The following is a 57,671-nucleotide window of genomic DNA, read 5'->3' as shown; positions in this document are numbered from 1 at the left end:
CCTGGACGCGGACGACGAGGCCGTCGAGGTCGGCGAACGTGCCGATCGGCATTCCGGCGAGGTCGTGTCCGCCGCCGAAGCGGTGGAAGGGGCTGTCGAGGTAGGTGCCGGTGTTGGACACCATCGCGATACGGCCGATCGCGAACTCGGTGCCGGGCGCGTACACCGCGCGGGACGCCTCCCGGGTCAGGTGCTCGCCGATCTCCGGGCCGGGCAGGCCGGGGTAGGTGGTCATGCCGTGCCGGATGGTGTGGCTGAGGTCGACGATCCGGCGGCCGCCCGCCTCCCGCGCGGACGTCCCGGGCGCGCCGGCGGTGCCCGGCACGCCCCGCGAGCCCTTGTGCGGCTCCCGGACCGCTTCCCGGGCGGTGACCCGCACCTCGTCGACCACGAGCAGCCCGAGATGCCGGACGAACAGCTCGGCCAGTTCGCCGTCGCCGATCTCCGGGTCCGGGACGTCCAGCAGGAAGCCCCGGGTCCGCAGCCCGCCGCCGTTGCCGAAGGTCACCTCGGCGTCGAACCGGATCCGCCACTGCTCGCCGCCCGCGCTCCGGCCGTCGTCCCCGTGCCGTGCGCCGCCGTTCCCGCCCCGGTCCTCGCTGTGCTCGTTCATGCCCCCATCTTCTCTGCAGTGTCACTACACCACAAGCAAGAATTACTGAAGCAGAGCTACAGTACGGCTTATGGAACTGGACCCTCGCCGGCTGCGCGTCCTGCGTGCGGTGGCGTTGCGCGGTGGTGTGGTGGACGCGGCGAAGGTGCTGCATCTGACGCCCTCGGCCGTGTCGCAGCATCTGGCGCAGCTGGAGCGGGAGGTGGGCCAGCCGCTGGTGGACCGTTCGCGGCGCCGGGCGGGGCTGACCCCGGCGGGGCGGCTGCTGGCGGCGCGGGCCGAACGCATCGAGCACGAACTGGCCGAGGCCCGCCGGGAACTCGCCGAGCTGACGGGCCGTTCGACGGGGCCGGTGACGGTCGCCGCCTTCTCCTCGGCGGTGTGCCATCTGCTGGTCCCCGCCCTCGGCACCCTCGCCCGCACCCATCCGGGTCTGGAACCGCGGGTGGTGGAGTCGGAGGGGCCCGGGGCGCTGCGCGACCTGCGCACCGGCGGCGTGGACCTGCTGGTCGTCGAGTACGACGGCGACGATCCCGGCCCGGACGCACAGGGGCGCGACCTGGCGTCCGCGGCGGTCGCCGACGACGCGTACCGGGTGATCACCCCCGGCGACTGGTCGCCGTCGCCCCGCTCGGTCCGGGAGCTGGCCGACCGTCCCTGGGTCGCCGCCCCGGCCGGGACGGCCTGCTCCCGCGCCCTGGACCGTATCTGCGCCCAGTACGCCTTCGCCCCGCGCCGGGCGCACACGGCCCTGGAGTTCCCGACCACGCTCGCGCTGGTCCGGGCGGGCCTCGGCGCGGCCGTCGTCCCCACGCTCGCCCTCGCCGACGCCCCGCCGGAGACCGTGGCCCTGCCGACGGTCCAGGTCGCGGGCCACCGCCGCATCGCCGCGGTCTGGCCGGCCTCGCCGTCCGGCCCGCAGCCCCGGACGGCGGCCGTGGTGGAGGCCCTGCAACTCGCCGCCGTGGGGCTGGGGTTGCCGCCCGCGTCCTGACCGGGCGGCGACGCCGGATCCGCCGCGACGGGCGTCCGAGCCGCCCGGCGAGGGCGTCAGGGCGTCTTGATGAGGGTGTGGATCGCCCGGACGTACGCGTCGGGGTTCGTCTCGTCGCCCATGGCCAGGCGCAGGGTGTAGCCGGTGAGCAGGGCGAGGAGCACGTTCGCCGCGCCGGTGGCGTGCGGGTCGCCGGACAGGCCGTGCCCGGTGCGTTCGTCGCGGATGAGGCCGGCGGCCTTCTCGTGGGCGGTGGCCAGATGGCGGCGGACCTGTTCCGCCAGGCTCGGGGAGACGGCCGCCTCGCCCCAGATCTGTGCCATCAGCCGCGCGTGCTCCCGCCCGTCGCCGCTGCCGTGGACGCGTTCCGGCGACGCGGACAGGTTCGGCGAGGTGACGTGGTCCAGGGCCCGGTCGATGGTGTCCTCGCACACGGCCCGCACGAGATGGTCCTTGCTCGGGAAGTAGCTGTAGATCGCGCCGCTGGACAGCCGCGACCGCGCGACGATGTCACCGGTGGAGGCCCGCACGAACCCCTTCTCGGCGAACACGGCACGGGCGGCGTCCAGGATCTGCCGGCGCCGGGCGTCCCGGTGGGCCTCACTGACCTTCGGCATGGCGGGCGGCCTTTCGTCGTCGTGGACGCGTCGTACGTGGGTGATCACGAGGAAGCCGGGCCCGGGGCCTCGCGGGGCGCCCGGGCCCGGGTCGTACCGCCCGGCCGTCGTCAGCCGACGGGTGCGGACGTCCTGTCGGGAGCCGGCGCGGGGGCGGGCTCGGGGGCCTCGGCGTGTTCCATGCGGTCCAGGCGCAGGGCGCGGTGCAGGGCGCGCAGGGGGGCCGGGGCCCACCAGTTGGCCGCGCCGAGCAGGGCCATCAGGGAGGGGACGAGGAAGGCCCGGACCACGGTCGCGTCGATGAGGACGGCGAACGCCGCGCCGAGGCCCAGTTCCTGGATGAACACCAGCCGGGACATCGCGAGCGCGCCCACCGGGATGCAGAACAGGACCGCGGCCGAGGTGACGATCCCGCCGGTGCGGGACAGACCCTGGGCGACCGCCTCGCGGTTGTCCAGGCCCTGGGCCCTGGCCTCCTTGATCCGGCTCAGCAGGAAGACGTTGTAGTCCGTGGACAGGCCGAACGCGAGCGCGAAGACCAGGACGGGCGTGGTGGCTTCGAGCCCGGTCTGCGGGGCGAAGCCGAGGTTGCCGTCCTGGAACACCCACACCAGGAAGCCGAAGGCGGCGCCGGTGGACAGCAGGTTCATCAGCAGGGCCTTCAGCGGCAGCACCACCGAGCCGGAGAAGGCGAAGAGGAGCAGCAGGGTGACGACGACGAGGATGCCGCCGGCCAGGGGCAGGGCGTCGGCGATGCTCTGACGCTGCGCCAGGAAGTCGGCGGTCCGGCCGGTGTACCGGGCGGTGTACGGGGCGGCCAGGTCCTGCACGGCCTCGACGGCGTCCATGGACGAGTCGGTCAGCGGGTCCTCGGCCAGGACGGCGTCGATCTCCCAGTACCGGTCGTCGAGTTCGACGGGGGTGCCCACCGACTTGACTCCGGGGACGGCGCCGATCCGCTCGGTGTAGTCGGCGAGCCGCGCCGTGTCGGGGGCGCCGTCGGTCTCCAGCACGATCTGCAGCGGCGAGGTGGCCCTCGCGTCGTAGTCCTCGTCGAGCACGGCGGCCACCTTGCCCGCGCTGGTCTCCTCGGGCAGGAGGGTGGGGTCCACCCCGGTGAAGCGCACACCCAGCAGCGGCGAGGCGATCAGCAGCAGTACGGCCGTGGCGGCGAGCGCGAACACGGCGGGGCGGCGCATCACGGCCTGCGCGACGCGGTACCAGCGTCCCTCGGTGGCGCGGGCGGCACCGGCGGTGCGCTGCCAGCGGCGCGGGGCGAGGGAGTTGATCCGCTTGCCCAGCAGGGCGAGCAGCGGGGGCAGTCCGAGGAGGGCGAACAGGGCCGCGGACACCACGGTGATGACGCCGGCCAGTCCCATGGACCGCAGATACGGCTGCGGGAACGCGATCAGCGCGGCGAGGGCCGCGGCCACGGTGAGGGCGCTGAACAGCACGGTGCGGCCGGCGGTGGCGATGGTCCGCCGGACGGCCTCGGCGCCCGGTCCGTGCTCGGCGAGTTCCTCGCGGTAGCGGGAGACGAGCAGCAGGCCGAAGTCGATGGACAGACCGAGGCCGAGGGCGAAGGCGAGGCTCGTCGCGCCGGTGGAGACGTTCATGAACTCGGTGGCGACGCGCAGGCCCGCCATGGTGAGCAGCAGGGAGACGATGCCGCCCAGCAGGGGAACCAGCGCGGCGACCAGTCCGCGGAAGACCAGGAAGAGCACCACGAGGATCACCGGGGTGGCGAGGAGTTCGGCCTGCCCCAGGTCGGTGCCCGACACGTCGGCCACCTGGACGTGACCGGGTGTGGCGCCGCCCAGCCAGGTGCTGCCGCGCAGGGTGGGATCGTCGTCGATGGCCTTCTGGAGGCCCTCCACGGCCCGGGCGCTCTCCTGGTCCGTCATGGAGCCGGTGGCGCCGACGACCACGGTGCTGCGTCCGTCCCGGGAGATGAGCGCGGCGCCGTCCGGGGAGGTGTAGTCGAGCACCTGCTCGACCTCGGGGCGGGACCGCAGGAGCTCCGCGGCGGCCGTGACGGCCTTCGGCGGGGCGGTGTCCTCGGCGAGCCGCTCGTCGGTGCGGACCAGCAGCAGGTGGCCCTGCTGGGGGTCGATGCCGGTGGCCCGTTCGATGATCTCGCGGGCCGCGACGTTGCCGCCGCCCGGATCGTCGTAGTCGGACAGGCCGTTGGAGAGTTTCTCCTCCACGGTGCCGCCGTACACGGTGGCCAGGGCGGTGACCAGGAGGGTCAGCAGGAGCATGACGATCCGCCGGCGGTGCAGGGCCGAGCCCAGAGCCGAGAACATGGGTTTTCCTTCCTTCGCGCCCGTGGGGGGCGGGACGCGTACGCCAAGCGTCGGGCAGGGCGCTGGATTCTCACTGAAGCGTCCGGAGGGGACCCTGCCGACCGGCGCTAAGGTCGTGCTAGAGCCGGAGGCCCGCGGACCGCGCCGGTCCGGGTTCGGCCGGTAGCGTCGGCCGCACGAGGCCCTTCACGGCGCGCCCTGCGCCGCCGCCGGGACACCTGCCGCCCCCGTCCCGTCCCGCCCCCGTCCCGTCCCGCCGCCTCCCGCCCCTGTCTCCTTCTTCGTCCGCACGACCGTCACGGGGCCGCTTCGTCGCGCCCGTGTTCACCGCAGTCCGTCCCGGAAGGAACGTCATGCGCCGTATCTCGTCCGCCGTGCACATCCACGGCACCGTCGACCAGGTGTGGTCGGTGCTCACCGACTTCGAACGGTTCCACGAGTGGAACCCCTTCCTCGTGGAGGCTTCCGGCCGGGCCGAGCCGGGCGCCCGGCTCACCCTGCGGTTCCGGCTGCCCGACGGCGGACGGGAGATGGTGTTCACGCCGACCGTGCTGGAGAGCGAGCCGGGGCGACTGCTGCGCTGGCGTGGCCGGTTCGGTGTGCCCGGCGTCTTCGACGGGGTGCACAGCTTCGAGCTGACCGCGCGCGACGGCGGCACCGACGTGGTGCAGACCGAACGCTTCAGCGGCCTGCTGGTGCCGTTCGCCGGTTCCGTCATCACCCCGTCCGAACAGGGCTTCCGGCACCTCACCGACGCGCTGAAGGTCCGGGTCGAGTCCTCGCACGTGCCCACGCGTGACCTGGACCGACGGCAACGGCTGCAAGGGGAGCTTTAGCCCGCGGTCCCACCATCGGGCGACCATGACTCCGCTGGAGAGGCAGCAAAAACGATGACAGCAGAGCTGACCGCACAGGTGTGCGTGGTCGGAGGAGGTCCCGCCGGGCTCACACTGGCCGTGGAGCTCGCCAAACGTTCCGTGTCGGTGGTGGTCCTGGAGCAGAGCGGACACTTCAACCGCTCCTTCCGCGGCGAGTCGGTGTCCCCGGACTCGGTCTGGCTGCTCGACCGGCTCGGTCTGCTCGACCGGCTCGACGGAACGTACGCCCAGATGCACCACATGGAGATCATCGACTCCGGCAGCACCGTGCTGAGCGTCGACTTCTCCGATTTCCGCTACCCCCACCCCTACCCCGTGGAGCTTCCGCAGCCCGCTCTGCTGTCCGCCCTGGCCGACGCCGGGCGGGAGCACCCGGGTTTCACACTGCGTCAGTCCGCCACCGCCGTCGCCCTGCTCCGGGAGCAGGGCGACGACGGACCGGTGACGGGTGTGCGCGCCCGCACCCCCGACGGCGACCTCGTCGTACGGGCGGCGCTGACGGTCGCGGCCGACGGACGGTTCAGCAAGGTCCGGGAGATGTCCGGGCTGCCGTACGAGAAGCAGCCGCTGGACCGGGACGTCGTCTGGCTGCGACTGCCCTTCCCCGAGGAGTGGGACAGCCACACGTACCGCATCCGTATCCGGGGCGGTGAGCACGGGCTGTTCATCCCCACCCATCCGGACAGTGTGCGGGTGGGACTCAACATCCCCAAGGGCGGCCTGAAGGACCTGCGGGCCCAAGGGCTGGGCGCGCTGCACGAGCGGCTGGACCGGCTCGCTCCCGAACTGTCGACCACCGTGCGCAAGGAGGTGAAGGCCTGGTCGGACACCTCGATGCTGGACATCTTCACCACGGTGGTGCCCCGCTGGTCGATGCCCGGTCTGGTCCTCATGGGAGACGCCGCGCACACCCTGACCCCGATCCTCGGGCAGGGCGTCAACCACGCGATCATCGACGCGGTGACCCTGGCACCCCTGGTCGGGGAGGCCCTCGCCGACGACAGCGCGGCCGCGCTGGTCCGGGCGGGCGAGGAGTTCCAGCGCACGCGGGAGGAGGCCGTACGCCGTTCCCGCGCGCTCCAGCTGCGCCAGGAGCGTCTCTTCGCCCTCGACGGACGGCTGGGCGGCCTGGCCCGCCGGTCCCTGTACCGGGTGGTGGACCGCAACCAGGCGCTCCAGCAGAAGGTGCTGGCCAGGGCGTACTTCCAGGTGCAGGAGCCGGGGCCGGTCGTGGCCCCCCGCGTGGTGCGGCAGCCGGCCGGCCGCCCCTGAGCGCGGAGCGCCCACCACAGACCGCTGCCCGGGTCCCTCGGAAGGGACCCGGGCAGCGGTCTGTCCGCCGGCGACACCGGCGGAGGTCACCAGGTGACGGGCATCCGGCTCAGGGCGTGCACCATCATGCCGCTGGTGAGGCTGAGGTTGTCGACCTCGTCGGCCAGGGCCAGCCGGGGGAAGCGGCGGATCAGCGAGGAGACGGCGATCTGCAGCTCCGCGCGGGCGAGGGCCGCGCCCAGGCAGAAGTGTGCGCCGTGGCCGAGCGCCAGGTGGGCACCGGCCGAGGACCGCGCGGGGTCGAAGACGCCGGAGTCCGCCCCGAAGCGCTCCGGGTCCTGGTTGGCGGAGGCGACCGCCGCGATGACACCGCTGCCCTTGGGGATGGTGGTGCCGGCGATCTCGACGTCCTCCAGGGTGACGCGGAACGGGCCGCCGTCACCGATGGGGTTGATGCGCAGCAGCTCCTCGACGACCTGGTCGATCGTCTCGGGGCGCTCGCGCAGGGCGGCCAGGTGCTCGGGGTGGCGCAGCAGGGTCAGGACGCATTTGCCGATCATGCTGACCGTGGTCTCGTGCCCGGCGACCAGCAGGGTGATGCCCATGGTGATCAGCTCGTGCTCGCTCAGCCGGTCGCCGTCCTCGTCGTGCACGGCGACCAGGGCGCTCATGAGGTCGTCGGCGGGCTCCTCGCGCTTGCGCTGGACCAGCTGGGCGAGGTACTGGACCATCGACATGCGCTGCTCCATCACCTCCTCGGCGGTGTGCGCGGTGAGCGAGACGAACGCGTCGGACCAGCCGCGGAAGCGGTCCCGGTCCTCGAAGGGCACGCCGAGGAGTTCGCAGATGACCATCACCGGCAGCGGGAACGCGAAGGCCGGGTTGAGGTCGACCGGCGGGGACAGCTTCTCCATCTCGTCCAGCAGTTCGTCGGTCATCTGCTGGATGCGCGGGCGGAGGTTCTGCACACGTCGGGCGGTGAACTCGCGGGAGACGAGCCTGCGCACCCGGGTGTGCTCGGGCGCGTCCATGGTGAACAGGCTGCCCGGCATGGGCGGGGCCGCGGTGAGGCGGGGGGCGCCCTCGTCGAGCATCGCCGCCCGGCTGAACCGGGGGTCGGCCAGCACGACGCGGGCGTCGTCGTACCGGCTGACGACGTAGCCCGCGTCGCCGCTGGGCAGCCTCACCCTGGCCACCGGGCACTTGGCGCGCAGCTCCTCGTAGACGGGGGGCACCTCCACCGCCGAGGGGCGGTGGAAGGGGTACTCGTACTCGGTCTCGCTATCGGTCCCGGTCCCGGCGGGGGGCACTGAGGCGGTGTCCATCGTGTGGCCTCCAGGGCTACTTCGGTTCACAGACATGTCGGGCTGTCAGCCGACAGTCGCAGGGGCGCCTTGTGCAGCGATAAAGGCTCCCTGTACCGGACCGGGCGCGGGCCCCGGGCACGGAACAGGCCCGCCGCCCCGGGGGAAGGGCTGCGGGCCTGGGACCTGGCGCCGGTTCAGCGCTGCCAGCCCTCCGGTGTCCGCAGGCCGAAGCCGACGGCACGGGCGAACGCGATGGAGGTGAGCCAGCTCATGCCGAAGGTGAAGGGGGCCGCGATGTCCTCCGGCCCGTCCCCGAGGAACGAGAAGACGACCATGATCGCGAACGGGATCAGGGCCCGGTTGAGGATGTTGTGGAGGGGAACGGCCCGGGGAGCCAGCTGACCCGGCTCGTGGGCCCGGCCCAGCCCGGCGAGCCGGGGGAGGAAGGGCAGGGCGGCGCCGAGGAAGGCCCCCGGGATCACCCAGCCCATGTGCTTGAGCACCTCGAAGACGTCCCAGAGCAGCAGGAAGGCCGCCAGCGCGCCCCAGGCGACGCGCAGCGGAAGGGGGGTGGAACTCCTCGTGGCGTTGGTGGACTCGGTCATCACCATGTATTTCTCCTCGGTGTCGAGGCGTACGGCCGGATCGGCCGTGCCGGCCGTGGGGACCGGCCCGGCCGTACGTCACGAGCGATCGAACAACGCAGTATGCGGCGGGCCACTGGAGCGGCGCTGAAGCCGCAGGTGGCGGGCGGATCCTGCCCGCCCGCGCACCCGGTCACGCGTGGCACGGCCCGTCACCGTTCGTCGCTGCGGAAGGGCTCCCAGTCCGGTACGTCGAGGATCTCCAGGACGGCACAGGTACAGCTGAACCCGGAACCGCCGCCGACGAGCAGGACCCGGTCGCCCCGGCTCAACTCCCTTCGTTCCAGCAGGTCGTTGAGCCCGGCGATCTGGTCACCGGCGCCGAGGTGGCCCACTCGGCGGGCGAACTCCCAGGTGGAGCGCTCGACGGGGATGCCGAGCAGCTGAGGCAGCTGCCACTCCAGGCGGCTGCGCCCGCTGGCGAGCGCCACCACCCGGTCGACGTCCGTCCTCGCCATGCCGGCATCGGCCAGCACGGTGTCCACCACGTCGTTCACCACCGCCGCGACCCGCTCGGTGGCCTCCCGGACCCCGCCGTGGGCGCGCATGTAGTGCCCCACCCTGCCCAGCAGGTCCAGCGGTTCGCCCGAGGGCAGGGGGCGCAGCCCGGGGCCCCGCACCACGGCCTCCAGGGAGTTGTCGGCGCCGGTGGCCGTGGACACCAGCCGGGCGAAGCCGCCCCGCGCGGACAGCAGCAGCGCGGTGGCGCCGTCGCCGTACACGAAGCCGGGCTCGCTGCTCCACCGGCGCACCAGGGGCGCGCCGAACCGGTCCGCGGTGGTGACCATCGCGGCTCCGGTCGCCGGGCCGGCGGCGACCTGACGGGCCGCGATCTCCAGTGCGCCGAGACCGCCGTTGCACTCCTGTTCCAGACCGAGGGCGGGCACGCCCCGGCCGAGGGCGTGCCCGGCCACGTAGGAGGCCGCGGGCCACATCTCCACGCCCTGGAACCAGATGCCGCTGTGGATCAGCAGATCCACGTCGGCCGCGTCCGCCCCGGACCGCTTGAGCGCGGTCGTCGCGGCGTGGACGGCCATGACCGGAGGGGCCATGGACTCGTCGGCGACGGAGACGGACAGGATCTCGTCCGCCGCGCACTGTTCCGCGTCGTACGCGCCCGACTCCAGGGCGGACCGGGCGAGTTCGGGCTCGCCCAGCCACACCCCCGTCCCCGCCACGTACACACCTTCCCACTTCATGGGGGTCTCCTTCTCTGGTCGCTCGGGGTCAGGCCGAGCCGACGGACTGTTCCCGCAGGGCGGACACCACGCGCCACAGCGAGGCGGGGGTGGCGAAGGTGTCGGCCATCAGCTCGGAGTCCGGGACGGCGATGCCGTACGTCTCCTCCACCCGGACCAGGACCTCGACCATGGCGAGGGAGTCCAGGCCCGCCGCCTTGAGGCTGGTGTCGGGCTTCAGCTCGCCCTGGGCGGCGAGCCGGGGCAGGGCCTCCAGGAGCAGGGCCGCGTACGTCGGGTCCCAGGGCGCGGCCGGTTCGTCGGCCGTGCCGGCGGGCGCCGTTCCCGTGGTCGTCTGTGTCATGGCGGTGGTGTCCTCCGTACGGGATGCGGTGAGGGGGGAGACGGGGTGGCGCCGCAGGGTCAGGCGGCCGGCGGAGACGGTCTCGCCGCCGTCCACGACGAGTTCGGCGGGCGCCGGGTGGCCGAGGAAGCCGAGCAGGCTCGCGGACAGCCCGTAGGCGCCCACGTTGGGGAAGGCCAGCAGGTCGCCCGGGCGCAGCCCCGGCAGGTCGGCCGCGCGGGCCAGGATGTCCGCGGGCGTGCACAGCGGACCGGCGAGGGTGACGAAGGCGGGTTCCCGGTCGCCGGCCGCGTCCGTCGCCGGGCCGTGGCCCGACAGCGGCTGGGCGGACAGGGGCAGCAGCCGGCCCAGGCCCGACAGGCCGCCCAGGTGGTTGATGCCGGCGTCGAGGACCGCGTAGGTGTTGCCGCGGCTGTTCTTCACGTCGGTGACGGTGCTCACCAGCCGCCCGCTGTCGCCCACCAGATAGCGGCCGGACTCGAAGGCGACCACCGGTTCGCCGTCGCGCCAGCCCGGCAGGCTCTCGTCGAGCACGGCGGACAGTGCCGAGCGCAGCCCGGGGTAGGCGGGCCGTTCGCCGGGGGTGGCGTACGGGGCGGCGAAGCCTCCGCCGAGGTCCAGCAGGTGCAGCGGGATGCCGAGTTCGTCCCGGAGGCGGGCGGCGGTGCGCACGCTCTGGGCGAGTTCGGCGAGGAGGCCGTCCTCGTCCCTGGCGTTGGTGAGCGGGAAGAAGTGCATCCCGATGATCCGGACGCCCTTCACCAGGAGCCGGGCGCCGTGCTCGGTCAGATCGTCGAGGTCGAACCCGAACTGGGACGGGCCCCCGGTCATCCGCAGGCCGCCCTGGCCCGGGGCGCCGGCCGCGTTGATCCGCAGCACACAGTCCGCGGTGACGCCGTGGGCGTCGGCGGCGGCGCCGATCCGGTCCAGGTCGCCGAAGGACTCGGCGGAGAAGGTGCGCATCCCCGCCGCGATCGCCTCGTCCAGCTCGGCCGGGACCTTGCCGGGGCCGGAGTACATCAGTTCCGCCGCCGGATGGCCCGCTTCGAGGGCCGCGGCCAGTTCGCCGCGCGAGGTCACCTCGGCGCGGGCGCCGCCCCGGCGCAGTTCGGCGACGAGGTCGGGGTGCGAGTTGGCCTTCAGGGAGTAGTAGACGCGGGACGGCTGCGGCAGGGCCGCCCGCAGGTCCTCCAGGGCGGTGCGCACCCGGGCCAGGTCGTAGACGTACAGGGGGCTGCCGTACTGCTCGACGAGCCGGCGGACCGTCATGTCGTCGCCGGGGGGCCCGGTGCGGTCGCGGTCAGTGGACATAGGTGCCCTCCATGAGCTGCCGGCGCAGCTCCTTGCGGTCGGTCTTGCCGTTGGGGGTGAGGGGAAGGGCGGCCAGCACATGGCAGACGTCCGGCACCTTGGCGGCTTCGAGGCGGTCCCCGAGCCGGGCCAGCACCTGTTCCCCGTCGATGTCGGGGCTCTCGCCGACGACGAAGAGGACCATGTCGCGGTCGTCCTCCGGCACGAGCAGCGCCGCTTCCCGCACGCCGTCGATGTCGAGCACGGCGGCCTCGATCTCGACGGAACTCATGCGCGAGCCGCGCCGCTTGAACAGGTCGTCCCGGCGGCCCTGGAAGTAGACGTGCCCGTCCGCGTCGAGCCGGCCGTAGTCGCCGGTGTGCAGGGTGACCGGGCCGCCGTCCGCGCCCGGCCGGAACCGCAGGGCGGTCTGCTCGGGGGAACGCCAGTAGCCGGCCATCAGGTGCGGGCCGCGCACCACGATCTCGCCGGTCTCCCCCGTCGGGACGGGCCGTCCGTCGTCGTCGACGACGAGCACCTCGGTGCCGGGCAGCGCGGGCCCCACCGAGCCGGGGCGGGCCAGGTCGCCGTCGGGTTCGAGGATGGTGATCCGCTTGCACTCGGTGGTGCCGTACATGGGCGCCACCGACGCGCCGGGGAACGTCTCCCGGAGCGTGGCGATGAGCGGGGCGTTGAGGGCGGCGCCGGTGTTGGTGAACAGGCGGATCCGGGTGGGCCGCTGGTCGCGGGAGGCGAGTTTGACGAGCAGTTCGCCGAGCGACGGCACGAGGGGGACGACGGTCGCCCCGTGGTCCCGGGCGAAACCGAGCAGCCGGGCGTGGTCGGCGGGACCCGACAGCAGCAGTTCGGCACCGGCGAGCGCGCTGAGGAAGACCTGGTAGAGGCCGTAGTCGAAGGAGAGCGGGACGGCGGTGAGCACGATGTCGTCGGGGCGGTACTCCAGCCGTGCCGCGATGGCGCGGGCGGCGAACGCCACGGGTCCGTGCGGGCAGGCCACCCCCTTGGGCGCCGCGGTGCTGCCCGAGGTGTAGATGAGCAGGGCGAGCCGGTCGGCGGGCACCTCGGTCTGGGTACGGGCGGCCGGGTCGGCCGGACCGGACAGGTCCAGCTCGGAGACGACGGCGACCGGCACCCCGGCCGGCCAGACCAGGCCGTCGGCGCCGTCGCGCTCGGCGTCCTCGACGACGATCAGCGAGGGTTCGGAGTCGGCGAGCACCGACTGCAGGTGGAAGGCCCTCATGCCCGGGTTGATGGGCACCAGGACCGCGCCCTGCCGCCAGGTCCCGTACAGCAGGGCGGTGAACTCGCGGCTGCTGCCGACGCGGGCCAGCACCCGGTCGCCGGGCTTGACGCCCCGGCCGTCCAGGATCCGGGCGAAGGAGTCGGCGGCGGCGTCGAGTTCGGCGTAGGTCCACACGCCGTAGCGGTCCCGCACGGCGGGGGCGTCGGGGTAACGGGCGGCGGCGGCCGTCAGGAACACCTCGGCGGCGTTGTCGACCCGGGGGGCGGTCTCGGTGCCGACGGCGTCGTCGATCAGTGCCGTGCCGGGGAAGGATCCGATCACGGTCGCGGTCATCGCTGCTCCTCGGGGGTCTGAGGTTCGGCGGCCGGAGTCGTCCAGCCGGGGGTGCGGAGGATCTCCAGGACGGCGCAGCTGGCGGTTCCCGGACCCGCGGAGAGCATCAGCACCCGCTCGCCCGGACGCAGCGCCCCGGTCTCGGCGAGGTCGTTCAGCGCGGCGAACTGGTCACCGGCGCCGAGGTGCCCGGCGCGGCGGCCGAACTCCCAGGTGGTGCGCTCCTCCGGCACCCCCAGCAACTGCTCGGCCTGCCACTGCATCTTGCTGCGGCCGCCGGTCGGGATGACGGCGTGCGCCAGCTCCTCCCGCTTCGTCCCGGACTCCGTCAGGGCGTCGTCGACGGCGCCCTTGACCATGGCGACCAGCCGCTCGGTGGCCTCCCGGATGGTGCCGCCACGCGAGCGCAGATAGTGGGCGAAGCGGTCGGCGTGCTCGTACGGCTCCTGGGTGGGCAGCGGGGTGAGACCCGCGCCCCTGGCCAGCGCCTCCATCCGGTTGTCGGCGCGGGTCACGGTGGACAGCACCCGGGCGAAGCCGTCGCGGTTGGAGAGCACCAGGGCGGTGCCGCCGTCGGCGTAGACGAGGCCCTCCTCCGCGCTCCAGCGGTTGATCAGCGGCTCGGCGAAGCGGTCGGCGGTGGTGAGGACGGCCGCGGCCTCGTCCGGCTCGGTGGTCAGCTGCCGGGCGGCCAGCTCCAGCGAGCCGATGGCCGCGTTGCACTCCTGCTTCACCTCGAACGCCGGCACGTTCCAGTGGACGGCGTGGTCGGCGACGTACGACGCCACGGGCCACATGGTCTGGCCCTGGAACCAGACGTAGTTGTGCAGCAGCAGACGTACGGCCTCGGGGGCGAGACCGGACCGCTTGAGCGCGGTGGTGGCGGCCTGCACCGCCATGTCGGGTGGCGCGATGTCCTCACCGGCCACCCGGACGGACAGCAGACCGTCCGCCTCGAACTGCTCGGGGTCGTACTCACCCGCCTCCACGGCGGCGCGGGCGGAGAGCGGTTCGGGGAGCCAGGCCCCCGTCCCCGCCACGTAGACGCTTTCCCAGCGCATGGTTCTCCCATCGGTCGGTTGGCTCACCCGGGGGCGGCCGGGCGGCCGGGCCGCGCGGCCGGGGTCCCGGGATCCGCCCTGCGGGGATCGTCGGCCCTGACGCTTTGGCCCTGCTAAAGACGGGCGCGCGCGGGGAGGCACGTGCGGGGAGGCGCGTGCGGGCCCGGCGGGGACCGCGGCCGGGGGCCTCGCCCGTCGGGCGCCGGGCCGGCCCGTCTCGCCGGGTGGCGGACACGGGCATGCCCCGGCTGCCGTCCGGGCAGTCGGGGCACGGCCGCGCCGGGCGGCACGCCGGGGGAAGCGTGGCGCCGTCAGCCGACGGTGGTCGTCGTCGCCTCCGGACGCGGGACGCGCGCGGAGGAGTCGGCCGTGGGGTTCGGGGTGGCCAGGGAACGGGCGATCAGGAGGACGCCGAGGACGAGGAGGAGCGGCACGCACATCGCCGCGCGGTAGGAGACGGCCGCGCCGACGGCTCCGACCAGGGGCGGGCCGATCAGGAAGCCCACGTAGTTGAAGAGGTTGACGCGTGCCACGGCGGTGTCCTGCGCGCCCGGCAGCCGCTGCGCGCCGATCACGATGACCTGCGGGATGATCACGGACAGCCCCGCGCCGAGTACGGCGAAGCCGAGCGCGCCGGTCACGGGTTCGGGCGCGGCGGCGACCACGGCGAACCCCACGGCGGCGAGCAGGGCGCCCGCGCGCACCACGGCGACCGTCCCCCACCGCTGCACCCAGCCGTCGCCGAGGGCACGGCCCAGCAGGGTGGCCGCCATGTAGAGGCCGTACGGGACGGTCGCCATCGCCTCCGAACTGTGCAGGGTGTCCTCCAGGAACTTGGCGCTCCAGTTGGTCGCGGTGGAGTCGGCGACGACGGACACGGCCATGATCACGCAGAGGGGCAGCAACGGTTTCCAGGGGACGCCTCGCCGTCCGCCCGGCCCCGGGGAGGCCGCGCGGGCAGGGGTCGCGGCGCCGGTCGCCGCGTCCTGGCCGTCCGGCCGCGCGGTGAGGCGGGGGCCGGCCGCCATCGCCCACGGCAGCAGCAGGGCGACGGTTCCGGCGAAGAGGGTGAGCAGGGAGAAGTCCCAGTAGGCCCCGGCCCAGGCGAACAGGGCGCCGAGGATGCCGCCGAGGCTCGCGGCGCCGTGGAAACCGAGCATGATGCTGCGCCCGTGGCCGCGCTGGATCGCCACGCCCGTCATGTTCAAGCCCGCCTCCATGGCGCCCACCAGCAGTCCGAAGACCGCCAGACAGGCCGCCAGCTGCCAGACCTGGTCGCCCGCCCCCACGCCGGTCAGCGCCAGGCAGATGACCGGCTGGACGATCCGGACCACGACGGGCGCGGGAACCCGGCGCACCACGCGCGAGACGGTGACGCTGCCGACGCCGGCGAGGATCGGTACGGCGGCGAGGAACAGCGGGAGTTCGGCGTCGCTGAGGTCGTACCGGTCCTGGATCGCCGGGATGCGGGTGACCAGCAGGGCGAAGACCACACCGTGCACGAGAAAGATCAGCAGTAGTGCGGAGCGGGCCCGCCGCAGCCGTACCGGGATCTCCATGGCACCTCCTTCGGTGATCGCCGCCGCTCACCCGAGGACGGCACCGGCCGGACCGTAGGGAGCGGCGCTGAAGCGCCGCTAGAGCGGAGGGCGGGACGGGTGTGCGGCGGGCGCCGGTCGTGGCGGTGGGCCGTGGCGACGGGTCGCGGTGGTACGGCCGTCAGGGTGCGGCCGCGCCGCAAGTGGCCCTTCAGCGGGTCCGGCGAGGGTGACGGCGACCCCTGTGCCCACGCCCGACGGAGGACCGACCCATGACCGGCACCGAGCCCGGCCCCGAGACCGCGGATCCCCGCCGCTGGTGGATCCTCGGTGTGCTCTCCCTCGCCCTGTTCGCGATCGTGCTCAACAACGGCCTGCTCAACGTGGCCATCCCGCAGATGATGCGGAGCCTGGACGCCGACACCGGCCAGATCCAGTTCATCGTCGACGGCTACGCCCTCGCCCTCGCCGGAGCGCTGCTGACCGCCGGAACGCTCTCCGACCGGTACGGCCACAAGCGCGCGACCCTGTTCGGGACCGTCGTCTTCGGCGTCGGTTCGGTGGTCGGGATGACGGCGGCGGGGACCGGCCAGCTGATCGGGGCGCGGGTGCTGATGGGACTGGGTGCGGCGTGCATCATGCCCGGCACGCTGGCCGTCCTGGTCCATGTCTTCCCGCCGGCCGAGCGGGCCCGCGCGATCGGGATCTGGAGCGGCTGCTCCGCGCTCGGGGTCGCGGCCGGCCCGGTGGTCGGCGGCGCCCTGGTCAGCCACTTCTGGTGGGGGTCGATCTTCCTGGTGAACCTGCTGCCGGTGGCCGTGGTGGTGGTCGCCGGAGCGCTGCTGCTGCCGGAGTCCGCCGATCCCTCGCCCCGCCGCCCCGACCCGCTCGGCGCGCTGCTCGGCACGGGCGTCATGGTGGGGCTGGTCTTCGGGACGATCCAGGCGTCGAAGCACGGCTGGTCCTCCGCGGGGCCGGTCACCGGCTTCACGGTGGCCGCCGTCGCGGGTGTCTGCTTCGTGCTGTGGGAGCGTCGGCACCCGTTCCCCATGGTGGACTTCGCCCTGCTGCGCCGGGCACCGTTCATCGGGGCGAGCGTGAGCATCCTGCTGCTGATGTTCGGGCTGGCGGGCACGCTCTTCGTCCTCACCCAGAGGCTGCAGTTCGCCCTCGGCTACGGGGCCCTGCAGGCCGGTCTCGCGGTGATGCCCGTGGCGTTCGCCGTCCTGCTCGGCACGGTGGTGTGCCCCGCGGTGGTCCGCCGGGTCGGGCCCGGCGGGAGCGTGGCCGTGGGCCTGGCGGTCGGGGCGGCGGGGGTGCTGGTCCTCGGCCGGGTCGGCGAGGGCTATCCCCCGGTGCTGGCCGGGCTGGTCCTGGCGGGGATCGGCTTCGGCCTCGCCATGGGGCCCACCACGGACGTGGTCATGTCGCTGGTGCCGCCGGAGCGGTCGGGGGCGACCGGTTCGCTGGACATGACGATGCAGGAGTTCGGCAACGCGCTGGGCGTCGCCGTCGTCGGCAGCGTGCTGGCCCACAGTTATACGAGCGAGATGACCCGGTCCGGTCAGCCGGAGGCGACCAGGCGGACGCTGGAGAGCGCCCTGAGCCTCGCCGACCGCACCGGCGGCGACGCCGGCCACGCCCTCGCCACGACCGCGCGGACGGCCTTCGACCACGCCGCGGGGGTCGGACTGACCGTGGCGGCGGCGGTCGTGGCGGGCGGCGCGGTGGTGGCGGCCCTGCTGATGCCCGGCCGCACGGGGGCGCGCGGCGCGTCCGTCCCGGCGGGCGCGCACTCCGGGAGCACCGAGGTCTCGGCCGCCCCCGCACCGGAGGTTCCGGCCGCGCAGGCGCCCGCCCGCTGAACGGCCCCGGCGGCGGGCGGCCTCGACGGCGGGGCAGCGGGCAGCGGGGGAAACCGGAGAGCCGAGGAACCCGCTCACGGACCGCGCGAGCCGGGCCCCGCGCTTTCAGGAGGCAGGGTCGGCCACCGTCCGGTCCGGTTCGCACCGGGCGCCGGGTCCACGGCAGGACGTCCTGGATCCGGCGGGCCGGCCGCAGGAGGGCGGGGTGGCCCTCACTCGGCCGCCACGGGAGAGGTACGCGCACCGCGTCCCTCGGCACCGGCACCGGCACCGGCACCGGCACGAACCGACGCAGCAGGTCGGAGACCGGTCAGGGACCGCGGCGGGCCCGGCTCGACACCGGCGGTGCCGCAGCACTGCGGCGTCCACGAGACGGCGGCCGCGTGACGGGGACGCGGGACATGGACGCGTCCGGGAGCGCCGACCGAGGTGCCGCGTCCGGCGCGCCACCGGCGAGGACGCTGTTCACGGGAGCCGCAGGACGCTGATGCCGACGACCTCCTGGACCTGCGCGGCCCGCCGCGTCCGGCCGGCCGGCCACCGGAGGAGGAGGCGCGCCGGGACGAGCACCGGAGACGGACCGGTCGGGGGCCGACGGGAGCGTCGCGGCACGCCCGGGAGAGCGCGGGCCGCAGCCTCACGCCCCGGGCACGCCGTTGCGCCGACACGACGCTCGTGTCGGCGCAACTGCCGTCTCCCGGCGGGTCACCGGACCCGGTCCGAGCGCGCTGCGGCGGCCGGAGCCCGCGTCCCGGAAGCGGGTGGTCAGTCGGTCGAGGCTCCCACCAGGTCCATGCCGAGCAGGTCGGCGAAGAGGACGCGCGCCGGGACGAGCACCGGAGACGGACCGGTCGGGGGCCGACGGGAGCGTCGCGGCACGCCCGGGAGAGCGCGGGCCGCAGCCTCACGCCCCGGGCACGCCGTTGCGCCGACACGACGCTCGTGTCGGCGCAACTGCCGTCTCCCGGCGGGTCACCGGACCCGGTCCGAGCGCGCTGCGGCGGCCGGAGCCCGCGTCCCGGAAGCGGGTGGTCAGTCGGTCGAGGCTCCCACCAGGTCCATGCCGAGCAGGTCGGCGAAGTCGGTGTAGCGGCTCAGCGCCTCGGAGAGCCGGTCGAGGAAGGCGCTCTCCTGCTCCCTGATGTAGAAGTGGCCGCCCGGCACCACGACGGTCTCGCTGTCCTCGGTGGAGTACAGCGACCACTCCCGCACCTCGGGGACCGTCACCAGACGGTCTTCGGCCCCGGCGAAGGTGTGCAGGGGAACCGGCAGCGGGGTGCGGTCCACGCTCCCGGCGCCCTCGCAGAGCATCAGATCGCCCCGGACGACCGGCAGCAGCGCCGCCAGCCACTCGGGCCGGTCCAGCAGCACCCGGGGCAGACCTCCCAGCGCGGCCAGCCCGCGCATGAGTTCCGCGTCGTCCGCCACATAGCCGTGGGTGAGGGGCGGGGCCGGCAGGTGGGGGGCGCGGTGGGCTCCGAGGAGGAGAGCGAGGGGGAGCCGTTCGCCGCGGGCGCGCCGGTGCTGGGCCAGGGCGAAGGCGATGAGCGCGCCCATGCTGTGCCCGAACAGCACGTGCGGGTGGTCGAGTTCCTCGCCCAGCTCCCGGTCCAGGTCCGCCACGAGCGCGGGGAGATCGGTGAAGCGGGGCTCCGTCATCCGGCCCTCACGGCCCGGCAGCTGCACCGGCAGTACCTCGATGCCGGTCCCCAGCCAGCGCTGCCACCCGGCGTAGGCGGAGGCGCCTCCACCCGCGTAGGGGAAACAGAACATGCGCAGGCGACCGTCGTGGCGTGGACCACCGCGTCTCAGATATCGCGTCATCGTGACCGGAACTCCTCTCGTTGCGCGGTGGCCACCAGGTGGCCAGTACCCGCCGTGCCCCCAGCGTCGGGAGCGGCGCTTAAGGGCCGCCAAACGCCCCGGGCGAAGAGAGGAACGTCCCTGGTCGGTGCCGGGGAGGCCGGGATCAGACCGAGGCGGGCGTGAGCGGCACGGCCCGCGGTCCGGCGCCGCCGGGCACGGCCGGATCCGGTGACTCCAGGGCGGGGTCGGCCCGCAGGATCGCCTGGTGCAGCCGCTGCAGCCGGGTCGACGGCTCCAGCGCGAGCTCCCGGATCAGACACTGGCGCAGCCGCTGGTAGATGCCGAGGGCGTGGGAGGGCCGGCCCGAGCGGTACAGCGCGAGCATCAGCTGCGCGTGCACGGTCTCGTGCAGCGGGTGCTGCGCGGCCAGCGCCGTCAGCTCACCGAGCAGCGCGGCGTGCCGGCCGAGCCGCATGTCGGCCTCGATCCTGGCGTCCAGGGCGCCCAGTCTGGTCTCCTCCAGCCGTACGGTCTCGACCTCCAGCGCCCGGCCGATCTGCACGTCGGCCAGGGCGGGCCCGCGCCACAGCGCCAGTGCCTGGTGCAGCAGCGCGGACGCCTCCCGGGCGGCGCCCTCGCGCAGCGCCGTCTGCCCGGCCACGGACAGCCGCTGGAACTGCGTGGCGTCGTCGGGCCCGGCCACGTCCAGCGCGTAGCCGCCGTAGCGCGTGCACAGGATGTCCTTCGGCCCGCGTACCGCGGACGGGCCCAGCACCGTGCCCAGCCTGCGGCGCAGTTGCCGTATATAGGTCTGGAGGGTGGCGGGCGCGGTGCGCGGCGGGGCGTCCCCCCACAGTTCGTCGAGCAGCGTGGACACGGTCACGACCTGGCCGGCGTGCAGGGCCAGCAGGGCGAGCACCTGGCGGGGCTTGGCCGCGCTGGGCACTACGGACGTGTGATCGAGCTGGGCGACGAGCGGCCCCAGGACCCGGATCTCCATGTGTGGACTCCCTCCAGCCAAACCGCTCGGCTTGCGTTTCGGAGCTCTCCACAGTGGCACGGAGCCGCGCGCGGCCCCAGTGATCGCTTCATCGCCCGCGCGTGAATTACCGAGGAGGCGACCCATGACGAATTCACACCTGAGGCATGAACGGAACACTGTCGGTGACGACCCCGGTCCCCGAAGAATCCTGTCGTGCCGGTCCGACCACGGCGATGTCCGATCCATCACACACAGGTTCTACGGAGGGCAACGTGCACGAAGGCGTTATTTCCACTCTCGACGGTGCGTGCGGCACGGACGTGGCCGTGGGCCTCGACCCGACCCCCGGCCAGGAACTGCGGTTCATGGAGCTGGTCGCACAGGCGTGGCTGGAGCCGGAGCTTTCGCGCCGCTACCAGGTGGACGCCCGTTCGGTGCTCGACGAGTTCGGCGTCACGCTGGCCCAGGGCCAGCAGCCGCCGTCGCTGCCGGAGAACCCGGTGGGCGAGCTGACCATCGAGGAGCTGTCACGGCCGGGGACCGCCCACGCGTTCCTCTGCTTCTGCCTCTCGCCCGCCCCGGAGCACCGGTACACGGACGCGCCGGACGGCAACCGGGCGGTCGCGCGGTGACCGCCGTCTTCGGCGAGCGTCCCGCGCGGGTACCGAGAGCGCACGACCGCCGGCTCGTGGGGTTCCGCAGCCATCTCAGGGCGGAGGTCGTCGCCGACGACGCGGCCTACCTCCTGTCCGACCGGGGGGTGACCGCTCTGCAGGGCGATCACATCGAGGCCCTGGTGCCGCTGCTGGACGGCACCCGGGACCTGCCGTCCGTGCTGCGGGACGCGGCCCCCGCGATCCCGCCCGAGCGGGTGGGGCGGCTGATCGGGAGGCTCGCCCAGGCCGGCCTCGTGGGGTACGCGACACCGGCCCCGGCCGGCGGCGGCTGCGACGACCCGACGAGGCCCGCCCGCGCGTACTGGGAGCTGGCCGGGCTGGACGGCACGGCGGCGCTGCGGCAGGTGGCCGCCGCACCGCTGGAGATCCTGACGGTGGGCGGCGCGAGCGCCGAGGGAGTGGCCGAGGCGTGCCGGGCCGCGGGACTGGCGGTGTCCACGGACGGCTTCCACCGCGGACACGCCCACGGGGCGCACCGCGCGCCCGGGGAGGACGCGACCGGGCTGTCCCTGGTCGTCTGCGACGACTACCTCGATCCCGAGCTGCGGGAGATCGACGCGCTGCACCGGATCACGGGACGGCCCTGGCTGCTGGCCCGGCCCGGCGCCTCGACGGCGTGGGTCGGGCCGGTGTTCCAGCCGGGTGCCGGGCCCTGCTGGTCGTGCCTGGCGCACCGGCTGCGCGGCCACCGGCTGTGCGAGGCCCCGGTGCGCCGGGCGCTCGGCCTGACCGGGCCGGTCCCGCGGCCCGCCGCCCAGGTGCCGCCGACGGCCGCCGCGGCGGCGCAGCTCACCGCGCTGGAGACGGCGAAGTGGCTGGCCGGCTACCGCTATCCGGGCCAGTCGGCGGTCCTGACGCTGGACACCCTCACCCTGACGACCCGTCATCACGAGCTGCGGCGCCGCCCGCAGTGCCCGGACTGCGGCGACCCCGGCCTCGTCGCGCGGCAGGTCCTGCAGCCGGTGACGATCGCCTCCCGGCCGAAGGCGCCGCACGCCTCGGGGGGACACCGGGCGTGCTCCCCCGAAGAGGTCCGTGACCGGTACCGGCATCTGGTCAGCCCGGTGACCGGGGTGATCGAGGAGATCCGCCGGGACCCCCGGGCGCCGGCCGGTACGCACTGCTACCTGGCGGGCCGCAACGCCGCGCTGGGCGGCTCCGACCTGGCACGGCTGCGGGCCGGTCTGCGGCAGCTCAGCGGCGGCAAGGGTGCCACGGCGCTGGACGCCGAGGTGAGCGCGATGTGCGAGGCGCTGGAGCGGTACAGCGGCACCCTCCAGGGGGACGAGCCGCGGACCAGGGACAGCCTGCGTGGTCTGGGGGACGCGGCCGTCTCCCCGGACGCCTGCCAGCTGTTCGCCCCCCGGCAGTTCCGCGACCGGGAGCGGTGGAACGCCCTGCACGGCGCGTTCCAGTACGTCCCCGAACCCTTCGACGACCGGGCGCCGGTCGACTGGACGCCGGTGTGGTCGCTCACCGAGCGACGGCAGCGGCTGCTGCCGACCGGCATGCTGTACTTCCCGGGTTCGCTCGACGGGTCGCCCCCGCCGGTGGCCGGCCGGCGCTCGCTGCGCGCCGACTCCAACGGCAACGCCGCCGGCAGCAGCCCGGAGGACGCGATCCTGCACGGTTTCCTGGAACTCGTCGAGCGGGACGCCGTGGCCCTGTGGTGGTACAACCGCACCCGTCAGCCCGGCGTACGGCTGGACGGCGCGGGCGGTTTCGGCGACGGCTGGACCGAGGAACTGCTCGACGCCTACCGGCACCTGAACCGTGAGGTGTGGGTGCTGGACCTGACCGCCGACCTCGGCGTCCCGGTGTTCGCGGCCCTCTCGCGGCGCACCGACAAACCGGCCGAGGACATCATGTTCGGGTTCGGCGCGCACTTCGATCCGGCCGTCGCGCTGCGCCGGGCCCTGACGGAGATGAGCCAGCTGCTGCCCGCGGTGACCGGCGCCCGGCCCGACGGCACGGGGTACGGCACCACCGACCCCGGACCGCTCGGCTGGTGGTGGGGGGCGACCGTCGCCACCCAGCCCCATCTGCTGCCCGATCCCTCGCAACCGGCGCGCGGACCGGCCGACTTCGGCTTCCGCAGCCGTCCGGACCTGCGGGACGACGTCGAGGCGGTCGTGGAGCTGCTGCGCGGGCACGGCATGGATCTGCTGGTGCTCGACCAGACCAGGCCCGACATCGGGATTCCGGTCATGAAGGTCGTCGTGCCGGGCCTGCGCCACTTCTGGGCCCGGTTCGCGCCGGGCCGGCTGTTCGACGTACCGGTACGGCTGGGCCGGCTGGCCGCGCCCACCCCGTACGAGGACCTCAATCCCGTCCCGTTGTTCGTCTGATCGTCTGATCGTTCGTTTGGAACGGCGCCCCACCGCCGTTCCCGTCCTCCAGGAGCCCTCGATGCCCGCCGAAAGGCCGTTCAGCACAGCCGCGACGACGCGGAGCGACCGTCGCTGTGTCGACCTGTGGTCGCTCCGCGAGGACGTCCTGGTGGACGCGGGCGATCCGGCCGGTCCCGTGGTGCTGTCCGGGCGCTGGGGGGAAACCCGGCTGCACCGGGCGGGCCCGCTGGTCCGCGAGGCCCTGCGGCGGATGAGTCTCGGACCGATCTCACTGGCCAACGTGGTCGCCGAGCTGACGGCCGAAAGCTCCGTGCGCCCCTCCTCCCCCGGGGGGCGCACGGCCACCGCCGCGGACGAGCAGGCCGAGATACTGATGCTGCTGCACCGGCTGCGGCACCTGGTGGTGCGTTCGCTGACGCTGGAGGACGCCGAACAGCCGCTGCTGTCGGTGGTCCCGATCGTGCAGTCGGCGCGCTACCGCCCGGGCACCTTCGACCGGAGCCGTGCGGTGCGCCTGTCCCGTTTCGCGTTCCTGCGCAGCGAGGGCGAGGGCTTCGTCCTGGAGAGCCCCGTGTCGCTGTACCGGGTCGTGGTGCACGGTCCGGAGGCGGCCTGGGTGATCGGCATGCTCGGTCGCGCGCACACCCTCGACGAGATCGTGGCGGCCGTCCCCCTCACCACTCCGGTCGTCGCGGAGATCGTCGCCCATCTGCTGGGGACCGGCATGGTCCTGGCCGCGGAACCCGGATCCGCCGAACCCGGATCCGCCGAACTCGAATCCGACGAACCCCGGCCCGCCGAAAGGGAGTCCGCCGTCCGGGCCCTGCCGTCCCGGACGGGCGCGGACGACGGCGGCCGCGGCGCCGACTCGGTTCCGGTGTTCGCGGAGGACACGGACCCGGCCCTGCTGTCCTGGGGCGCGGTCGACCTGCTGTTCCACAGCCGCTCCACCCTCGGCAGGCACGACGCGGACTTCGGTGCCACCTACCCGCTCGCCGGGCGCCTGCCCCCCGCCCCGGCCGTCAAGCCGCTCCCCGACGGCCCGCGCCTGCTCCTCCCCCGGCCCTCCCTGAGCGAGGTGACGGCCGCGGACGCGCCGCTCACCACCGTGGTGGAGGAGCGCCGCAGCATCCGGTCGTACGGCTCGGAGCCGCTCACCGCCGCCGTCCTGGGCGAGTTCCTGTACCGGGCGCTGCGGGTGCGCGGGCTGCCCGAGCGGCACGGCGAGGGGCGGCACGAGGAGGAGTACAGCGACCGCCCGTACCCCAGCGGCGGCCGCGCCTACGAGCTCGAGTTCTACCTCACCGTCCGGGACTGCGCCGGGATCCCCCCGGGCACCCACTACTACGCGCCGCTGGAGCACTGCCTGGTGCGCGTCGGCGACGAGGGCCCGGACGCGGCGACGGCGGAACTGCTCGCGGAGGCGCAGATCTCCGCCGGGCTGGACACACCGCCCGCCGTGGTCATCACCATCACCTCACGCATCCACCGGCTGTCGTGGAAGTACAGCGGCCTCCCCTACTCGCTGACGCTGAAGCACGTCGGCGCGGTGATCCAGAACCTGTATCTGATCGGGACCGCGATGGGCCTGGCCTCCTGCGCCCTCGGCAGCGGCGACATCGAGCTGGCCGCCCGCACCACGGGCACCGACTGGCTGACCGAGCCGAGCGTCGGCGGCTTCGCCCTCGGCGTCGCCCCGGAGGCCGTCACCAACCATCCTTGTAAAGCGCACAGTTGATCCATGAGTCCTACATTTATTACTTAAAGTTCAAAGAACCCGCATAGACTGATCGCTCCTTGATCCCGTTCAGTGTGAGGGGTTTTCATGGAGGCAGCCGCGCCGGACGCGGAGACAGACGCCGGCATTTCCTTAGAGGACACCGCCGACGGCGGTGTAGGCGGCAACCCCCCTCTCTCGGCGGCGGTGCGGTTCCTGGGGCTGAGCGCCCCGCCGCCCCGGCTCGCCCGGAGTGTCGTACTGATCGTCGAGTGCGGGTTCGTCCTGACCGGCTTTCTGAACATCGCGGACGCGGGACCGGGGCCGCTCACCCTGGTGTTCTCGGCCCTGGGCTTCAGCCTGGTCTTCCTGCTCCAACTGGTGCACACCGCACAGCGGTTCCGGCGCTTCAGGGCCCGCTGGTATCGGTGGACGCTCACGGCACAGGCCCTGATGACCTATCTGCCGCTCGCCGTCCTGGGGTTCGGCTGGGGCGGCATGGCGGGCTTCCTGGGCGCCTCGCTGCTGCTCGTGCTCCGGCCGTCGGTGGCCTGGCCGCTCTTCGGGCTGGTCGCCGTGGCGGCCGCCGCGACGGGGCCGCTGCTGGGGATGAACCTCGTCGGCTCGGTGTACATCACCGTCTCCACCGTGCTGACCGGACTGATCGTGTACGGCCTCAACCGGCTCGCCCAGCTGGTGGTCGAGGTGCACGCGGCCCAGACCGAACTCGCCCGGCTGGCCGTCACCCAGGAGCGGCTCCGTTTCGCGCGGGACCTGCACGACCTGCTCGGCTTCAGCCTGTCCGCCGTGACCCTCAAGAGCGAACTGGCCTGCCGTCTGGTGCCCGCGGCCCCCGACCGGGCCCTGGAGGAGCTCAGGAGCATCCTGGAGATCTCCCGGCAGGCCCTCTCCGACGTCCGCACGGTCGCCCGCGGCTACCGGGACATGTCTCTGACCAGCGAGGCGGTGTCGGCACAGGCGGTCCTGGCGGCCGCGGGCATCCAGGCGGAGGTGCGGTGCCGCGCGGACCTCCCCGAGGGGGAGGTGAGCACCATCATGGCCACCGTGCTCCGGGAGGCCATCACCAACCTGCTGCGCCACAGCAAGGCGGAGCACTGCCGGATCGACTGCCGCAGGACGTCGGGCGAGCTGGTGCTCACCATCGCCAACGACGGGGTGCAGAAGACCGCGACGGGCTTCCGGGACCCCTCGTCGGGGGCGGACGGCAGCGGCCTCGGCAACCTGCAGTTCCGGCTGGCGTCGATCGGCGGCCGGCTGACGTCCGGGCTGGACGAGGAGGGGTGGTTCGTCCTGCGGGCCACCGCCCCGCTGAACCGGCCCGCCCGTAGAACCGGTTGAGCGGGAACGGTTCTGCGGGCGGCGGGACGGGCGAGGGCCGGACGAGTGGTCGGACCACTCGCCCGGCCCTCGTCGTCTCACAGCCAGCCGCTCTCCCTGGCCACCCGGATCGCGTCGACGCGGTTGCGCGCGTTGAGCTTGGTGACCACGGTCGTCAGGTAGTTGCGCACGGTCCCCACCGAGAGGAACAGCCGGCTCGCGATGTCCGCCGCCTCCGCCCCGTCGGCGGCCATCCGCAGCACCTCGGTCTCACGGGGCGTCAGCGGGTTCTCCCCGTTGTCGAAGGCCGCGAGGGCCAGTTGGGGGTCGATCACCCGCTTCCCCGCCGCGACGTCCCGCACCGCGCCGGCCAGCCGGTCCGGGGGAGCGTCCTTGAGGAGGAAACCGCCCACCTGGGCCGCGAGCGCCTTGCGGAGGGTGCCCGGGCGGCCGAGGCTGGTCAGGATCAACGTACGGCACGAGGGGAGCTGTTGGGCCAGCTGGGCCGCCGCGCTCAGTCCGTCGAGACCCGGCAGGTCGACGTCGATGACGGCGACATCGGGCACACACTCCAGGGCCGTGGGGAGGATGCGGTCCCCCCGCTCGACCTCGGCCACCACCGTCAGGTCATCCTCCAGGGTCAGCAGGGCGACCAACGCCCCCCGGACCATGTGCATGTCCTCGGCGAGCAGGATCCGGATCACTGTGCTCCCCCCGTCGGGCCGCGACGATCAGGACGGCCCGTTCGACGAGGACACTACTTGACAGAGAGTGGGCGTAAAAGATCAGAGAGCGATTCCCTTTAAAGTTCACTTAATTTTGCGCGTATTGCGCGACTTCGAGCCGCATGGCGGTGGTGACCGTGTCGTCCTGTACGGCCTCCACCGCGACCGGGACCGTGAAGGTGCCCAGGGCCTCGTCCGACCGGAAACCGCCGACCGTCGCCCGCAGGCTGGTGATCCGGTCCAGCTCCGCGTAGTCGGTGAAATCGGTCTCGATGGAGGCGAGCGACAGGGTGCACGGGTCCAGGCCGTGCAGCCGCGCCACCGAGGCCACCGCCAACTGCCGCGCCGCCTCCATCTGCAGATGGCCGGGCACATGGTCCAGCGGGTGGTCGAAGACGTGCGGATGGCTGGTGTCCACCACCAACTGGCAGGAAAAACGGCCCGGTTGGCCGTCCGTCACGGGTTCGGTGACGAACACGTTCCGGGCGTCGCGCCGCCCCACGGAGCACGGTTCGGCCGCCGTGAAGCGCGGGAGCAGGAAACCGGGGTGGTCCGGCAGCTGCCGCCGGCTCCGCATGGCCTGGTACGCGGTCTTGGACAGGATCAGCAGCCCGCCCTCCCCGCGCATCGCGGGCCGCCCGTCGACGGCGACGTCCCCGGTGAAGCTGAACCCCTGGATCCGGCCCGCCCTGTTGCGCCGGGTCGACACGCTCACGTCGACCCGCAGATCGGCGGGCCGCCGGCCGATGCGCAGCGGCTCGAACGCGGTGACGCGCAGCCGGAGGTCCCGGAAGATGAACGCCGCGCCCAGGTCCACCCCCATGTGGCGGTGGGCGACCAGGACCCCGGCCTGCCGCACCACTTCCACCAGCAGGGTGAAGTCGTACGCCGGGGAGTGCTCCCCGATCAGATGGCCGCGCGGCAGCTGGGCGGCGACGGCGTACGTGTCCTCACCGGTCTGCGCCGAGTCGGTGACGAAGACCTCGGCTATCGAGGCCCGGTGGACCAGGGTGCGGGGAACGGTCGCGTCGTAGCTCAGTTCCGCCTCGGGCGCCGGTGGGCTCACCGGGGCCGTCTCGGGCGCGAGGGCGGACGTGGAGATGCTCATGGTCGGTCCTTCCAGCAAGGTCTCGGTGTCGCGATGGGTTGGCCCGGCCCGGTCAGGGCAGTTCGGCGGGGACCGGCGCCGTGAGGGCCGGACGGGACGGCAGCCGGGCGATCAGCCCGTCGAGGCCGGCCGGCCCGGAACAGGCCGCGACGACACCGTCCGGCCGTACGTACGCCACCCAGCGGGTGTCGGACCCGCCGAGCGTGCGGTCCTGCTCCCGGGCGACGGCGAACCCCGCGCCGCCCTCGGGGACCGGCCCGTCGGCGGTGTCCCGGGGCTGGATCCACAGCACGTGGACCATGTCGCCCGCGCCTTGGGCCCGTACCGCCCGCGCGGCCCGCGCGGCCGACTCGCCCGCGTCCCCCGCCCCGTAGACCAGGAGCGTGTGCCTCCCGGCCGCCGGGCGGGCGTGCGGCGTCACCGCCGCCGGACCGTGCACCGGGGTCAGCGCCACGTCGGGGACACGCCGTCCGGGCCGCAGCGCCCGCGGCACGCCCGCGGCACCGCCGGACGCGGTCACCGCCGGGCTCCCGGAGTGGTCCAGGTCGAGCTGGGCGAGCAGGGGGATCGCCTTGCGCTCCAGCAGGCCGGTGGCGGACAGCACCCGCATCACCGTGTCCCGCAGCAGCCGGGCCGCCGGACTGCGCAGCAGCCACATCCGGGTCTGCTTCTCCCCGTTGGCGACCGCCCGCACCGAAGCGGGGCGGCGCTCGGCCTCGTAGCTGTCGAGCAGGGCCGGATCGGCGCCGCGCACCACGCTCGCCAGTTTCCAGCCCACGTCGTAGCCGTCCTGGACACCGGTGTTGAGGCCCTGGCCGCCGGCGGTGGTGTGGGCGTGCACCGCGTCGCCCGCCAGCAGCACCGGGCCCTCGCGGAACCTCGGAGCGACCCTGGCGTGCACCCGGAAGCGGCTGGTCCACCAGGTGCCGTGCAGACGCAGTCCGCCCGGCCCCCGCTCGTCGAGGAGCCGCTGCAGCTGCTCCTCGGTGGGCGGTTCGGTCCGCTCGTCCGGCTCCGTGTCGAAGAAGACCCGGTGGCCCTCGGGCTGGGGGACGATCACCAGCACCCCGTCGGGCGTGATGTGGTGCTGGACCTCGGCCTCGGCGGACGCGCCCTCCAGCCGGCCGTCCCCGATCAGGAACGTACGGTCGAAGGTGTGCCCCTCGAAGGGGATGCCGACGCTGTCGCGCACCAGGCTGCGGGCGCCGTCGGCGGCGACGAGCCAGGGCACCGTCACCGGCTCCTCGCCCCCGGCCGCGCTCAGCGTGACCGTCACCGACTCCCCGGCGCCACCCCGGTTCACGGTCACCTCCGTGACCTCGGTCTCCCACTCGACCGTGCCGCCCAGCTCCGTCAGCCGCTCCAGCAGCGCCCGTTCGGTGACCGGCTGCGGCACACAGAGGGGACCGGGGAACGCGGTGCCCGTCAGCCGGCCGAACCGGGCGCCGGCGATGCGCCGGCCGTTCGACCAGTACGACGCCCCGGCCAGCGGCAGGGCGGTCCCCGTGAGCTTCTCGGCGACCCCCAGACGCTCCAGGCATTCGAGCGCGCCGCTCCACAGCACCAGGCCCTTGGGGGCGATGCCGGGACCGGGACGGCGGTCGACGACCCGGCAGGGCACCCCGAGGTCCCACAGCGCGCAGGCGGCGCTGAGTCCGGTGGGGCCGGCGCCGACGACCAGCACCTCCGCGGCCGTCACCGGGCACCTCCCGCGACGCCGGCGACCACGGCCACCGGGCGGTGCAGCAGGCCCGAGATCTCCCGTACGGCGCTGTCGGTGTCGGCGAACAGCACCGTCCGCATGCCGAGTCCGGCCGCGGCCCGGCAGTTCTCGTCGGTGTCGTCGACGAACAGGCAGCGGCCCGCCGGGGTGCCGAGCCGGTCGAGCAGGATCCGGTAGATCGCCGCATCCGGCTTGCGTACGCCCTCGCGGTGCGAGTCCACCACCACGTCGAAGAGTTCGTCGACGGGCACCTGGGCGCGCCACAGCGGTTCCCACTCGCGGACGTTGTTGGTGAGCAGGGCGAGCCGGTAGCCGTCGCGGCGCAGGGCGCGCAGGAAGGCCAGGAACGGCTCGTTGGGGCGCCGGCCCCGGAACCACAGCTCACCGAAGCCGCGTCCGTCCGTCAGGATCCGGCCCGCCCCCTCGGGCAGGTGCGCGAGGATCCGGTCCACCATCTGCCGCTCGGTGATCGCGCCGGTCTCCAGGGCCGCCATCGGGGTCTCGCCGTGGAGTTCGGTCGCCGCCAGGAACGCCTGGGCGAGGTCGGCCGGCTCGATGCCGGCCAGCTCGGCGAAGGCCGCGAAGGTCTCCACGAGCGGGTTGGTCAGCACTCCTCCGTAGTCGACGACGATCGTATCGACGGCCATGGCGTTCCCCTCGCCCGCCGCGACGCGGCGTACGGACCGCGCCTGTGGCCCGGTCGGTTGTGTGGATGTCATCGGACTGGTCCCCCTTGCTCTGGTCGATCTGTGGGCTCTGGTGGATCTGTGGGCTCTGGTGATCCGGCTGTTCGATCCGGTGGGTCCGGTCGCTGCGGTTGCTCCGGTGGACCTCGTAGGTCTCGTGGGTCTCGTGGGTCTCGTGGGTCTCGTGGGCCCGGATGCGGGCGGCGGTGGCCGGTGTGGGTGATCCGGACGGGCCTGGCGGGGCCGGCCCGTCGTCGGGGGCGTTCCGGTCCTCCGGACGGCCGCGGCGACGGCCGGCCGGCCGTCCGCGGACGGCCGGGGCCGGCGGACCGGAACCGGACCACCCGAACGACCGGACACCGGAACCGGATGACCGGGACGACCGGGACGGACGGCCCGGACACCCGGACCGAGCGACCCGACCCACAGGGCCGAACCGCCGGGCAGGACGACCCGGAACCACCGGATCCGGGCGACCGGGACGACCGGGACGACCGGGCAAACAGACCCGAACGATCCGAACGCCCCGAACGCCCCGGCAGCCGGCCCGGACGACCCGGACGACCGGGCCACCGGATTTCGGCGGTCGGGCGGTCTGGTGGCCGGGCAGGTGCCCGAGGCCGCCGCGGCGTCCGCCCGACGCGTTGCCCGGACGCTAACGGCGGTCGCTTGTGCCCGGGCAAAGAGGTGCGGGAGGACCTGTGGAGGTCCTCCCGCACCCTGGTTTCGCTGATCCGGCGTCCGTCAGCCGGACGGCTTTCCGGCCGCCGCGCCGACCGTGCCGGCCCGTTCCTTCTCCTTCGGCGCCGAAGGCGGCGCCGACGCCGACGCGTCCCGATCGGCCGAACCGTCCTGACCGTCCGGTGCCGATGCCGCCACCGCTGCCGGGGCGGTGGGTGCCGGGCCGCCCTCACTGATGCCGAACCGCGCGTGCAGGCGGCGCAGCGGGCCGGGCGCCCACCAGGTCGCCCGGCCGGTGAGCGACAGGACGGCGGGGACGAGGAGCGTACGGATCACCATGGCGTCCATCAGGATCGCCAGGGCGACCCCCAGACCGAGCATCTTCGTGTTGGTGATCCGGGACGTGCCGATGGCCACCATGACCACCGACAGGACCAGCGCGGCGGCGGTGATGACGCCGCCGGTGGAGCGGATCCCCTCGATCACCGCGGCCCGGTGGTCGTGCGTGCGCTCGTGCTCCTCCTTGATACGGGAGAGCAGGAAGACCCCGTAGTCCATGGAGAGACCGAACGCGAGGCAGAACATCAGCACCGGCAGGGCCGTCTCGATGCTCCCGGTCGGGGTGAAGCCGAGCAGCCCGGACAGGTGCCCGTCCTGGAAGACCCACACGACGGCACCCAGCATCGCGGTGAGGCTGAGCGCGTTCAGCAGCACGGCCTGGAGCGGTACGAGCACACTGCCGGTGAGCAGGAACACCAGGACCAGCGTGGCGAGCACGATGATGCCGACCGCCCACGGCAGCCCGCGTCCGATGGCCGCCTGACTGTCGATCAGGGCTGCGGTGGTCCCGGAGGCGGAGGCGGGGAAGTCGGTGTCCACCGCCCTGACGTCCCGCACCAGGTCCTTGCCCTCGTCGGAGACGGCCTCCACGCCGGGCACCACGGTGAGGTACGCGATCTCGCCGGAGGTCCGGCCCGGCTGGGCCGGCCCGGTGGCCCGGCCGTCGGTGTAGGTGCCCGTCGGCGCGTCCACCCGCAGGACCCCGTCGATCCGGGACAGCCGCTCGGCGTACGCGCCCAGTCCGGCGGCGGGCGCCTGCCGGGTGACGACCTCGACCGCCCCGGTGGGGCTGCCCTGGAAACGGTCCCTGATGTGCTCCTGCACCACGCGGGAGTCGGCGGACGAGGGCAGCTGCCGGTAGTCGGCGGTGCCGAAGTCGACGTTCAGGAAGGGCGCGCCGAGGAGCAGCAGCACGGCCAGGGTGCCGGTGGCCACCAGGGGCGCGCGCCGCATCACGCCCCGCGCGAGCCGGGCCCAGCCGGCTCCGGCCGCCGGGGGCGGCGCGCCCGCGCGGGAGCGGCGCCGGACCAGTTTGCGGACGTCCAGGGAGTCGATCCGCCGGCCCAGGACGGCGAGCAGGGCCGGCAGCACCACGAGGGCCGCGACGGCGGCGAGGACCACCACGCTGATCCCGGCGTAGGCGAGGGAGCGCAGGAAGTACAGCGGGAACACCAGCATCGCGGCGAGCGAGACGGCGACCGTCGCGGCGGAGAACAGCACGGTCCGTCCGGCGGTGTTGAGGGTGACGGCGAGCGCGCCGGAGGTGTCCCGGCCGGCGGCGAGTTCCTCGCGGTAGCGGCGCACGATCAGCAGCGCGTAGTCGATGGCGAGGCCCAGGCCGAGGGCGGTGGTGAGGTTGGTGGCGAAGACGGAGACGTCGGTGAAGGAGGTGAGGACGCGCAGCACCGCGTTGGTGCCGAGGATCGCGATCACCCCGATGCCGATCGGGAGCAGCGCGGCGACCGCGCTGCCGAACACGACCATGAGGATGAGGAGCGTGATCGGCAGGGCGATGACCTCGGCGCGCACGAGGTCCTCACGGATGAAGGTCTGCTGCTCGTTCTGGACGGCGACGCTGCCGCCGATCCGGACGGTGAGATCGCCCCGCCGTCCGTCGAAGTGCCCGACGATCCGGTTCTCCAGGGTGCGGTCGGCCTCCAGGTCGTCCCCGGTGAGCCGGGCCACCACGAGGGCTTCCCTGCCGTCCTTCGAGCGCAGCGCGCCGGAGCCGGTGTCCCAGTAGGAGGTGACGCCGGTGACGCCCGGCTCGTCGGCGAGCCGGGCCGCCAGTTCCCGGCCCTGACGCGCCACGTCGGCGTCGTCGACCCCGGTGCCGGCCCGGGCCAGCAGGACGAGGTTGGGGCGGGCGCCGGGGAACTCCCGTTCCAGGACGCCCGCCGCGTAGGAGGACTCGGAGGAGGGGTCGACGACGCCTCCGCTGCCGCCGCTGCGCAGCCGGTCGGCCACACCGCTGCCGAGGACGACGGCCCCGGCCAGCAGGATGACGGTGAGCACGAGCAGCAGCCGGGCCCGGCTGCCGGTCAGCCGGGCGAGAGCGGTGAACGCGCCGGGGGGCGGGGCGGTCTCGGGGGGCGGATTGTCTTGGGGCACTGCGGTCATGGGGGCTCCCGGGACGTCGGGGTGAGTGGGGTGGTGCCGGGTCGGCTACGGCGCGCTGGGCGTCGTACGCGGCCCCGGACGCCCGGGGACGCCGACCGGTGCCGTCAGCGGCGGCGCAGCTGGAACGTGCCGGGCGTGGTCGAGGGGACGCCGGTGAGGATCTCCCGGAGTCCGCCGCTGACCACGTAGTCCCCGTACGGGGTCACGGCGACCGTGGTGGGGTCCTCGTGCGGCCAGGTCCGGCGCTGGACGGTGCGGGCGGTGCGCCAGCCGTCGGTGGACCGCAGCACCAGGACCTCGTCCGGGCTCTGGCGTCCGCCGGACAGCGACAGGTCGTTGGAGACGGCGACCAGCGTGCCGTCGGGGCGCAGCGCGATGCCGTCGAGGGAGGCGGGCGCCCCCTCCAGGCGGACCTCGCTGACCTTCGGGCGCGCCGAGCAGGGGCGGTCGATGCGGAAGAGGCGGCCGCCCTCGTACTTGCCCATGAGCAGGAAGCCGGCGGGGTGCTGGACGATGCCGTTCGGGCCGGTGTCGGCGGTGGCGAAGCGGTCGTCGCGCAGGACGTTCAGGACCTTGCCGTCGCGGCTCACGGTGGTGACCGTGTCGATCCCGGTGTCGGTGACGTGGATGGTGCCGTTCCGGTCGACGGTGAGGTCGTTGGCGCGCGGCAGGGCCTGTCCGTCGGAGACGTCGACCAGGTGCCGCACGGCTCCGGTGGCGAGGTCGAAGACACCGACGCCGGACACCGGGGGCAGGGAGGGGTCGATGATGCCCATCATCCGGAAGAAGTAGTCGGTGTAGGCGGCCAGGACCCGGCGGCGGGGGGCGTCCACGGTGACGCCGAGGACCGACACCTGGGCGAACGGGGCCACCAGCGGGGTCACGGAGCCGTCGGCCCGGACCACCGAGATCGTGCCCTGCGCGCTGGACCCGACGAGGAACGCCTTCCTCGTCGGGTCCCAGGCGACACCCTCGGGGTACAGGCCCGGGGCGGTGACGCTGAGCGTGCGCGGCAGCGGGCAGCGGGCGGACTGTGCGAACGCCGGCAGCGGAGTGGCGGCGAGCGCCCCGCCCAGGCCGGCGGCGGTGGCGACTCTCAGCAGGGTTCGGCGGGAGGCCGAGGCTGACGCGTCCAAGGTGTGCTCCTTCATGCGGTGGTTCGTACGGCGGTTCGTACGACGCTTCGTACGGTGGCGAGGAGGGAAGGCCGGGCGGGCCGGTACGCGGCGGTGGTCGGTGACGACGGGCGGGGCCGTGCGGGGCACCGCCGGTGAAGGGAACGCCGAGTCCGGCTGTCCACCGGCCGGGAGAAGCGTCGCGAGCCGCTCTGGAGAACCGCTGAACCACCGCTGAACCGGCGGCGGGCGGGCGACGGCGCCGGGGCCTGTCGTGTGGTTCATGCCGACTTCGGGCCACGGCGTCCGACGACCGCCGGTGAGCGGCGCTCGGTGCGTGCGGCTGCAGGGCGGAGGAAGGCGACGAAGGCGTAGACGCGGAGCGTCGGCACCCGACGACAACGCCGCTGGGTTCCCCCGACGCCCTTGAGGCAGTGGGGGAAGGCGTGCCGGGCCCCGCGGCCCGGGCGTGATCCACACGTCAGGCCCAAGGCGCGAGCGTGTGCGGGGCGCTTTGGCCCGGCGCAAGGCGGCCTGCCTAGCGTCCCGGTCAGGCAGGCCCTGCCGGCTCGTTGCCGCCCACCGGGACGACGGGGACGCGACGGCGGGGCCGGGCCCACGCAACGGCGCCGGACAGCGGAAAGCCAGAGGAGACGAGACGCGTGACGGTAGACACCGTGGACATCGAAGAGGCCGTGCCGACGCCGGCCGGGATCCGCACCAAGGACGTGCGCCGCCTGGACAGGGTGGTCATCCGGTTCGCCGGGGATTCCGGTGACGGGATGCAGCTCACGGGTGACCGTTTCACCTCCGAGACGGCGTCGTTCGGGAACGATCTCTCCACCCTGCCGAACTTCCCCGCCGAGATCCGCGCCCCCGCCGGCACCCTGCCCGGCGTCTCCAGCTTCCAGCTGCACTTCGCCGACCACGACATCCTGACCCCCGGCGACGCCCCCGACGTGCTCGTCGCGATGAACCCCGCCGCGCTGAAGGCCAACATCGCCGACATGGCCCGCGGCACGGAGATCATCGTCAACACCGACGAGTTCACCAAGCGCGCCCTGCAGAAGGTCGGGTACACCACCAGCCCCCTGGACGACGGCTCACTGGACGCCCACCGCGTCCACCCCGTCCCCCTGACCACCCTGACCGTCGAGGCGCTCAAGACCTTCGACCTCAGCCGCAAGGAGGCCGAGCGCAGCAAGAACATGTTCGCGCTCGGTCTGCTCTCCTGGATGTACCACCGGCCGACCGAGGGCACCGAGAAGTTCCTGGCCGCCAAGTTCGCCAAGAAGCCCGAGATCGCGGCGGCCAACCTCGCCGCCTTCCGCGCCGGCTGGAACTTCGGCGAGACCACCGAGGACTTCGCCGTCTCCTACGAGGTCGCCCCCGCCACCAGCGCCTTCCCTCCCGGCCTCTACCGGAACATCAGCGGCAACCTCGCCCTGTCCTACGGCCTGGTCGCCGCCTCCCACCGGGCCGAGCTGCCCCTCTATCTCGGCTCGTACCCCATCACCCCGGCCTCCGACATCCTCCACGAGCTGTCGCGGCACAAGAACTTCGGCGTCCGCACCTTCCAGGCCGAGGACGAGATCGCCGCCATCGGCGCCGCGCTCGGGGCGGCCTTCGGCGGCTCCCTCGCCGTCACCACCACCTCCGGTCCGGGCGTGGCACTGAAGTCGGAGACCATCGGCCTGGCCGTCTCCCTCGAACTGCCCCTGCTCGTCGTCGCCATCCAGCGCGGTGGCCCCTCCACCGGCCTGCCCACCAAGACCGAGCAGGCCGACCTCCTCCAGGCCATGTACGGCCGCAACGGGGAGGCACCGGTGCCGGTGGTGGCGGCCCGCACCCCCGCCGACTGCTTCGACGCCGCCATCGAGGCCGCCCGGATCGCGGTCACCTACCGCACCCCTGTCTTCCTGCTGAGCGACGGCTACCTCGCGAACGGCTCCGAGCCGTGGCGCATCCCCGGTGCCGACGAACTCCCCGATCTGCGGGTGCGGTTCGCCCAGGGGCCCAACCACACCCTCGACGACGGCACCGAGGTGTTCTGGCCCTACAAGCGCGACCCGGAGACCCTCGCCCGCCCCTGGGCCGTCCCGGGCACCCCCGGCCTCGAACACCGCATCGGCGGCATCGAGAAGCAGGACGGCACCGGCAACATCTCCTACGACCCCGCCAACCACGACCTCATGGTCCGCACCCGGCAGGCCAAGATCGACGGCATCGACGTCCCCGACATCGAGGTCGACGACCCGCACGGGGCCGACACCCTCGTCCTGGGCTGGGGGTCGACCTACGGCCCCGTCTCGGCGGCGGTACGGCAGCTGCGGACCGCCGGGGAGCCGATCGCCCAGGCCCACCTGCGCCACCTCAACCCCTTCCCCGGGAACCTGGGCGAGGTGCTCTCCCGGTACCGGCAGGTCGTCGTACCCGAGATGAACCTCGGCCAGCTCACCACGCTGATCCGGGCGAAGTACCTGGTCGACGTCCAGGCGTGCACCCAGGTCACCGGCACACCGTTCAAGGCGGGCCAGCTCGCCCACACACTGCGGGAGACGATCCGTGGGAACTGAACTCCGGCTCCAGCCGAAGGACTTCAAGTCCGACCAGGAGGTGCGCTGGTGCCCCGGCTGCGGTGACTACGCCATCCTCGCCGCCGTCCAGGGCTTCATGCCCGAACTCGGTCTGGCCAGGGAGAACATCACCTTCGTCTCCGGCATCGGCTGCTCCTCCCGCTTCCCCTACTACATGAACACCTACGGGATGCACTCCATCCACGGACGCGCCCCCGCCATCGCCACCGGACTCGCCACCTCCCGGCGCGACCTGTCCGTCTGGGTCGTCACCGGCGACGGCGACGCCCTCTCCATCGGCGGCAACCACCTCATCCACGCCCTCCGCCGCAACGTGAACCTGAAGATCCTCCTCTTCAACAACCGCATCTACGGCCTCACGAAGGGGCAGTACTCCCCCACCTCCGAGGTCGGGAAGATCACCAAGTCGACGCCGATGGGCTCCCTCGACGCCCCCTTCAACCCGGTCTCCCTCGCGCTCGGCGCCGAAGCCACCTTCGTCGCCCGGACCATCGACTCCGACCGCGCCCACCTCACCGGCGTCCTGCGGCAGGCCGCCGCCCACCCCGGCACCGCGCTGGTGGAGATCTACCAGAACTGCAACATCTTCAACGACGGCGCCTTCGACGCGCTCAAGGACCGTCAACGGGCCCAGGAGGCCGTCGTCCGCCTCGAACACGGCCGCCCCATACGCTTCGGCGCCGACGACAGCCGAGGCGTCGTACGCAACGAGACCACCGGCGACCTCGACATCGTCACCGTCACCCCCGACAACGCCTCCCGCGTCCTGGTCCACGACGCCCACGCCGCGTCCCCCACCACCGCGTTCGCCCTGTCCCGGCTCGCCGACCCCGACACCCTGCACCACACCCCGATCGGGGTCTTCCGCAGCGTCGAACGCCCCGTCTACGACACCCAGATGGCCGGCCAGCTCGACACCGCCGTCGAGCGGTTCGGCAAGGGCGACCTGTCCGCCCTGCTCGCCGGCAAGGACACCTGGAGGGTCGGCCGGGCCGCCGCGGCCGGCCGGCCGTAGGGCGCGACCCCGGTTCCACGGCCGCCCGCACGTGTCCGCACCCGTCCGACCGCAACCGTTTCACCGCTCATCCCGGGGAGGGACAGCATGACCTACGTGATCGCTCAGCCCTGTGTCGACGTCAAGGACCGGGCGTGCATCGACGAATGCCCCGTCGACTGCATCTACGAGGGCCCGCGCAAGCTCTACATCCAGCCCGACGAATGCGTCGACTGCGGCGCCTGTGAACCCGTCTGCCCGGTGGAGGCGATCTTCTTCGAGGACGACGTCCCGGCCGAATGGAGCGGTTACCGCTCGGCGGACGCGGAGGTCTTCGCCGACCTCGGATCACCCGGCGGCGCGAGCGCGGCGGGACCGCTCGCCGAGGACCATCCGCTGGTCGCCGCACGGGCCGCGTAGGCCCGGCAGAACTCGCGCAGACCTCGCGCGGACCTCGCGCAGACCCGTGCGCGGACCTCGCGATGCCCGGTGTCCGGCCCCCGGATGGCCCGATTCCGCCGTGATACAGCCCGGTTCCAGGCCAGGTACAGGCCGATACCAGTGATCCGGGACACCGTGGAGGCGGTGGCGGAATTCTTTCGCCACCGCCCTGTGGCGTTGTGCGCGCCGCCCGCACCCCGCGCGCACCCCGGGCCATCCCAGAAGGAGCTGCAATGGACATCACCTTCACCTCCCAGCCCGCCGCGTCCGCCCCGGACTCCAGAGGTCGCACCGCACCGCTGCACCTGCTGCACAGACCCGTCACACCGGAGGGGTTCCTGCTGGACGCCACCGCCGCGGTGGAACAGCACTTCGCGCTCTCCGCCGAACTGCCCGGCGACCATGGGACGTTCAACGACGGACCGGGCACCTTCCACGATCTGCTCTTCGTCGCCGAGACCCTGCGTCAGGCGACGCATTTCGTGGCCCACCAGTACTTCCGGGTGCCCGCCGAGCGCCCCGCGGTGTTCGTCTCCAGCGGCCTCGACGTCCTCGACCTCGCCCCGTGGCGTCCCACGGGGCGCCCGGCCCATCTGACCCTGGACATCACCCTGGTCCCGGTGGACGTGGTGGGCGGCGTGCCGCGCGGCCTCGACTGCCGCGGTGACGTGGCGATCGACGGCGTCGGGTGTGGGAGCGCTTCCGCGCGGATCCAGTTCCTGATGCCCGGGGTGTACCGCTCGCACCGCGAGGTGGGGCGTCAGGAGAGTCTGCGCAGCACGGCGCCGGTGGTGCGCCCGCTGGCCTCCATGACCGCGGCCTCCCAGGAGGAACCGCCCGCCGTGACGCCCGAGTCGGTCGGGCGCCGGGACCCGCGCAACGTCATCGTGGGAACGCCGCTGCGGGCGCCCTACGGGGAGTTCGTGCTGCCGGTGGCCGGCGATCCCGGCCACGAGGTCTTCTCGGCGGTGCCCGGCGACCACGTCCCCGGTCCGGTGTTCCTGGAGGCGTCCCGTCAGGCGTCGCTGCTCGCCGCCGCGGAACTGCACGGGCTGCGGCCCGCCCACGCCATGCTGACCCGGTGGCGGGCGTCGTTCCGCGGCTTCGGGGATGCCGACCTGCCGCTGACCTGCACGGTCGTCGCGGACGAGCCGGTCCGCGACGAGGCGGACCGGCCCACCGTACGGACCCGGCTCGCCTTCAGCCAGGGCAGCCGTGTGCTGTGCACCGCCTCGGCGGTCCTGCTCCAGGACTGCTGACGCACGCCGCCGCCGGAACCGGCCGACGCCCTCCCCTCCCACTCGTCTTCCTGATCAAGGAGCTCTCCGATGCGTTTCCGGGTTCTGGGGCCGGTGAGTCTGTCGCCCCGCACTCCCTCCGCGGCGAAACCGCGCGCCCTGCTGGCCACCCTGCTCGTGCAGGCCGGTGAAGTCGTCCCGGTGCACAGCCTGATCGACGAACTGTGGGGGACGGAGCCACCGCGCACCGCGACCACGACCCTCCAGGTGTACGTCTCCCAGTTGCGCAAGGTGCTCGCGGACAGCGGGGGTCCGGCACCGGCCGGGGACCTGCTGACCCGGGCCCCGGGGTACCTCCTGGAGGTTCCCGAGGGGGAGTTCGACCTGCCCTGCTTCGAGCGGCTGCGGGCCGAGGGCCGCGCGGCGTACCAGGAAGGGGACTTCGCCGGCGCCTCCCGGCTGCTGCACGAGGCGCTCGCGCTGTGGACGGGCCCGGCCCTGTCGGGGATCCCGCACGGGGTGCGGCTGGAGTCCGCCGCCATCCGGCTGGACGAGCTGCGGATGGAGGTCCTGGAGCAGCGGATCGTCGCCGACCTGCGGCTGGGCCGCCACCAGGAACTCGCGGGGGAGCTGCTGGCCCTGGCCAACGAGTACCCCTTGCGGGAGAGCCTGCACGGGCACCTCATGGTGGCGCTGTACCGCACGGGCCGCGGATCCGACGCGCTGCGCGTGTACGGGCGGTTGCGCCACTCCCTCGTGGAGGAGCTGGGGGTCGAACCGGGCCCGGGCCTGTCCCGGCTGCACGAGCGCGTCCTGCGCCGGGACCCCTCGCTGGACTGGCAGCCGCCCCGCCCCGCGCGCGGCGACGGCCGCGACGACGCGGGGCGTGCGGCGCCCGGCCGCGAGACCGGCGCGCCGGCGCACCCGGGGGGTCCCCGGCGGGCGGCGGGGCCGGCCGGAGGACCGCGTCCCCTTCCCGGCCCGCCTCCGGCGCTGCCCTCCGCGCCGCCCGGCTTCGTCGGCCGCCACGAGGAACTGGCTTACGGGGAAAGGGCGTTGCGCGGGAGTGCCGGCGGGGACCCGGTGCGGGTCCTGGCCCTGTCCGGGCCGGCCGGCGTGGGCAAGACCGCGCTGGCGCTGCGGCTCGCCCACCGGACGGCCGACCTGTTCCCGGACGGCGGGCTGCTGATCGGCCTGCGCGGACCGCAAGGGCGCCCGCTCGGCTCCGCGCAGGCGGGAGCGGCCCTGCTGCGCCGTCTCACCGACGACGTCTCCGGCGCCCCGCCCACCGACCCCGAGGAGCTGACGGACCGGCTCCGGCGGGCGCTGCGGGGACGCCGGATGCTGCTGATCCTGGACGACGCCGCGTCGGAGCAGCAGATACGGCCGCTGCTGCGGGCCTTCGCGGAGGGCACGGTGATCGTCACCGGTCGCCGCCGGGCCGCCGCCCTCGACGGCGCGGAGCACCTGGGGCTGGACGCGGTACGGCCGCAGGAGGCGGTGGAACTGCTGCTGGCCGCCGGCGGCGAGCGGATGGCGCAGGACCCGGCGGCGGCCGCCGAGATCGCCCGGCTGTGCGAGTACTTCCCGCTGGCGCTGCGCGTGGCCGCGGCGGCCCTGACGGCCCGGCCGCACACCACCCCCGCCGCGCTGGCGGGCCGGCTGCGCGACGAACGGACCCGGCTCGGCGTGCTGCGCGAGGGCGATCTCGACCTGCGCTCCAGCCTGCTGACGGGGTACCAGGAGGCCGGGCCGGCCCTGCGGCGCGCCTTCCGGCTGCTGTCGCTGGCCCCGGCCGCCGACTTCACGGGGTGGACCGTCGCGGCCCTGCTCGGCACCGGGCGGGCGGAGGCGGAGGAGACGGCCGAGGAACTCGTACGGGCCCAGTTGCTGGAGGCCCGCGGCGACGGGCAGTCGGTCCGCTACGGCTTCCACTCGCTGCTGCGGGTGCTGGCCACCGAACTGCGGGAGGCGGAGCCGGACGCCGCCCGGACCCGGCGGGACGCCGTCGAGCGGCTGGGCCGGGCCTACGTCGCCCTGGCCCGGCACGCCGACGCCCGGCTCACCCCGGGACGCGACTGGCGGGCCCGCCCCGCCGTCACGGCCGGTGAGAACGACGCCGCGGCGGTCGTCGGCGCGAGTCCCCTGGGATGGTTCCGCGAGGAGGCCACGGGCCTGGTGGAGACCGTACGGCAGACGCACGCGGCGGGGCTGTGGCCCCTGGTGTGGCGGCTCGCGTGGAGCGCGGCCGGTTACTTCCACGCCCGGGCCGCGTGGGAGGAGTGGGAGGAGACCCACCGGCTCGCGCTGGACGCCGCGCGGCGGTCCGGGAACACCGAGGCGGAGGCGGTGATCCAGTACTCGCTGGGCGACCTCGCCTGGCAGCGCCGCCAGGCCGACCGGGCGCTGCGCCACCACACCGCCGCCCAGCACGCGTTCGAACTGGTCCGCGACCGGACCGGAGTCGCGCGCTGCCGGATCGGCGCGGCCGACGTCCTGCTCGGACAGGGTCTGGCGGAGCCCGCCGGGCGGCGTTACGGGCGGGCCCTGGCGGTGTGCTCGGCGGCGGGCGACGCGCGGGGCGAGGTGGCCGCGCTGAACGGACTGGCCCTGGTGAACCTGCGGCGGGGCCGCCCGGAGGTGGCCGGCCGGCATCTGGAGCAGTGCCGGCGGACCGCGGAACGCCTCGGTGACCGCCGCTGGACGGAGTACGTCCGCCGTACCGCGGCCCGCCTGGCGCCGGACCCCGCGCGGCGCCTGTCCCCGGTCGCGCACGCGGTCGAGGTCCGCCCGGGGATGTGGCTCATCGGAACGACCGTCCCGGCCCTCACCCCGGCGGGGGCCGCCTGACGTCCCGGCCGCCGGCCCCCGGGCTCCCCGGGCGGTCGGCGGCCCGTGCGGGTGCGGGCCGCGCGGTGAACCTCTCCGGTCACCGCGCGGCCCGCCGTCATCCGGTGGCCCGCCCCTGGAGGGGGAGGGCGCCGCGGTGACGGGCTCGGCGGGTGCGCAGCAGCTGCCGCCACTCCTCGGCGCTGAACCGGGCGGGCTCGGTGCGCGCGATGAAGTCGTGGAGCACGCCGAGGAAGCGCTCCGGGTCCGTGTGGAACGGGAAGTGTCCCGCCTCCTCGAAGATCTCCAGCCGGCTGCCGGGCATGGAGACATGGCCGAGACCGGCGTGCAGGGCCGGGACCACCATGTCCCGGCCGCCCCACAGCAGCATGGTCGGCATGCCCTGGGTCAGATAGCAGCGGTCGAGCAGGGTGCCGACCTGTCCCCGCCAGTCGACGACGGCCCGCAGGGTCCGTACGAAGGCGCTGCGCGAACTCGCGTCCGGCAGGGCGTCTACCACCCTCAGCAGGTCCGGCGCGTCGACGCCCAGGCCGGTGTCCAGCGTCTTCATGATCTTGACGATCATCTGCAGCTGCCAGCGCACCGTGGGCAGGTGCAGGGCCGAGAGCAGCAGCTCGGCGCCGGGCAGGGTGGCGGCCCGCAGCAGCGGGGAGACCTGGCGTCCGATGCCTCCGCTGCCGACCAGGACCAGCCGCTCGGTGCGCTCCGGGAACTGGTAGGCGAACTGGGCGGCCACCGCGCCGCCGAGCGAGTGCCCGACGAGGGTGGCGCGCTCGATGCCGAGGGCACTGAGCAGGTCCCGCAGTCCGTTGGCGTACGCCCCGGGCGAGTAGTCGCCGCGGGGTTTGGCCGACGCCCCGTGGCCGAGCAGGTCGGGAGCGACGACCCGGTGGCGGGCGGCCAGGCCCGGGATGATGTCGGCCCAGGTCGCGGAGGAGTCGCCGATGCCGTGGATGAGCACCACGGCGGACTCGCCCTTGCCGGCCATCCGGTAGGCGAAGCGGTAGCCGTGCAGGTGGCGGGTGCGGACCCGGACCTCGTTGCGGCCCACCGCACGGGGTTTGGGGCGGCCCGGCTGGTGGCTGGGCCGGAAGGGCGAGCGGGCGGTGAAGGGGGCGTCGGCCACGGTTCAGGCCTCCTGCGGAATCGGGTGACGGTCACGGACGGGGCGGCGTGGAACGGGTGCGGACTCGACGACGCCCGGTGCGTCCGGTGCCTGGGCGCCGGGGACGCTCTCGGGATCGGGGTCGGGATCGAGGCCGAGCGACATCAGGGAGCGCCAGGGCTGCGCCTGGCCGGGGGTACGCGTCCGCCACGGAGCGAACACCTGGGCCTGCGGGGAGGGAGCGCGGAGGGTGTGCACGGAGGACATGACTGCCACCTCTGGATAGGCGTGCGAGGAAAGAACGCGGGAGCGCTGCCGCTGGGCGTTGCGGCGTACGGCCGAGGGGGCCACGGGCCGGGCCCCGGGTCCACCGGAGGCCGCCCGCCGCGCCGCCGGCTCGCCGGAACCGGCAGGAGACGCACGCGGCCATGGCCGGCGGGCGAACGCGGGACGTTCACCCCGGAGGAGCCGGCGGACCGAGGCGGGACGCCCGGCCGGCAGGAGCCGACGGGCCGGACACCGGACACTCGCCCGGCGGCAACCGGCGGACCGATGCGGGACGTTCACTCCGCGGGAGTCGGTTGTGGCTGCCGGGGTACGGCGTCGGCGTAGCCGGAGGGCCCGGGAGCTGCCGGACTCGTCGTACCCGTGGCGCTCGCGGCGAACGGGGCGCCCGCGGCGGTGCCGGGTCGCGCGGGCGCGTCGGACCCGTGCGCCGGGCCCCCCGCTCCGGTGCCGTTCGCGCGCGTGGGCGGCCTGCGGTCCGGCGTGGCCCGGCGGTCGCGGGTCGTGACGCGGGCCCGGAGCAGTGAGGTGATCAGCCACTTGCGCAGGGCGCCCAGGTGCGCCGGGGAGCCGTGGACGTCGTCGAACTCCTTGAGGCGCACGCGGGGCAGCGCGGAGGCGAGGAGCCGGTGCTCGGTGGGCGGGATGATCTCGTCCCGGGCGCTGACCACGTACCCGACCGGGATGTCGACCGCGCCGAGGACGTCCGGGCCGAGCGGGAAGTCCGCGAGCAGCGCCCGCAGTTCGGCCTCGGAGGCCGCCCCGGTGAGCCGGCGCAGGGTGGCGACGGTGATGCCCGGCACCCGGGGCCACCAGTCGGGGTCGGTGAAGAACCCGGCGACGGGGGCGCCGACGGTGTGGACGGAGCGGATGCGCGGGTCCGCGGCCGCGGCGCGCAGCGCGAGGTGGCCGCTGAAGCTGAGGCCGAGGACGGAGGTGCGGGTCACGGCGGCACGTCCGGCCAGCCGGTCCATCAGGAAGGGCAGCAGCCGCCAGGAGTCCGCGTGGTAGCGCAGGGTGTTCTCCCCGACGCCGGGCATCTCGGTGACCACGGCCGCGTACCCCAGCCGGGCGAGCCGGGGCAGCAGCGGCGCCCACTGCTCCTTGACGCTGACGATGCCGCCCATGACCACGAGCAGCGGCCGCCGGCGCCGGGCGTCGAGTCCGCTCGCCCAGCAGACCACCGTGCCGTCCGGGTGGTCGAGGACCAGGCGCTCGACGCCCCGCCGGCGACGCCAGTCGTCGAAGGTCCGTACGCAGTTGTCCTGGGCCCGGCGGCGGACGTCGTCGCCGTGGTACGGGAAACGGGCGAGGGCGTAGTGCCGGCAGGCGTCGAGCGGGCGGCCGGCGAAGGCCAGCCGGTCGGCCTCGCCGGTCCACACGCGGGCCCAGGAGGCGGGGTGCCCCGGCTCGTCGTTGGTGATCCTCGGCAGTACGGCCGCCACCTGGCGGTCGCCGATGCCCTGGCCGCGGGCGTGCAGCCGCGCGAACTCCTTGAGCTCTGCGAGATGGTCCATCGCTGTTCTCCGTCTCCTCCGGGGTGCGGGGCCGATGCCCGGGGGATGCGGCCGGAGGGCTCGGTGGCCTTCCTGGTCGTACCGGCGGCGGGCGGGGCTGTCCGGTCGTACGGCGGGCGGGCCTCCCGGCCGGGAGCGGGGGACGTCCCCCGGCCGGGCGGCCCGCCCGGGGAAGATGCTGGCCGCCGTCCCTTAAGCCGGACTGGCGCACGGGTTGCGCCGCGCTAAGCGCTCTCCGGCCCGCGCAGGCGGCCGCCCGGGCGCACGGCGGCGCGCCGGGGCGGGAAGGTGTCCTCCTCGCCCCGGCGCGCCGCCGGCGGCCTGTCACCAGTCCAGAGCCGTGTCCTCTCCCCCGTCCGCGTCGTCGCCGTCCGCGTCGTCGCCCAGGGCCTCGGCCACCGCCGCGACCACCCGCGGGTCGAGCATGGTGCGCGCGTCGGTGTCCCGGGTGCCGCCGAAGCCGGCGTCGCTCACCGCGACGCTGACGACGAAGCCGCCGTCCACCGAGAAGGTGCGGAACTGCCACTCGACGCCGGTGCCCGGTGCCCCGTCCGGGGCCAGGACCCGCGCGGGCCGGCCGTCGCCGCTGAAGCCGAAGTCGGTGAAGCGGAACCGCAGTCCCTGCCCGATCGCCTTGCTGTACGCCTCCTTGAGCGTCCACATGCGCACCAGCGCGGCTCCCCGCCGCGCTGCGGGAAGCCGCTCCAGGACGGTGAGTTCGTGCGGTGTGCAGACGTGCCGGTGCAGCCCGCGCGTGTAGAGCGGACGGTCCGCCCGCTCGGCGTCGACCCCGATCAGCCCTTTGGTGGCGAGCCCGATGAGCAGCAGGTCGTCGGTGTGGCTGAGGCTGATGTCCACCGCGTCGTAGCCGCGCAGATAGGGCCGGCCGGTGGGGCCGTACCCGAGTTCGACGGCCTGCGGGGGCACCCGCAGCGCCACGGCGGCGGCGAACTTCAGCAGCACCCGGGAAGCGGCGAACCTCGTGCGCACGTCCGGGTGCGTCATCTCCAGGTACCGGTCCCAGTCGCGGCCCAGCAGGGCGCGCAGCCGCGGGCCGCCCGCCCGGTCCGGCCGCCAGTCGGCGAGCCGGGCGTGCAACACCGCGACCTCGTGCTTCTCCAGGTCCGCGCGAACCTGGTCCCAGGCTCCGTCACGACCGGAGATCCGCACCGGCTCCCCGAGCGATGGGCTGGGTGCCGTCGTCCTCCGCGCCGTCATCGAAGCCCTCCATTTCCTGCTTGAGATCACCGAGTACGTCGGCGGCGGCTCCGCCGTCGATGATCCGGTGGTCGAAGGTGAGTCCGAGCCGCATCACCGGGGCGATCGCGAGGCGCCCGTCCCTGACGACCGGCCGGTCGACGACGCGGCCCGCGCACAGCGTGACGGCGGTGCCCCCGCTGGAGTGGAAGCCGTCGACGGGCCGGTGGCCCAGGGAGCTGACCGCCACGGTGCCGAAGACGCCCGGCCGCCGGGCCGGGTCGCGCGTCGCTGCGGCGAAGGCCAGCCGGCCGAGCGGCACCGGCAGCCGCCCGAGCATGCGGACACCGCGGAACTCGGGCAGCTGTTCGGTGCCGGGTCCGCGGTAGCGGTCGACGCGCCCCTGGATCTCGTCCAGGTCCGCGCGTTCCAGGGCGGGCAGCAGTGCGGAGAGCACGGTCCGTTCCCCGTCCACGGTGCGGTCGAGGGCCAGCTTGGCGGTGACCTCCGGGAACCGCAGGGTCCGGGGGCCGCGCAGCCCGAACAGCCGGGGCGGGGCGAGGGCCGCGTTGGCCTCCGGGTGCCGGTGCAGCACCCGGCCGGTGGCGTGCAGCAGATAGGTGACGACCGAGTAGCGCCGGCCGGCGGCCCTGGCCGCCGCCCGGTGGGCCTCGATCCGGGTCATGTCGAGGTCGGTGTCGAGGTGGACGGGCCGCTGCCGGGCGGCGTGCTCCAGGAAGTACAGGGTGTGCCGGCGCCGGCGCTCGGGGTGGGCCCGGGCGGGGGCCGGCGGAGTGCCGCCGGCCCCGGAACCGGTCATGGCCGCGCCGCCAGCTGGTAGATCTCGCCGAGGCTGCGGGCCTCCAGCAGCCGGCCCACCGGCAGCGAGCGGCCGGCGGCCTGTTCCAGGGCGGTGACCAGTTTCAGCAGGTACAGCGAGTCCCACTCGGGCAGCTGGTCCAGGTCGGCGGAGATCTGGTACTCCTCCAGCGGCATGCCGAGCTCGTCCCTGACGAGGCGGACGAAATCGTCGATGGTGTGCATTGCGTACGGTCCTCCGGGGCGGGTGTGTGCGGACGGTCAGATCTTTTCGAGGGCGAAACCGGACTTGATCCACTTGCTGGACTCGACGGCGACCGCCAGCGCGCGCTGCCCCACGCCGATCTTCCCCAGCAGGGCCTCCAGCTGGAGGAAGGGCAGGGCGTTGCCGTTGTTGCCGGTGTCCGCGACGCAGGACACCTCGACGGCGCCGGGCAGGCCGAGTTCCTCGGCGATCCGCCGTGTCATACGGCCGGACAGCTGCGGCGGCAGCAGGAAGTCGACCTGTTCGGGGGTCCAGTCGCGGTCCTCCAGCAGCTCCCAGAGGATCTCCACGGCCATGACGGGCACGGACTCCTCGATGGCCTTGTAGTCCTCCCGCACCGCCTGCCGGTCCTCGTGCCGGTCGGCGAGCCCGAACCAGTCGATGACCTGGCCGGGTTCCCGGCCGAGGCCGGTGAACCGGTTCAGCACACCGCTGAGGGCCAGGCGCTGGCCGCGCGGCTCCGAGGTGATGACGGCGGCGCCGGCTCCGTCGCCGAAGAGGACGTAGTTGACGAGGTCGCTGGGCGCGGCCGCGGACAGGTCCCGGTTCAGGTCGAGGTGCTTGCTGCAGACGTCGCCGCCGATCACCAGGCCCGCCGCGTGTCCCCCGCCGGTGACCAGGGTGTGGCCCAGCTGCAGGGCCTGGACGGCGCCGGCGCAGCCCGACTGGAGCTGGTAGGTGGGGAGTTGGTCGAGGCCGAGCTGGTCGGCGACGTGGTTGACGGTGGCGGGCATGAGGTGGTCGGGGGTCGCGGTGCCCATGACCACGAAGTCGATCTCGTGCGGGGCGAGTCCGGAGGCGGCGAGCGCCTGCTCGGCGGCCCGGGCGCACAGGTCGGCGAGGGACCAGCGCACCTCGCCGGTCTCCAGGTCCCGGGCGAAGTGCCGGGTCCGGGTGCCGATGAACACGTCGATCCACTCTTCGTTGACGCCGAGCGTCCGGGCCAGCGCCGCGTTGTCGACCGGGTCGCCCGGCAGGGCCGTGCCGACCGAGGCGAGGTAGGAGACCGGCCCGGAAGGGGCGGAGCCGTGCTGGGGTGGGTGTTCCGACTGCATACGAGCGGTCCTTCCTTGGAGTCCGTCACGGGGCGACGCCCCTGCCGTGACCACGGGTTGCCTACGCGACGGCCGAACCGGCGCGATCCTGGAGGTAGTCGACGAGGTCACCGACCGAGGACAGCCGGGGCAGCAGGTCCTGCACGCTGATCGTCTCCAGCCCCTCCAGCCGTTCCTGGAGCCGGTCCTTGAGCTCCATGATCATCACCGAGTCGAAGCCCAGGTCCTCGTAGAGCAGGGACTGCCGTGAGACCTCGTCCGTGGCGTAGCCGCCGACCTCCGCGACGGCCTCGACGACGGCGCGGGCCACCGGGTCCGTCGCCGCGTCCTCCGGGGCGGCGGGCAGCACGGCGGTGAGCACGGCGCCGTGTCCGGGCGCCGACTGCTGCTCCCGCTGGTGCGGCGCGGTGTCCACGCGGTCGGGTACGACGCTGAGGTCCGCCGCCGGGACGGCCCGTACGGGGGTGCGGGCCCAGAACCGGTGCGCGTCGGAGAAGGCGTAGGGCGCGAGCCGCTGCGGCTGCCGCTCCTCCTGCGGGTAGACGGCGTCCCAGCGGGGGTCGAGCCCGCTGCGGAAGAGTTCGGCCACCGCCTCGGCGAAGGTGCGGCCGTCGGCCTCCTCGCCGGACACGGGGGCCACGGTGTGCACCCCGGCCCCGGCGGCGGAGCGCAGGGAGCGTGCCATGCCGCTGAGGACCGGGCGGGGGCCGGTCTCCACCAGGTGGGTGGGTCCCGCCTCCAGCAGCCGGCTCATCGCGTCGCCGAACAGGACGGGGGCGCTGATGTGCTCGGTCCAGTACTTGGCGTCCATCGGCTCGGCCTCCAGCAGCCGCCCGCGCACGGTGGAGTACACCGGGAGCTTGGGCACGCCGCCGCCGGTCTCGTCCGCGAGCGCGGCGAACCGGTCGAGCATCGGGTCCATCAGCGGCGAGTGGAAGGCGTGCGAGACCTCCAGGCGCCGGGTCCTGACACCCCGTCGGGTCAGCTCCTCGTCGATCCGGCCCAGGGCCGCCAGGTCCCCGGACAGGACGGTGGCCCGGGGGCCGTTGACCGCGCCGATCCCGACCAGGGGTTCCGAGTCGACCAGTTCGGTCAGCTCCGCGAGCGGCGCCCGTACGCTGAGCATGCCGCCGCCCTCGGGCAGTTGCTCCATCAGGGCGCCCCGGGCGGCGATCAGCCGGGCGGCCTGCTCCAGCGGGAACACCTCGGCCAGTACGGCGGCCGCGTACTCGCCGACGCTGTGGCCGAGCAACAGCGCCTGCGGCACCCCGAGTTCGCCGAGACTGGCCGCCACGGCGTACTCGACGGCGAACAGGGCGGGCTGGGCCCAGCCGGTGCGGTGCACGGCCTCGTCGCCGGAGAGCAGCAGGTCGCGCACCGAGCCGCCGACGTGCGGGGCGAGCGCCTCGTCGGCCTCGTTGAGGAAGCGGCGGTACAGCGGCGACTGCAGGTACAGCCGCGCGGTCATGGACGGGTACTGCGAGCCCTGGCCGGTGAACAGCAGGGCCACCCGCGGCTTGCCCGCCGTGTTGCCGACGAGCCGGGCCAGCAGGTCCTCGTCGCCGGCGGCCTCGCGCAGGGTCGCGGCCAGTTCGCCGGTGTCCCGGGCGGGGACCGCGAAGCGGTAGCGGTGGCCCGTCTTGGTGCGGTTGCTGCTCCAGGACAGCGGGCCCGCCGGCACCCTGCGCTTCTCCAGTGCCTCGGCCTGGACCACCAGGTTGCGGCGGAGGGCGGCCGTCGAGGGGGCGGTCAGGGTGAAGACGCCGGCGCCCAGGCCGGTGGCGCCGGTGGACCGGCCGGTGCTCCCGGACTCCGGGTCCGCCCCCTCGGGGCGGGCGGCGTACGGGGGCGCGGACTCCAGCACGGCGTGGGCGTTGGTGCCGCCCATCCCGAAGCTGCTCAGGCCGCCGATCGCGGGGCCCGAGCGCAGCCGCAGCGGCGCCTTGAGCAGCCGTATCCCCAGTTTGGCGAGTTTCAGCGCGGGGTTCTCCCGGGCGGCGAACCGGCTGGCGGGGACCGTCTTGTGATGCAGCGACAGGGCGACCTTGATGAGCCCGGCGATGCCCGCGGCGCCCTCGGTGTGCCCGATGTTGCCCTTGACCGAGCCGAGGGCCAGCGGGCGCCCGGAGCGGCCGGCGTGCAGCTGGCCGAGCGCCTTGGTCTCGATCATGTCGCCGAGGACGGTGCCGGTGCCGTGGGCCTCGGTGAAGACGACGTCGGACGGCTCGACACCGGCCCGGCGGTAGGCGGCGGCCAGCACCTCCTGCTGCGACCAGCGGTTGGGGGCGGTGATGCCGTTGCTGCGGCCGTCCTGGTTGACGGCGGTGCCGCGGATCACCGCGTACACCGGCTGGCCGTCGGCGATCGCGTCCTCCAGCCGGCGCAGCACCACCGCGCCGACCCCCTCGCCCCGGCCGATGCCGTCGGCGTCGGCGCTGAAGGGCTTGCACCGGCCGTCGGGGGCGGACAGTCCGGCCTGGGTGTAGAAGATGCCGAGCGCCGGGGTGAGGGCCACGTTGACGCCGGCGGCGATGGCCGTGTCGCACTCCCCCGCGAGCAGGGCGTTGCAGGCCAGGTGGACGGCGACGAGGGAGGAGGAGCAGGCGGTGTCGACCGCCAGGCTCGGCCCCTTGAGGTCGAGGTGGTAGGAGACCCGGTTGGCGGTCATGCAGTAGCCGTTGCCGGAGCCGAGCTGGGCGGTGACCTGGGCGTAGTCGGTCATGTGCAGGTGCGCCCACTCGTTGCCCATGATGCCCACGAACACACCGGCGTTGGTGCCCGCCAGCCGCTGCGGGGCGACCCCGGCGTCCTCGACGGCGCGCCAGGCGCACTGGAGCAGCAGCCGCTGCTGCGGGTCCATCGCGGCCGCCTCGCGCGGGGAGACGGTGAAAAACTCGTTGTCGAAGGCGTCCGGGTCGGAGATGAACCCGCCCTCGGTGGTGTTGGAGTGTCCCTCCGCGCCGGCGCGGGAGTGGAACTCACGGGCGTCCCAGCGCTGCCGGGGCACCTTCTCCACTCCGTCTCCGGAGCGCATCAGCATGTCCCAGTAGGCGGCCGTGTCGGGCGCCCCCGGGAACCGGCAGTCGATGCCGACGATGGCGACGGGCCTCATCGATTCTCACCCTCCATCTCCCGCAGTTCCTCCACCAGGTGCTCGGCCAGTGCCGCGACGGTCGGGTAGTCCCAGGCCACGGTGGGTTCGAGGACGAGGTCGAAGTCCTCCTCGATGTCGCCGCACAGGCTCAGCGCCGCGACCGAGTCCAGGCCGTACTCGGCCAGCGGCACGGTGGGCGAGATCTCGGACGGCGTCCGCCTGAGGTAGAGGGCGATCCGGTCGGCGAGCCAGCTGCTCAGCGACTCGACGGTGTGTGCGGTGTGCTCGTTGTCGGTGCGGTCGGTCGCGGGGACAGTCATGGGAGAACTCCTCGGTGAAGGCGCGTCGGGTCCGGCGGGCCGGCGGTCAGCCGGCCAGCGGGGTGTCGTAGAGGTCGTAGCTGCGGCGTTCGTGGAAGCGTCGGAGCACTTCCTCGTGCACCCGGCCCTCGCACCCGGGCGGCAGGTCGGCCGGGCGCTGCCCGAGCCGGCGTGCGAGCCGGTGCAGTGCGGCGGCCACCCAGGCCGGGTCGGCCAGGAAGGGATCGTCACCGCCCTGGGCCCCGCGCCAGACGCCGAGGACGGAGGCGGCCGCGAGGAACACCGCGTAGCGGTCGGCGAGCGCGAAGCTGGCGGGGCTGGCGAGGGCGGTGCGGTCCTGCGGGGAGAGGTTCAGGCTGTCCTCCTGGAGCTGGCGCAGCTGGTCCAGCATCCGCATGACGAGTGCCTGGACCGCGAGTTCCTCGGGGGAGCCGCTCGGCAGACCGTCGGCGGCGGCGACCAGCGAGGCGCTCAGGCTGTCCCGGCCGCTGGCGAGGGCGAGGCTCTCGAAGGGGATGCCGGGCAGCCCCTCCCGCGGCCGGAACAGGCTCTGCGGGGCCTCGTCGCCGGAGAACCAGGCGCGCCGGGCCAGCCGGGAGAGCTGCGGGATGATCGTGGCCTGGCAGGCCGCGGAGCCCGCGTGGCCGAGGCTGAGCACCGGCAGGTCGCGCACGTGCTTCTGGAAGAGGCCGAACTCGCCCTCGCGGACGTAGAACCGCGCCCCGAGCACGATCGACAGGTCGTACATGGTGTCGGTGAGCATCTTGGGCACCAGGTACTTCACGGCCGCCGCGTAGACGCTGGTCTCGTCGGGCAGCAGATGCACCGCCCGGGTGCCGACCGTCGCCATGCTGTCGCAGATCAGCAGGTCGAGGAAGGCGCCGGTGAGGGTGGAGGAGGCGTGCGGGATCTCCATCACCGACCGCCGGTAGAGCTGGCGCCCGAGGGCGAACCGCACCACCGTGCGCAGGCTGGTGTCGAGGGCGCCGACGGCCATGCTGGGGATGGCGCTGCGGGTGATCTGGAAGGAGCGCAGCGCCAGTTCCACGCCCTGGCCGCGGGCGCCGAGGAGGGTGCTGTCGGGCACCGGGCAGTCGGTGAAGTCCAGGCCGGACAGCCGGCAGCCGCGCACGCCGACGGCGTGGTAGCGGGGCAGGACCTTGAAGCGGTCCGCGTCGAGCTGGTCGCGTTCGACCAGCAGCACCGAGTGGCTGCGGCTGCCCGGGCTGTCGTCGGTGCGGCTGAACAGGGCGTAGGCGGCGGCCCGGTCCGCGTTGTTGATGACCTCCTTGCGGCCGTTGAGGCGGAAGGCGCCGGGCACGGGGTCGGCCCGGAACTCGTTGCGGACGAAGTCGTTGCCGTGCGGCAGCTCGTGGTAGGCGACGGAGACCTTGGAGCCGCCCAGCAGCAGCTCCGCCGTCCGGCGGCGCTGCTCCTCGTTGCCGGCCGTCCACACGTTGACGGCGGCCATGAACGACGTGATGCCGTAGCCGAGGCCGAGCGCCACGTCGCGCCGGAACACCTGACGCATCACGCGGACGAGCGTGTCGAGGCGGTCGAGGCGCCCACCGAGGTCGGTGGGCACGAACTCGGCGTTGAGGACGACGTCGTCGAGGAGCCGCTCGCCCGCGGCGGGCAGTTCCCCGGCCTCGTCGGCGGCGAGCAGCCCGGCTGCGCCCAGCGGGTTGGCGGGGTCCTGGGGGTCCCCGAAACGGTTCTCCAGGTCGGCGATCCTGGCCCGGACCGCGCTCTCGCGCGCCTGGTGCGTGGCCGGGTCGGTGGCAGCGGCGGTACCGGTCGGGGCTGCCTTGCCGTGCAGCCCCTGGACCGCGGGATCACTCAGCATGACGTCCCCTCGGGTGTCCGGGTGCCGCCGACGGCGGCCCGGGTGTCGGTCTGTCCTTGCGGTACGGCGGCCGGCGGACCGCCGTCGCCGCCGGATGCGTGGGCGGGCTGGGCGGCCTCGTCGGACGCCCCGGTGGGCCGCCCGGCGCTCCCGCCCAGCGAGAACGGAATCAGGGAGAACAGCTCGCCCGCCTCCCGTGCGGCCCGCAGCCGCTCCAGCAGCGGCGGGTAGGCGTCGGGGTCCCCGGCGTCCGGTTCGCCCAGCTTCACCAGCAGCCGGTCGAGGACGGGCCACAGCCACACCCCGTCGCGCCACAGCTCCCCGGTGCGCCCGGCCCGCGCCGTCCCCTGGTTGTGGGTCCACAGCCCGAGGCAGGCGGCGCCGGCCAGGCACAGGCTGTAGTGGCGCGCCACGTCGAAGGCGGCGGGCGGGACGTCGGAGACGACGGCGCGGTACGCGTCCATCTCCTCGTGGACCCGGCCGGTCACCGCGAGCAGCCGCTCGGCCGCGCCCAGCGCGCCCTTGAGTTCCGGCCGCCGGCCGGCCTCGGCGCGCAGGGCCGCCACCGACGCCGGCAGCGTGGCCATGACGCCGCTGCCGCGCCGGGCCACCAGGGACAGCCGCGACGGGTCCAGCGGGGGCAACGGGGTGGACAGGTCGAAGGCACGGACGGCGCCCTCGGTGTCGCCGCCGCCGCGCAGCCAGCCCCGGGACAGCGAACGGAACTGGTTGACCAGGGAGTTGAGGTTGACCAGGGTGTTGCCGTCGAAGAGGCCGACGATGCGGTGGTCGCGGTCGACCTTCTGGAACATGCCCCGGGCGTGGACGTCCTTGAGGAAGGCGCGGGCGCCGAGCAGCCGGGTCAGTTCGACGATCACGCCCTCGGTCCCGGTGGGCACCAGGTACTTGGTGACCGCGGCGGCCACGCTCAGCTCGTCGGGGACGGTGTGCACGGAGCGGGCGGCGACCGTGGCCAGTGCCTCCCCGGCCAGGACGTCCGCCGCGGCCGAGGCGAGCACGTGCCGTGCCTGCGGCAGGTCGATCAGCCGTCGTCCGAACAGCTCGCGCCGCTCGGCGAAGTCCAGGGCGATGGTCAGCGCGTGGTCGGCGGCGCCCAGCGACAGGGAGGCGCACATGGTGCGGGTGAGCTGGAGCGCCTTGAGCACGGTCTCGACGCCGCCGCCCTCGCCGCCGACCGCCGCGTCCGCCGGCACCGGGGCGCCGTCGAAGGCGATGCCGCTGATGTCGGCGCCCCGGATGCCGTGGGTGCGGATCTTGTCCACGCAGCGGTAGTCGTCACCCTCGGCCAGCCGCCGCTTGTCGACGAGCAGCACGGTGAAGCCGCGCGGCCCGCCGTCCTCGGAGGTGCGGGTGAGGACGGACAGGAGGCTGCCCCGGGTGGCGTTGTTGATCAGCCACTTCTCGCCGCTGATGCGCCAGCCGCCCGCGTCGTCGCTCTCGCCGCGCACGTCCCCGGCGAGCAGGTCGCTGCCGTGGGCGCGCTCGGTGAGGGCCAGCGAGACCGGCACCCCGGCCCGGATGTCGGCGGCGAGGCCGCGGGCCTGCTCGGGGGTGCCGGAGATCCAGACGCAGACCCCGCCGAGGTAGGTCTTGCCGTGGCCGACGGCGACGGTCAGGTCGCGGCGGGCCACCACCCGCATGACCTGCATGACGGTCTCGTAGTCGGTGAGCCTGCCGCCGTGCTCGGCGGGGATGTAGAACTCCTGCAGCCCCCAGCCCTCCAGCAGCCGGCAGAGGTCGGCCGGGAACTCCTCGTTCTCGTCCAGCTCCAGGCTGCGGGCGTGGGAGAAGGGTGTGGCGGGGTCCTCGGGGTCGCCGAGCAGCGACTCCAGCTCCTGTGCGACGCGGTAGGGAGGATGCTCCATGGCTCAGCCCACCGGTGTCATGGCCGGATCGGCGGCCGGGGCGCCGTGCACGCCGCCCGCGTCTCCCTCGACGAGCGTGCGCACCGACGGGTCCAGCACCGAGTGCAGCGCGGTGACCGTTCCCTGGAGGAACAGCTTGCGCATCAGCGTCCGCTGGATCTTGCCGCTGGTGGTCCGGCGCACGGTGCCCGGGCGGACCAGCAGCACGTTGCCCGCCGGGACGGCGAACTCCATGCCGATGTGCCGCTGGATCTGGGTGGCCACGTCCTTCAGGTCCGCGGCCGCGGCGGCGGCCCGGATCTCGTGGATCACCACCAGGTGCTCCTGGCCGCCGGAGTCGACGGCGAAGACGGCCCCCGCGCCGATCGCGGGATCCAGGCCGCGCACGGCGCTCTCCACGTCGTACGGGTAGATGTTGCGGCCGTTGATCAGGACCATCTCCTTCAGACGGCCCGTCACGAACAGTTCGCCGCCGCTCCCCATGACGCCCATGTCGCCGGTGCGCAGCCAGGCGCCCAGCTCCTCCTGGCCGGCGATCCGGGCGCCGAAGATCTCGGCGTTCACCTCGGGCCGCTCCCAGTAGCCGGAGGCCACACTGGCGCCGCGCACCCAGATCTCCCCGACCCGGCCCTCGGGCCGCTCGGCGAGCGTCTCGGGGTCGACGATCCGCACCTCGAAGTCCTCGGCCAGCGCGACACCGCTGCTGACCAGCGTCCGGGTCGCGGCGCCCAGGTACGGGCCGGTCAGCGTGCCCTGCTCCAGTCCGGCCGCGTCGACCTCGCGCAGCAGCGCGCCGCGGGTCTTGGGGGTGCCGGTGACCAGCAGGGTGGTCTCGGCCATGCCGTAGCAGGGGAACATGGTCTCGGGCCGGAACCCGTAGGGGCCGAAGCGCTCGGTGAACGCCCTCAGGGTCTCGGCCCGGACGGGCTCGGCGCCGTTGCAGGCGGTCCGCCACGTCGACAGGTCCAGGCCCTCCAGCTGCGCGTCGGTGACCCGGCGCACGCACAGGTCGTAGGCGAAGTTGGGGCCGCCGCTGGCGTTCACGCCGTACTCGCTGACCAGTTCCAGCCAGCGGGCGGGCTTGCGCAGGAAGGAAACCGGCGGGATGAGCACACTCGTGGTGCCCAGCCACAGCGGCTGGAGGATGTGCCCGATCAGGCCCATGTCGTGGTAGAAGGGCAGCCAGCCGCCGATCATCGTGTCGGGGGTGTTGCCGGTGGAGCGGGCGATGGCCGCCTCGTTGGCGAGCAGGTTGCCGTGGGAGACCAT

At 74.1% G+C, this 57,671-nt stretch carries 43 protein-coding genes (2 of these 43 cut by a window edge); 13 read left to right on the top strand and 30 right to left on the bottom strand.

Annotated elements, in window-relative coordinates:
- Positions 1-613, bottom strand: partial view of a cyclase family protein gene (locus PYR72_RS33000; protein ID WP_275458673.1) — the 5' portion only. It extends 383 nt beyond the left edge of the window; the window shows 613 of its 996 coding nt (coding positions 1-613); it begins with the start codon at positions 611-613; the stop codon falls past the left edge of the window.
- Positions 614-683: 70 nt separating this feature from the next.
- Between PYR72_RS33000 and PYR72_RS32995 the strand changes: the two genes are divergently transcribed.
- Positions 684-1,607 (top strand): LysR family transcriptional regulator, encoded by a 924-nt coding sequence (locus PYR72_RS32995; protein WP_275458672.1) that lies wholly within the window; start codon positions 684-686, stop codon positions 1,605-1,607.
- Positions 1,608-1,663: 56 nt separating this feature from the next.
- On the opposite strand, the gene PYR72_RS32990 is transcribed toward PYR72_RS32995, so the two are convergent.
- A complete protein-coding gene (locus PYR72_RS32990; protein ID WP_275458671.1) occupies positions 1,664-2,224 on the bottom strand; it encodes a TetR/AcrR family transcriptional regulator in 561 nt (186 codons plus the stop codon).
- Positions 2,225-2,334: 110 nt separating this feature from the next.
- A complete protein-coding gene (locus PYR72_RS32985) occupies positions 2,335-4,530 on the bottom strand; it encodes an MMPL family transporter (protein ID WP_275458670.1) in 2,196 nt (731 codons plus the stop codon).
- Between the two features lie 353 nt (positions 4,531-4,883).
- Between PYR72_RS32985 and PYR72_RS32980 the strand changes: the two genes are divergently transcribed.
- The gene (locus PYR72_RS32980) at positions 4,884-5,366 is read left to right on the top strand and encodes an SRPBCC domain-containing protein (protein ID WP_275458669.1); all 483 of its coding nucleotides are present in this window, start codon (positions 4,884-4,886) and stop codon (positions 5,364-5,366) included.
- Between the two features lie 54 nt (positions 5,367-5,420).
- Complete coding sequence (locus PYR72_RS32975) at positions 5,421-6,680, top strand: FAD-dependent oxidoreductase (protein ID WP_275458668.1); 1,260 nt, start codon at positions 5,421-5,423, stop codon at positions 6,678-6,680.
- A gap of 86 nt (positions 6,681-6,766) precedes the next feature.
- Here PYR72_RS32975 and PYR72_RS32970 read toward each other — a convergent pair whose 3' ends face one another.
- From PYR72_RS32970 to PYR72_RS32940, 7 genes are all read right to left on the bottom strand, one after another.
- Positions 6,767-8,005 carry a cytochrome P450 gene (locus tag PYR72_RS32970; RefSeq protein WP_275458667.1) on the bottom strand — a complete coding sequence of 413 codons (1,239 nt, stop codon included), beginning with the start codon at positions 8,003-8,005 and terminating at the stop codon, positions 6,767-6,769.
- Between the two features lie 176 nt (positions 8,006-8,181).
- Positions 8,182-8,598 carry a hypothetical protein gene (locus PYR72_RS32965; RefSeq protein WP_275458666.1) on the bottom strand — a complete coding sequence of 139 codons (417 nt, stop codon included), beginning with the start codon at positions 8,596-8,598 and terminating at the stop codon, positions 8,182-8,184.
- Positions 8,599-8,783: 185 nt separating this feature from the next.
- The gene (locus PYR72_RS32960; protein ID WP_275458665.1) at positions 8,784-9,830 is read right to left on the bottom strand and encodes a ketoacyl-ACP synthase III family protein; all 1,047 of its coding nucleotides are present in this window, start codon (positions 9,828-9,830) and stop codon (positions 8,784-8,786) included.
- 28 nt (positions 9,831-9,858) lie between these two features.
- Positions 9,859-11,484, bottom strand: coding sequence for a phosphopantetheine-binding protein (locus PYR72_RS32955; RefSeq protein WP_275458664.1), 1,626 nt, complete (start codon positions 11,482-11,484; stop codon positions 9,859-9,861).
- The gene (locus PYR72_RS32950; RefSeq protein ID WP_275458663.1) at positions 11,474-13,060 is read right to left on the bottom strand and encodes a class I adenylate-forming enzyme family protein; all 1,587 of its coding nucleotides are present in this window, start codon (positions 13,058-13,060) and stop codon (positions 11,474-11,476) included. Before PYR72_RS32950 ends, PYR72_RS32955 begins: the two co-directional genes overlap by 11 nt.
- A complete protein-coding gene (locus PYR72_RS32945; protein ID WP_275458662.1) occupies positions 13,057-14,121 on the bottom strand; it encodes a ketoacyl-ACP synthase III family protein in 1,065 nt (354 codons plus the stop codon). Before PYR72_RS32945 ends, PYR72_RS32950 begins: the two co-directional genes overlap by 4 nt.
- Positions 14,122-14,432: 311 nt before the next feature.
- The gene (locus PYR72_RS32940) at positions 14,433-15,680 is read right to left on the bottom strand and encodes an MFS transporter (RefSeq protein WP_275458661.1); all 1,248 of its coding nucleotides are present in this window, start codon (positions 15,678-15,680) and stop codon (positions 14,433-14,435) included.
- Between the two features lie 251 nt (positions 15,681-15,931).
- Between PYR72_RS32940 and PYR72_RS32935 the strand changes: the two genes are divergently transcribed.
- The gene (locus PYR72_RS32935) at positions 15,932-17,524 is read left to right on the top strand and encodes an MFS transporter (protein ID WP_275458660.1); all 1,593 of its coding nucleotides are present in this window, start codon (positions 15,932-15,934) and stop codon (positions 17,522-17,524) included.
- A 1,032-nt stretch (positions 17,525-18,556) separates the two neighbouring features.
- On the opposite strand, the gene PYR72_RS32930 is transcribed toward PYR72_RS32935, so the two are convergent.
- Positions 18,557-19,348, bottom strand: a complete 792-nt coding sequence (locus tag PYR72_RS32930; RefSeq protein ID WP_275458659.1) for an alpha/beta fold hydrolase — start codon at positions 19,346-19,348, stop codon at positions 18,557-18,559.
- 145 nt (positions 19,349-19,493) lie between these two features.
- A complete protein-coding gene (locus tag PYR72_RS32925; protein ID WP_275458658.1) occupies positions 19,494-20,330 on the bottom strand; it encodes an AfsR/SARP family transcriptional regulator in 837 nt (278 codons plus the stop codon).
- Positions 20,331-20,584: 254 nt separating this feature from the next.
- Between PYR72_RS32925 and PYR72_RS32920 the strand changes: the two genes are divergently transcribed.
- The 4 genes from PYR72_RS32920 to PYR72_RS32905 all read left to right on the top strand — a co-directional run bounded on the left by PYR72_RS32920 (position 20,585) and on the right by PYR72_RS32905 (position 26,416).
- A complete protein-coding gene (locus PYR72_RS32920) occupies positions 20,585-20,944 on the top strand; it encodes a TIGR04351 family putative TOMM peptide (protein WP_275458657.1) in 360 nt (119 codons plus the stop codon).
- On the top strand, positions 20,941-23,337 hold the full coding sequence (locus PYR72_RS32915; protein WP_275458656.1) for a TOMM precursor leader peptide-binding protein: 2,397 nt from the start codon (positions 20,941-20,943) through the stop codon (positions 23,335-23,337). Before PYR72_RS32920 ends, PYR72_RS32915 begins: the two co-directional genes overlap by 4 nt.
- Positions 23,338-23,398: 61 nt before the next feature.
- Positions 23,399-25,078 (top strand): SagB family peptide dehydrogenase, encoded by a 1,680-nt coding sequence (locus tag PYR72_RS32910; RefSeq protein WP_275458655.1) that lies wholly within the window; start codon positions 23,399-23,401, stop codon positions 25,076-25,078.
- A gap of 87 nt (positions 25,079-25,165) precedes the next feature.
- On the top strand, positions 25,166-26,416 hold the full coding sequence (locus tag PYR72_RS32905) for a histidine kinase (RefSeq protein ID WP_275458654.1): 1,251 nt from the start codon (positions 25,166-25,168) through the stop codon (positions 26,414-26,416).
- Between the two features lie 77 nt (positions 26,417-26,493).
- On the opposite strand, the gene PYR72_RS32900 is transcribed toward PYR72_RS32905, so the two are convergent.
- The 6 genes from PYR72_RS32900 to PYR72_RS32875 all read right to left on the bottom strand — a co-directional run bounded on the left by PYR72_RS32900 (position 26,494) and on the right by PYR72_RS32875 (position 34,929).
- On the bottom strand, positions 26,494-27,099 hold the full coding sequence (locus tag PYR72_RS32900) for a response regulator transcription factor (protein ID WP_013003887.1): 606 nt from the start codon (positions 27,097-27,099) through the stop codon (positions 26,494-26,496).
- 109 nt (positions 27,100-27,208) lie between these two features.
- The gene (locus PYR72_RS32895; protein WP_275458653.1) at positions 27,209-28,228 is read right to left on the bottom strand and encodes a ScbA/BarX family gamma-butyrolactone biosynthesis protein; all 1,020 of its coding nucleotides are present in this window, start codon (positions 28,226-28,228) and stop codon (positions 27,209-27,211) included.
- 52 nt (positions 28,229-28,280) lie between these two features.
- On the bottom strand, positions 28,281-29,927 hold the full coding sequence (locus PYR72_RS32890; RefSeq protein ID WP_275458652.1) for an FAD-dependent monooxygenase: 1,647 nt from the start codon (positions 29,925-29,927) through the stop codon (positions 28,281-28,283).
- Positions 29,924-30,598 (bottom strand): HAD family phosphatase, encoded by a 675-nt coding sequence (locus tag PYR72_RS32885; RefSeq protein ID WP_275458651.1) that lies wholly within the window; start codon positions 30,596-30,598, stop codon positions 29,924-29,926. Before PYR72_RS32885 ends, PYR72_RS32890 begins: the two co-directional genes overlap by 4 nt.
- Before the next feature lie 783 nt (positions 30,599-31,381).
- On the bottom strand, positions 31,382-33,778 hold the full coding sequence (locus PYR72_RS32880; RefSeq protein WP_275458650.1) for an MMPL family transporter: 2,397 nt from the start codon (positions 33,776-33,778) through the stop codon (positions 31,382-31,384).
- Positions 33,779-33,882: 104 nt separating this feature from the next.
- Positions 33,883-34,929, bottom strand: coding sequence for an SMP-30/gluconolactonase/LRE family protein (locus tag PYR72_RS32875; protein ID WP_275458649.1), 1,047 nt, complete (start codon positions 34,927-34,929; stop codon positions 33,883-33,885).
- Between the two features lie 626 nt (positions 34,930-35,555).
- Between PYR72_RS32875 and PYR72_RS32870 the strand changes: the two genes are divergently transcribed.
- The 5 genes from PYR72_RS32870 (at position 35,556) to PYR72_RS32850 (ending at position 43,013) form a co-directional block, all read left to right on the top strand.
- Positions 35,556-37,469, top strand: a complete 1,914-nt coding sequence (locus tag PYR72_RS32870) for a 2-oxoacid:acceptor oxidoreductase subunit alpha (RefSeq protein WP_275458648.1) — start codon at positions 35,556-35,558, stop codon at positions 37,467-37,469.
- Positions 37,459-38,505 carry a 2-oxoacid:ferredoxin oxidoreductase subunit beta gene (locus tag PYR72_RS32865; RefSeq protein ID WP_275458647.1) on the top strand — a complete coding sequence of 349 codons (1,047 nt, stop codon included), beginning with the start codon at positions 37,459-37,461 and terminating at the stop codon, positions 38,503-38,505. Before PYR72_RS32870 ends, PYR72_RS32865 begins: the two co-directional genes overlap by 11 nt.
- 87 nt (positions 38,506-38,592) lie before the next feature.
- The gene (gene fdxA / locus PYR72_RS32860; RefSeq protein ID WP_059083687.1) at positions 38,593-38,904 is read left to right on the top strand and encodes a ferredoxin; all 312 of its coding nucleotides are present in this window, start codon (positions 38,593-38,595) and stop codon (positions 38,902-38,904) included.
- A gap of 254 nt (positions 38,905-39,158) precedes the next feature.
- Positions 39,159-40,184: an AfsA-related hotdog domain-containing protein gene (locus tag PYR72_RS32855; RefSeq protein WP_275458646.1), complete on the top strand. Its 1,026-nt coding sequence runs from the start codon at positions 39,159-39,161 to the stop codon at positions 40,182-40,184.
- Positions 40,185-40,253: 69 nt separating this feature from the next.
- A complete protein-coding gene (locus tag PYR72_RS32850; protein ID WP_275458645.1) occupies positions 40,254-43,013 on the top strand; it encodes an AfsR/SARP family transcriptional regulator in 2,760 nt (919 codons plus the stop codon).
- A gap of 97 nt (positions 43,014-43,110) precedes the next feature.
- Here the strand turns inward: PYR72_RS32850 and PYR72_RS32845 are convergent, their stop codons facing one another.
- From PYR72_RS32845 to PYR72_RS32790, 12 genes are all read right to left on the bottom strand, one after another.
- Positions 43,111-44,139 (bottom strand): alpha/beta hydrolase, encoded by a 1,029-nt coding sequence (locus PYR72_RS32845; RefSeq protein ID WP_275458644.1) that lies wholly within the window; start codon positions 44,137-44,139, stop codon positions 43,111-43,113.
- A 3-nt stretch (positions 44,140-44,142) separates the two neighbouring features.
- Positions 44,143-44,385: a hypothetical protein gene (locus PYR72_RS32840; RefSeq protein ID WP_275458643.1), complete on the bottom strand. Its 243-nt coding sequence runs from the start codon at positions 44,383-44,385 to the stop codon at positions 44,143-44,145.
- A 296-nt stretch (positions 44,386-44,681) separates the two neighbouring features.
- The gene (locus PYR72_RS32835; protein ID WP_275458642.1) at positions 44,682-45,920 is read right to left on the bottom strand and encodes an alpha/beta hydrolase; all 1,239 of its coding nucleotides are present in this window, start codon (positions 45,918-45,920) and stop codon (positions 44,682-44,684) included.
- Positions 45,921-46,244: 324 nt separating this feature from the next.
- Positions 46,245-47,090 (bottom strand): 4'-phosphopantetheinyl transferase superfamily protein, encoded by an 846-nt coding sequence (locus PYR72_RS32830; protein ID WP_275460585.1) that lies wholly within the window; start codon positions 47,088-47,090, stop codon positions 46,245-46,247.
- A complete protein-coding gene (locus PYR72_RS32825; protein WP_275458641.1) occupies positions 47,071-47,937 on the bottom strand; it encodes a 2-oxo acid dehydrogenase subunit E2 in 867 nt (288 codons plus the stop codon). The genes PYR72_RS32830 and PYR72_RS32825 overlap by 20 nt, the downstream gene beginning before the upstream one ends.
- Positions 47,934-48,161, bottom strand: a complete 228-nt coding sequence (locus PYR72_RS32820) for an acyl carrier protein (RefSeq protein ID WP_013003872.1) — start codon at positions 48,159-48,161, stop codon at positions 47,934-47,936. Before PYR72_RS32820 ends, PYR72_RS32825 begins: the two co-directional genes overlap by 4 nt.
- A 36-nt stretch (positions 48,162-48,197) precedes the next feature.
- Complete coding sequence (locus PYR72_RS32815) at positions 48,198-49,256, bottom strand: 3-oxoacyl-ACP synthase III family protein (protein ID WP_275458640.1); 1,059 nt, start codon at positions 49,254-49,256, stop codon at positions 48,198-48,200.
- 61 nt (positions 49,257-49,317) lie between these two features.
- Positions 49,318-52,368, bottom strand: coding sequence for a beta-ketoacyl synthase N-terminal-like domain-containing protein (locus tag PYR72_RS32810; RefSeq protein ID WP_275458639.1), 3,051 nt, complete (start codon positions 52,366-52,368; stop codon positions 49,318-49,320).
- Positions 52,365-52,670 (bottom strand): acyl carrier protein, encoded by a 306-nt coding sequence (locus PYR72_RS32805; protein WP_275458638.1) that lies wholly within the window; start codon positions 52,668-52,670, stop codon positions 52,365-52,367. The genes PYR72_RS32810 and PYR72_RS32805 overlap by 4 nt, the downstream gene beginning before the upstream one ends.
- 46 nt (positions 52,671-52,716) lie before the next feature.
- Complete coding sequence (locus tag PYR72_RS32800) at positions 52,717-54,516, bottom strand: acyl-CoA dehydrogenase family protein (RefSeq protein ID WP_275458637.1); 1,800 nt, start codon at positions 54,514-54,516, stop codon at positions 52,717-52,719.
- Complete coding sequence (locus tag PYR72_RS32795) at positions 54,510-56,402, bottom strand: acyl-CoA dehydrogenase family protein (RefSeq protein WP_275458636.1); 1,893 nt, start codon at positions 56,400-56,402, stop codon at positions 54,510-54,512. The genes PYR72_RS32800 and PYR72_RS32795 overlap by 7 nt, the downstream gene beginning before the upstream one ends.
- A gap of 3 nt (positions 56,403-56,405) precedes the next feature.
- Positions 56,406-57,671: the 3' portion of a fatty acyl-AMP ligase gene (locus PYR72_RS32790; RefSeq protein ID WP_275458635.1), read on the bottom strand. Its footprint extends 543 nt past the window's final position; the window shows 1,266 of its 1,809 coding nt (coding positions 544-1,809); its start codon lies beyond the right edge, outside the window; its stop codon occupies positions 56,406-56,408.

Source organism: Streptomyces sp. VNUA24 (assembly GCF_029167005.1).
GTDB lineage: Bacteria > Actinomycetota > Actinomycetes > Streptomycetales > Streptomycetaceae > Streptomyces > Streptomyces scabiei.
This window is presented reverse-complemented; position numbering and strand designations above follow the sequence as displayed.

Bases quoted from the DNA above. Each gene is read 5' to 3' on its own strand.
- PYR72_RS32970 (WP_275458667.1), bottom strand. From the start codon at position 8,005: ATGGACACCGCCTCAGTGCCCCCCGCCGGGACCGGGACCGATAGCGAG.
- PYR72_RS32905 (WP_275458654.1), top strand. From the start codon at position 25,166: ATGGAGGCAGCCGCGCCGGACGCGGAGACAGACGCCGGCATTTCCTTA.
- PYR72_RS32965 (WP_275458666.1), bottom strand. From the start codon at position 8,598: ATGGTGATGACCGAGTCCACCAACGCCACGAGGAGTTCCACCCCCCTT.
- PYR72_RS32910 (WP_275458655.1), top strand. From the start codon at position 23,399: ATGCCCGCCGAAAGGCCGTTCAGCACAGCCGCGACGACGCGGAGCGAC.
- PYR72_RS32945 (WP_275458662.1), bottom strand. From the start codon at position 14,121: ATGCGCTGGGAAAGCGTCTACGTGGCGGGGACGGGGGCCTGGCTCCCC.
- PYR72_RS32855 (WP_275458646.1), top strand. From the start codon at position 39,159: ATGGACATCACCTTCACCTCCCAGCCCGCCGCGTCCGCCCCGGACTCC.
- PYR72_RS32820 (WP_013003872.1), bottom strand. From the start codon at position 48,161: ATGCACACCATCGACGATTTCGTCCGCCTCGTCAGGGACGAGCTCGGC.
- PYR72_RS32925 (WP_275458658.1), bottom strand. From the start codon at position 20,330: ATGGAGATCCGGGTCCTGGGGCCGCTCGTCGCCCAGCTCGATCACACG.
- PYR72_RS32995 (WP_275458672.1), top strand. From the start codon at position 684: ATGGAACTGGACCCTCGCCGGCTGCGCGTCCTGCGTGCGGTGGCGTTG.
- fdxA (WP_059083687.1), top strand. From the start codon at position 38,593: ATGACCTACGTGATCGCTCAGCCCTGTGTCGACGTCAAGGACCGGGCG.
- PYR72_RS32960 (WP_275458665.1), bottom strand. From the start codon at position 9,830: ATGAAGTGGGAAGGTGTGTACGTGGCGGGGACGGGGGTGTGGCTGGGC.
- PYR72_RS32950 (WP_275458663.1), bottom strand. From the start codon at position 13,060: ATGACCGCGACCGTGATCGGATCCTTCCCCGGCACGGCACTGATCGAC.
- PYR72_RS32935 (WP_275458660.1), top strand. From the start codon at position 15,932: ATGACCGGCACCGAGCCCGGCCCCGAGACCGCGGATCCCCGCCGCTGG.
- PYR72_RS32985 (WP_275458670.1), bottom strand. From the start codon at position 4,530: ATGTTCTCGGCTCTGGGCTCGGCCCTGCACCGCCGGCGGATCGTCATG.
- PYR72_RS32805 (WP_275458638.1), bottom strand. From the start codon at position 52,670: ATGACTGTCCCCGCGACCGACCGCACCGACAACGAGCACACCGCACAC.
- PYR72_RS32795 (WP_275458636.1), bottom strand. From the start codon at position 56,402: ATGGAGCATCCTCCCTACCGCGTCGCACAGGAGCTGGAGTCGCTGCTC.
- PYR72_RS32895 (WP_275458653.1), bottom strand. From the start codon at position 28,228: ATGAGCATCTCCACGTCCGCCCTCGCGCCCGAGACGGCCCCGGTGAGC.
- PYR72_RS32840 (WP_275458643.1), bottom strand. From the start codon at position 44,385: ATGTCCTCCGTGCACACCCTCCGCGCTCCCTCCCCGCAGGCCCAGGTG.
- PYR72_RS32990 (WP_275458671.1), bottom strand. From the start codon at position 2,224: ATGCCGAAGGTCAGTGAGGCCCACCGGGACGCCCGGCGCCGGCAGATC.
- PYR72_RS32835 (WP_275458642.1), bottom strand. From the start codon at position 45,920: ATGGACCATCTCGCAGAGCTCAAGGAGTTCGCGCGGCTGCACGCCCGC.
- PYR72_RS32955 (WP_275458664.1), bottom strand. From the start codon at position 11,484: ATGTCCACTGACCGCGACCGCACCGGGCCCCCCGGCGACGACATGACG.
- PYR72_RS32940 (WP_275458661.1), bottom strand. From the start codon at position 15,680: ATGGAGATCCCGGTACGGCTGCGGCGGGCCCGCTCCGCACTACTGCTG.
- PYR72_RS32975 (WP_275458668.1), top strand. From the start codon at position 5,421: ATGACAGCAGAGCTGACCGCACAGGTGTGCGTGGTCGGAGGAGGTCCC.
- PYR72_RS32980 (WP_275458669.1), top strand. From the start codon at position 4,884: ATGCGCCGTATCTCGTCCGCCGTGCACATCCACGGCACCGTCGACCAG.
- PYR72_RS32825 (WP_275458641.1), bottom strand. From the start codon at position 47,937: ATGACCGGTTCCGGGGCCGGCGGCACTCCGCCGGCCCCCGCCCGGGCC.
- PYR72_RS32815 (WP_275458640.1), bottom strand. From the start codon at position 49,256: ATGCAGTCGGAACACCCACCCCAGCACGGCTCCGCCCCTTCCGGGCCG.
- PYR72_RS32850 (WP_275458645.1), top strand. From the start codon at position 40,254: ATGCGTTTCCGGGTTCTGGGGCCGGTGAGTCTGTCGCCCCGCACTCCC.
- PYR72_RS32930 (WP_275458659.1), bottom strand. From the start codon at position 19,348: ATGACGCGATATCTGAGACGCGGTGGTCCACGCCACGACGGTCGCCTG.
- PYR72_RS32875 (WP_275458649.1), bottom strand. From the start codon at position 34,929: ATGAAGGAGCACACCTTGGACGCGTCAGCCTCGGCCTCCCGCCGAACC.
- PYR72_RS32885 (WP_275458651.1), bottom strand. From the start codon at position 30,598: ATGGCCGTCGATACGATCGTCGTCGACTACGGAGGAGTGCTGACCAAC.
- PYR72_RS32810 (WP_275458639.1), bottom strand. From the start codon at position 52,368: ATGAGGCCCGTCGCCATCGTCGGCATCGACTGCCGGTTCCCGGGGGCG.
- PYR72_RS32800 (WP_275458637.1), bottom strand. From the start codon at position 54,516: ATGCTGAGTGATCCCGCGGTCCAGGGGCTGCACGGCAAGGCAGCCCCG.
- PYR72_RS32880 (WP_275458650.1), bottom strand. From the start codon at position 33,778: ATGACCGCAGTGCCCCAAGACAATCCGCCCCCCGAGACCGCCCCGCCC.